Origin of the sequence: Amycolatopsis orientalis DSM 43388 (assembly GCF_000411975.1) — a bacterium.
In the GTDB taxonomy this organism is placed as follows: Bacteria; Actinomycetota; Actinomycetes; order Mycobacteriales; family Pseudonocardiaceae; genus Amycolatopsis; species Amycolatopsis orientalis_D.
On record NZ_ASXG01000196.1, the window covers coordinates 226,288 to 283,177 of the forward strand.

The window sequence follows — 56,890 nt, forward strand, 5'->3', positions numbered from 1 at the left end:
GCCGGTGGCGCTACCCGGCGGCCGCGATCGTGGCGCTGTACGTGCTCGTCGCGATCGTCGTCCCGATCCTGACTCTCGTGTGGACCAGCCTGACGCCGTTCCTGCAACCGATCAGCCTCCACAGTCTCGGCAGCCTCGGCCTCGCCAACTACGGCACGATCTTCACCGATCCGAACCTGACCCACGCGGTGGTCAACACCCTGGTCATCAGCCTCGTCACGGCGACGCTCACCGCCGGGTTCGGACTGTGGCTGGCACTGGCCTCCGAGCGAGGCGGGCGGGCCGGGCGCGCGTTGTTCGACCTGTCGTTCCTCGTGTTCGCCGTGCCGAGCGTCGTGCTCGGCGTCGCGGTGCTGTTCCTCTACCTGTTCCTGCCGATCCCGGTCTACGGCACGATCTGGATCATCGTCATCGCGCTCACCACGCGTTACATCCCCCGCGCGTCGCGGATGCTGCAGACCTCCCTGCTGCAGCTCGACGGCGGGCTCGAAGAGGTCGGCCGGGTGTCCGGCGCCCGGCACGGCACCGTGCTGCGCCGGGTGGTGCTGCCGCTCGTCGCGCCGTCGGTGACGCGCACCTGGCTCTGGGTCTTCGCGAACGCGCTGGGCGAGCTCCCGATCGCGCTGCTGCTGTCCAATTCGGACAACCGCACCGTCGTAGTGCTGCTGTGGGACATGATCGGCGAGAGCGCGAACTATCCCGAGGCCAGCGCGCTGGCCGTGCTCCTGCTCGCCGTCTCCGCCGGTTCCGTGTGGTGGGTCAACCGCCGCGGCTTCCAACAACACATCTGAGGTGTCGTGACCATGCAGAACACCGAGCACGCCGTGGCGATCTCCGGTCTCGAGAAGCGGTTCGCCCGGAAGCAGAGCGCCGAGGCGAGCCTCGCCGTGGACAACGTCGGCTTCACCGTGCCCCGCGGCGGCTTCTTCACCCTGCTGGGTCCGAGCGGCTGCGGCAAAACCACGACCCTGCGCTGCCTGGCCGGGCTCGAAAGCGCCGACCGCGGCGAAATCTCCATGAACGGCAAGGCTGTCTTCTCCTCGGCGGCCCGCCGGGACGTGGCGCCCGAGGACCGTCCGATCGCGATGGTGCCGCAGTCCTACGGGATCTGGCCGCACATGAAAGTCTTCGACAACGCGGCCTTCCCGCTCCGCTACGGCCGCAAGACCTGCTCCCGAGGCGAGGCCCGGACGCGGGTGCTCGCGATGCTGGAACAGGTCGGCCTGTCCGAGTACGCGGACCGGTGGTCGACCCAGCTGAGCGGCGGGCAGCAACAGCGCTTGGCGCTCGCCCGCGCCCTGCTGTGCGAACCGGAAGTCCTGCTGCTGGACGAACCACTGTCCAACCTGGACGCCAAGCTGCGGTCGCAGCTGCGTTCCGAACTGCGGTCCTTCCAGCAGAAGTTCGGCGTCACCACGATTTACGTGACGCACGACCAGGGCGAGGCGCTGGCGATGTCGGACACCATCGTCGTGATGAACCGCGGCCGGGTCGAGCAAATCGGTTCCCCGGCGGAGATCTACGACTCGCCCGCGTCCCGGTTCGTCGCCGATTTCGTGGGCAGCGCCAACCTGATCCCCGGAGTCGTCGACGGCCCGCCACGCCGCGTGGCGGAAGTGAAAACCGCCATCGGCGTCATCCGCTGCGAGCGTTTCGCCGCCCCGCCCGCCCAGGCCCGGGACGTGCACGTGTGCATCCGCCCCGAGCACGTCCGGATCGTGCCCGGAACACCGGACGCCGGTGAGCCCGACCGATTCCCCGCGCGCGTCGTCTCCACCGAATACCTCGGCGACCGGCTCGAAGTGGTCGCCACCGCGGACGAGGTCGAATTCCGCGCCCACGCCGACGCGCACCTGCGGATCCGCCCGGGCGACGACGTCGGAGTCATGCTGGATCCCGAGTGGACGGTGGCGCTCTGGTCCTGACCTACTCGCCGGCGAATTTCAACTGGAGAGCACGGCGGACCGCGGACAGGTGATGACGCATCGCCGCGGCCGCCGCCTCCGGGTTGTGCGTGACGATGCCGGCGAGGATCGCTTCGTGCTCGTGGACGACCGTCGCCCGCGGCCGCGAGCGGTCCATGTCGCGGTACTGTCGCAGCACCAGCGGATACAGCAGGCTGTCGACGAACCGGGTGAGCGTCGCCTGCCGCGCCGCTCGGCGCACCTGCTCGTGGAAGGAACGGTTGAGCGCGGAGTACTCGTCCCGCCCGTCGGATTCCCGGCCCGCCCACATCCGCTCGCAGGTCGCGGTCATCTCCGCGATGTCCTCGTCGGTAGCACGCTCGGCCGCCTTCGCGGCCAGCGCGGCCTCCAGGATCTCGCGGGTCTCGAGGATCTCGATCGCCTCGTCCTCGGAAAACGACCGCGTCCGCGCACTGCGGTTCGCCTCCGCGGTGACGTACCCCTCCTGCGCGAGGCGGGCGAGCACCGACCGGATCGTGCCGCGCGACACCTCAAGGCGGCTGGTGAGGTCGGCTTCGGTGAGCCGGGCGTCGGGAGCGTACTGCCCGGACAGGATCAGCTCGCGGAGATCGTGGTAGGCCCGCGCTGTCCGGGTGGCACCGGGATCCGCGCTGTCCGTGCGCGAGTCCTGCGCCTTGTCCACCGTCATCGCGGGCAAACCTCCCACACGTGTCGTCCGATCGCCCGATCTTAGCCCGCCGGTAAGGGCTGGCCCCGAAACCTGGTGCGGGGCAGGCAGTCGGGCTTCATTTCACCCGTCGCCTTGTGCCAGCATTCGCGAGACTCCGGTTCCAGCCGTGTGGGTCGCCGGTTACCTCGCGTGTCGCGCCGGATCCGTCGACCGCGCAATCGATGCGAGGTGGATTCCGTTGAGGGGTTCAGCGCTCGGGGGAAAGCAGGTCGGCGTACTCGCCGTCGACGCCGTCGGCGAGGATGGCGCGCAGGGCGAGTGCGAGCTGGTTTCGGATGTAGGACTCGAGGGTCTTCGTCTGCTCGAAGTACCAATGCTTCAGCGCCCAGGCGTGCGCGAGCAGCAACAGGTTGTAGGCGACCAGATCGGGGTCGTCGGCCACCAGTTTTCCGGCCTTGACGCCGTCGCGGACGGCGGCCCGCAGCGGCTCGCTCGTGTCGACCTCGAGCTGCTTGATTCGGTTCCGCCCGGCCTCGTCGAGCGACTTGGACTCGCGATAGGTCAGAACGGCGGCATGGCGGTGGGCGTCGATGACCCGGCAGTACGCGGTGAAGGCGGCCGCCAGCCGGCGGACCGGATCGGCGCCGGCTTCGTGCACCGCGGCCGGGACCTCGGTCGCGAACGCGTCGAGCACGTCGATGATGACGGCGAGGAGGATGTCGTCCTTGCTGCCGAAGTAGCGGTAGATGAGGCCGACGCTGACCCCGGCCTCCTTCGCCAGGGCCTGCATGGAGACGGCCTCGGAGCCCTCCCGTTCCATGAGCCGGGCGGCGGCCTTCAAGAGCTGACGCGAGCGGTGCTCGGCCAGTGTGCGCCGGGCCGCGTCCTGCGGGTCCGCGGACGGTGCGGCGTTCGCCATGGGAGCTCCTTCGACGTGAATGCGGATTCATTCTAGAGAACGGATGCGGTCCGGGGCCGTTGACACGCCCCGAGGAGTGAACCTATATTCATCTCGAGTGAACATATATTCAGTCTCCCAGGGATGCGAGGCCCCGTGCACTTCGACGACTACGAGCAGCTGACCTTCGAGCGCCGCGACAACGGCGTCCTGCTCATCACGATGAACCGGCCCGAGAAGTACAACGCCACCGACGAGCGGATGCACGGCGAGCTCGCCCGGGTTTTCCGCGACGTCTCGGACGACGCGGAGACCCGGGTCGCCGTGATCACCGGCGCGGGCAAGGCGTTCAGCGCGGGCGGCGACCTGTCGATGGTCGAGCGGCTCGCGGGCGACCACGAGCGGGTCGACCGCATGCTCCGCGAGATGAGCGACCTCGTCTACCGCATCGTCAACTGCGAGAAGCCGATCGTCTCCGCGATCAACGGCGTCTCGGTCGGCGCGGGCACGGTCGTCGGCATCCTTTCCGACATCTCGATCATGGCCGAGGACGCCAAACTCGGCGACGGCCACGTCAAGCTCGGTGTCGCGGCCGGCGACCACGCCGCGATCATCTGGCCGCTGCTCTGCGGGATGGCCAAGTCGCGCTACTACCTGATGACCGGCGAGATGCTGACCGGAGCGGAGGCCGAGCGCATCGGGCTGGTCAGCAAGGCGCTGCCCCGGGACGAGGTGCTCGACGAGGCGCTGCGGGTCGCGCAGGTCATGGCGACTGGTGCCCAGCAGGCGATCCGGTACACGAAACGCACGCTCAACAGCTGGCTGCGCCAGGCCGCGCCGATCTTCGACCAGTCGGCGGCCTACGAGATGCTCTGCTTCATGAGCCCCGACGTCGTCGAGGGCTACACCGCGCTCCGCGAGAAGCGGGAGCCGGTCTTCCCTTCGGCCCGCGCCGCCGCGTCCGCCGCCGGGCGTTGAGGAGCCCGGCATGCACTACGGATTCGACGAGGACCAGGAGGTCTTCCGCGCGGAGTTGCGCCGGTGGGCCGGGAAGGTCCTCGCGCCGCACTACCAGTCCGACGACAAGGCCGCGGAGTTCCGCCGCCAGTGCGCGCTGGCCATGGCGCAGATGGGCCTGACCGGCCTTCGCATTCCCGAGCAGTACGGCGGCCAGGAGGCGACCGCCGTCATCGCCGGCATCGCCGCGGAGGAGGTGGGGAGGGCCGACTTCAACGCGGGCTACCTCCTCATCAACACGGCGCTGATCAGTGACATCCTGGTGCGCAACTGCACCGAGGAGCAGAAACGCGCGTGGCTGCCGGGCATCGCGTGCGGCGAGACGGTGCCGTGCATCATGATCACCGAGCCGGGCGCTGGCACGGATGCGGCCAGCCTCTCCCTGCAGGCGGCGCCCGACGGCTCGGACGCCTGGACGCTGCACGGCGAGAAGACCTCGATCACCCTGGGCATGGCGGCCGACCGCGCCGTCGTCCTCGCGCGCACCGGCGGTCCCGGAGCCCGCGGGGTCAGCGCCTTCTGGGTGGACCTGGCCGACCCCGGCATCAGCCGCAGTCCCTTCGACGACCTCGGCGGCAGGGCCATCGGCCGCGCGTCGATCCACTTCGACGGCGTCCGGGTGACCCGAGCCGATCTGGTCGGCAAGGAGGGCGGCGGCTTCGTCTCGGTCATGCAGGGGTTCGACTACTCGCGTGCGATCATCGGCCTGCTCTGCCTCGGGGCCGCGCAGCAGAGCCTCGACGAGGCGGTGCAGTGGTCTCGCGATCGGGAGGCGTTCGGCCGGCCGATCGGCACGTTCCAGGGCGTGTCGTTCCCCTTGGCCGAGTGCGCGACGTACGTCTCCGGCGCGCGCCACGTTTGCTACGAAGCGTTGTGGCGCAAGGACACCGGTCTCGAGCACAGCGCCGAGGCGGCGATGGCGAAATTCTGGGCGCCCAAGCTCGCCGCCGAGGTCATCCACCAGTGCCTGTTGACGCTCGGCCATGTCGGCTACTCGACCGAGCACAAGGTCGGGCAACGACTTCGCGACGTCATCGGGCTCGAGATCGGCGACGGCACCGCGCAGGTCTCCAAGCTCGTCATCTCCCGCAGCCTGCTCGGCCGCACCTACGCACCCTGATTCGCAAGGAGATCCTCATGGGAAAGCTCGACGACAAGATCGCGCTCGTCACCGGCGCGGGCCAGGGCATCGGCGCGGCGATCGCCGCCAAGCTCGCCGCCGAGGGGGCGACCGTGGTCGTCACCGACATCAACGAGGAGACCGCCAAGGCGACCGCCGGCCGGATCGGCAACCGCTCGCTCGGCCTGCGCACCGACGTCGCCGACCGCGACTCGGTCGCGGCGACGGTGGACCGGGTGGTCGACGAGCTCGGCCGGGTCGACGTGCTGGTCAACAACGCCGGCTGGGACAAGGCCGAGCCGTTCGTCGACTCCGAGCCGGCGACGTGGGACCGGATCATCCGGATCAACCTCTACGGCCAGCTCCACACCTGCCGCCAGGTGTTGCCGATCATGGCCGCGCAGGGCTACGGCCGGGTCGTGAACATCGGCTCGGACTCCGGGCGCGTCGGGTCCAGCGGCGAGGCCGTGTACTCCGCGGCGAAGGGCGGCGTCATCGCGTTCACCAAGACGATCGCGCGCGAGATGGCGCGAGCGGGCGTCACCGCCAACTGCGTCTCGCCCGGTCCGACCGACACCGCCCTTTTCGCCTCGATCGGCGGCGAGAAGCTGCGCGAGGCGTTGAAGAAGGCGATCCCGCTCAAGCGGCTCGGCCAGCCCGAGGACCTCGCGAACGCCGTCGCCTTCCTCGCCTCCGACGAGGCGGCCTTCATCACCGGCCAGACCGTCAGCGTCAGCGGCGGCCTCACGATGAGCTGAGGACTGAGCAGCCATGTCCTTCGACACCCTTCTCACCCCCGAGCGGATCGCGCGCGAGACCGCCGCCGGTTACTGGCGCGACCTGGTCATCACGGACTTCCTGGACGAGCACGCTGCCGCGACACCGGACAAGATCGCGTTCGTCGACAGTCGGCGGCAGGTCACCTTCGCCGAGCTGAAGGCGGAGGCCGACGCCTTCGCGCTCGGGCTGCGGGAGAGCGGAGTCGGCACCGGCGACGTCGTCTCGTTCCAGCTCCCGAACTGGATCGAATGGATCGTCGTCCACTACGCCGCCACCCGGATCGGCGCGATCAGCAACCCGCTGATTCCCATCTACCGCGAGCGCGAGGTCGGCTTCATGGTCGGCCTCGCGAAGCCGAAGGCCGTCGTGGTGCCACGCGAGTTCCGCGGCTTCGACTATCCCGCGATGATCCGGCGGCTCGCGAAGGACTGGGACTTCGACCCCGAGCTGGTCGTGCTCGGCGAGGAGTCCTGGGACCGGGTCGTCGCCGCGGGCGAGGGCGCGGACCCGGGAGTGCTGCCGGACCTGCGACCGGACCCCAACGACGTCACCCTCCTGATCTTCACCTCCGGCACGACCGGCGAGCCGAAGGGCGTGATGCACACCCACAACACGATGGTGGCGGCCAACGACCCGCTGCCCGCGCGGCTCGGCGTCGGGCCCGGCTCGGTGCTGCACATGGCCTCGACGCTCGCCCACCTCACCGGGTTCCTCTACGGCGCCCGGCTGAACGTCCAGTCCGGCGCGACCTGCGTGCTGCAGGACGTCTGGGACGCCGCCGCGTTCGTCGACCTCGTCGAACGGCACGGCATCACCTACACCTCGGCCGCGACCCCGTACCTGCACGACCTCGTGTCCGCGCCGAACCTCGCCGAGCGCGACACCTCCTCCCTGGTGCGTTTTTGCTGCATGGGCGCACCGATCCCGCGTGCCATGGTTCGCGAGGCGAAGCAGAAGCTGCCCGGGCTGGTGGTCGTCGGCGGCTGGGGCCAGACCGAGGAAGGCCTGGTCACGATCGGCATCCCGGGCGATCCCGCGGACAAGATCATCGAGACCGACGGCTACCCGTGGCCCGGCATGGAGATCCGCGTCGTCGACGCCGCGGGCGTCGAGCGGCCCGCCGGCGAGGAGGGCGCGCTGCAGGTGCGCGGGCCCTTCGTGTTCGTCGGGTACGCCGAGCGCCTCGACCTCGCCCGCCAGCAGATGGTTCCCGCCGCCGACGACCGGGGCGACTGGTTCGACACCGGCGACCTGGCGTACCTCGACGCCGACGGCTACCTGCGCATCTCCGGACGCACCAAGGACGTGATCATCCGCGGCGGCGAGAACATCCCGGTGGCCTACGTCGAGAACGTGCTCTACGAGCATCCGTCCGTCGACGCGGTCGCCGTCGTCGCCGTGCCGGATCCGCGGTTGCAGGAGCGGGCCTGCGCTTGCGTCGTGCTCAAGACCGGCGCCGAGCTGACCTTCGCGCAGCTGCAGACTTTCCTCGCGGAGAAGGGCGTCGCCAAGCAGTACTGGCCGGAGAAGCTGGTCGTGCTCGACGCGCTCCCCACGACCGCGAGCGGCAAGGTCCAGAAGTTCCAGCTTCGCGAGCAGGTGGCCGGGTGACCGCTTGCCTCGTCGCGGTGCGTGGGTTCGTCCAGGAGGGGGGAGTGCCGGGCTCGGCAGACGGCACTGGTTAAGTCAGTTGATTGACTTAACCTCCGTGGTCGGCGATGATCGTGGCGGTTGCCGGTTGCGTGCAGGAGGTTGCGATGTCCGAGAGCGGCGTCGAGGAGTTGCCGCGGTTTCCCTTCGAGCAAGCGGGCGCGTTGGAGCCTCCGGCGGAGTGGGCCGAGTTCCGTGCGGCGTGTCCGGTCGCGAAGGTCCAGCTGGCCAGCGGGGACGAGGCAGCGCTGATCACCGGTTACGCGGACGTCAAAGCGGTGTTGTCGGATCGGCGGTTCACGCGGCCGACTCCGGCGGACAACGCCGCCCGGGTCGCCGACACCGAGAGCGGCGGGGTGTTCAACAGCGAGATGGCGACGGTGATGCCGCAGCACGGGGCGGCGCATCTGAACTGGCGGCGGACGGTCGGGAAGTGGTTCACGGCCAAGCGGATGAACGCGTTGCGGCCGGGGATCGCGGCGATGGCGGAGCAGCTGATCGGGGAGATGGTCGCGAAGGGCGCTCCGGCGGATCTGAAGGCGGGGCTGGCGTTTCCGCTGCCGGTGTGGGTCATCTGCGACATGCTCGGCGTCCCGGACGCTGATCGGGACCGGTTCGCGCACTGGTCCGACGTGATGCTGAGCATGACCCGGTACACGCAGGAGGAATTCGATGCGGCGCAACGGGAATTCGGCGAGTACATGGGTGCCCATATCGCGGCGAAGCGCGCGGAGCCGGGCGAGGATCTGCTCAGCGCGCTGATCACGGACACCGACGCGGACGGCGAGCGCTGGCCGGACGCGCTGCTGACCGCGACCGGGATCGGGTTGCTGATCGCCGGCCACGAGACGACGGCGAACATGATCGCGAAGATGGTCGCGATGCTGCTGGCCGACCGGACGCGCTGGGAGCAGCTGCTCGCGGACCGGTCGCTGGTGCGGACCGCGGTGGAAGAAGCGCTGCGGTGGGACGCCAACGCGGGCGTGGGCATGCTGCGGTATCTCACCGAGGACGTGGAGGTCGCCGGGACGGTGCTGCCCGGCGGCACCACGGCGATGTGCAGCATGGCGGCGGCCAACCGGGACGAGACCGCGTTCGAGGCCGCTGCGGAGATGGACCTGCGGCGCAGTCCGAATCCGCATCTGGCGTTCGGGGCGGGCGCGCACGCGTGTCTGGGCCAGCCGTTGGCGCGCACGGAATTGCAGGTGGCGCTGGAGGTGCTGCTGCGGATGCTGCCGTCGCTGGAGCTCGCGGTCCCGGCGGCCGAGCTGCGCCGGATCGAGGGGCTGGCGGTGGGCGGGCTGCGGGAACTGCCTGTGCGATGGTGAGTTCCGTGAACGACGCCGTCGACAAGCCGGTGCGGGCGGAGCGGGCGCACGCGACCCGGGAGCTGATCCTGGCCGCCGCGGAGCGCCTTTTCGCCGAGCACGGCATTCTGGCCGTGTCCAACCGGCAGGTCAGCGAAGCCGCGGGGCAGGGCAACAACACCGCGGTCGGCTACCACTTCGGCACGAAGGCCGATCTGGTCCGCGCGATCGCGCGCAAGCACTCCGCGGCGGTCGAGGAGTTGCGGCAGCGCAGGCTGGCCGAGATCGGAGAGAGCGCGGAGTTGCGCGACTGGCTCGACTGCCTCGTCCGCCCGCTCGCCGAGCACCTGGCCGCGCTCGGCAGCCCGACCTGGTATGCCCGGTTCGCCGAGCAGGCGATGGCCGATCCGACGTTGCGGCCGATCGTCGTCGAGGAGTCGCTGTCGTCGCCGTCGCTGGCGCGGATCGTCGACGGCCTGCGGCAGCGCCTGCCCGATCTGCCGCCGGAAGCGGTCGCCGAGCGCAGCGACATGACCCGGACCCTGCTGGTCCACCTCACCGCTGAACGCGAGCGCGCACTCGCCGAGAACACGCCCACCCCGCGGGCTGGCTGGTCCGAGGCCGCCACCGGTTTGATCGACGCCCTGATCGGGTTGTGGCAGGCACCGGTCACCGCGTCGCCGAACGAAAGGAAACACCGCCGATGAAGGTCACCGTGGACGAGGAGCGGTGCTGTGGTGCGGGCACTTGCGTGCTGCTCGCACCGGAGGTGTTCGACCAGCGCGAGGACGACGGCATCGTGCTCCTGCTCGACGAACACCCCGCCGAGGAACTCCACGCGACTGTTCGCGAAGCTGCCAGCGTCTGCCCCGGGGCGGCGATCTCGGTCAACGAGAACGCGTGACCTCAGGCTGTTGCCTCCTCCGTCCGGCACGACGGCGGTGATGAGCGCGGCGGTCCTCGGGCGCCGGTTCACCCGTTGGCGCAGCAGCCGGGGAATTCGCGGCTACGTCGAATGACTGAATCGGCGCCCGGCGTGCGGCGGTTACGGTCGCCGGACCAGCGGGCGGGGGATACTGGCGGGCGGCAGCCGGGGGCTCCGGGAAGGGCAGGCGCGATGACCGAACCGGCCGGCGGGCTTCCCGGTCGTTCGGGCGAGCTCGCGCTCGTGCGCGGCGTGGCCGAGGCCGCGCGGACGAGGACGGCGGCACTCGGGCTGGCGGGGGAGGCTGGGGTCGGCAAGACGGCGTTGCTGGAGGCCGCCGGGACGTATGCCCGCGCGTGCGGGATGCGGGTGCTGTCGGCCGCGGGGACGGAGTTCGAGGCCGAGCTGGCTTTCGCGGGTCTGCACCAGCTGCTCGGTCCGGTGTTGCCGGAGAGGTCCGTGCCGCCCGCGTTGGGCGCGGCGCTGGGCATGTCCCCGGGACCGGAACCGCGGCGGGCGGAGCTGGCGGGGGCGGTGGCGGAAGTGCTGTCGGCGGCGGGGCCGGTGCTGGTGCTCTCACTGTGACCGCTGGGACAGGACCGGCTCGCCCCGCCCGGCGCACGCAACGACCTCGCGTTCGCCACCAACAGCCGAGCCGCCATTGCGCGGCTCGCCTACAGTTCGGCGGGACGACGCCGTTTCGCGAGTGCGGTGAGCAGCTTCTGCACGCTCCACATGCTCCGTTCGACGTGCACTTTCATGGCTCGCTCGGCGGCCTCGGAGTCGCCGGCTTCCACGGCGACCAGGATCTCGTGGTGCTCCGCGACGGTGGCTTCGTGGAAGGTGCCGCCCTCGGGCAGCAGCGCCAGCGCGGGATGGCAGCACTGCCGGGAATCCTCGATGCCCCGGATCAGGAACGGGTTGGCGGTCATCGCGGCCAGGGTGAGGTGAAAGACCGCGTCGTCCCGCATGAACGACGGGTCGTCTTCGGCCTGCTGCAGGGATTCGTGCGCGGCCCGCAGGGTTTCCAGCTCCGCGGCCGTGCGGCGTTCGCTCGCGAGTTTCGCCGCGGCCGGCTCGACCAGGCACCGGTATTCCATCGCCAGCCGGATCTCGTCGCGGTTCTGCACTGCCTCGGCGATCACGTCGTGGAAGCGCGGCTCGTCTTCGCCGGCGCCGCGCACGAACGCGCCCCCGTTGCGTCCTCGCCGTTGCTCGATCAGGCCTTCGGACCTCAGCTGCCGGAACGCCAGCTGGACCGGCGTGCGTCCGACCCCGAGGGCTTCCGCGAGTTCGCGTTCCGGCGGCAGCGCCGAGCCCGCCGGGAGCAGTCCGAGGCGGATCTCCCGGCGGACGAGGTCGGCGACGTAGCGATTGGCGTCGACCCCCGGGGGCGGCAGCGCCGCCGCACGTGCTGCCGGCCCCACGACGCTCAACTGGCTCACCGGACGTTCGGGCACCGGGCGATGCTACCAACCGGCACGGCCCGCCGGTCAGGCATAACGTTCCCGTTCCCAGCCGGTGACGGTGTTCTGCCAGGCGCGCAGTTCCCATTCGCGGGTGCGCAGGTAGTGCTCGCAGAACGCGCCGCCGAGCACCTTGTCCAGTTCCGGGTCGCGGGAACCGAACGCGGTGACGGCACCCTCCAAACTGGACGGCAGCGGCGCGTCGTGCCGGTCCAGCTGTCCGCGGCTGGGGACGTGCTCGCAGGTCAGTCCGGAACACACGGACGCGGCGATCGCCGCGAGCGTCAGGTAGGGATTGCAGTCCGCGCCCGGGCGGCGGAGTTCGAACCGGCTGCCCGACGGGCCGCGGAGCAGCGCACGCAACGCGAAGGAACGGTCGTCGGTCCCGCAGGAGGCGGTGACCGGGGCGAAATAGCCGGGCACGAGCCGTTTGTAGGAGTTGATGTTCGGGTTGTAGACGAGGCTCGCCGCGGGCAGGTTCGTGAGCACGCCCCAGGCGGCGCGGCGGTAGAACTCGTCCTCCGGGTCCGCGGCGGCTCCGGCGAGGGTGTTGCCGCCGGACTCGTCCCACATCGAGAAATGCACGTGTGCGCTCGATCCTTCTTCTCCCGCAACGGGTTTTGCCAGGAAGCTCGCGCGCAGGCCGTTGCGCCGCGCCGCCTCGGCGGCGGCCAGCCGCAAGAGTGCGGCGGTGTCGGCGGCGGCAAGGCCGTCCTGCGGGTCGACGTTGACCTCGACGAGGCCGGGAGCGCCTTCGGTGTGCACGACGCACAGGCCGAGCCGGAGGTCTTCGGCATACCGCTGCAGCGTGCCGATGAACTCCGCGACCTCCGCCAGGCCCGAAGGGCTGTAGCTGAGCCCGGTGCGCGCCGGTTCCCAGCTGTCCTGGCGGAACAGGCGGAACTCGAACTCGAACGCCGCTTTCATGCTCAAGCCCTGATCCGACAGCGCGCTCAAGGCGCGTCGCAGCACCTGGCGGGGACTGATGTCGCACGGCGGGCCGCCGGGCTCGTGCAGATCGCCCAGCAGAAGCTGGCACCCGGGGAACCACGGCACCGGCCGAAGCGTGGCGAAATCGGGCTTGAGCAGCAGGTCTTTCGCGCCGCCCTGGATGCCTGCGGTCGGCAAGGAGGTGATCGGCTCGTCACGGGGGTCGACGGCGAGCAGGAGGTCGGTCGTCGGCAGGCCCTCGGTGCGCGCCGCCGGGGTGTCGACGAGGGCGGGGTCGAGCATTTTGCCGCGGAGGACGCCCTGGAGGTCGGGGAACAACAGCAGGACCGACCTGGTGCCGGCAGGCAATTCGGCCGCCGGTCCGGCAGTCGTCGTGGACGCAGCCATCCCTTGGGTTCCCTTCGCCGCGGGACCGGTCGATCGCCGATCCAAAAGGATTATCGGACGGTCCTTTTGTAACAGAGGCCCTCTAGTTCAACAAGGGTCAGCTGTTGACTTCGCCATGCCGGCGGCTTACAAAAGGAGTGTTAGCCGCTCCAATTAGGGAGTGGACTTCCGATCCGAAGGAGCCGGCCGATGACCGCGACGTATGACCGGGAACCACTGGAATCCGCTGCGCTGGAGCACCTGTGGCCGCACAGCAACGACCTCGAGTGGGACGAGCTGACCCACGGCGGCCTGCGGGTGTTCGTCGAGGGCAACGGCTCCACGCTGATCGACGTCCGCGGCAATTCCTACCTCGACGGCCTCGCCGGACTGTTCGTGGTCGCCGCGGGCCACGGACGCACGGAGATCGCCGACGCGATGGCCGCCCAGGCCAAGAAGATCGCGTACACGGCCGCGTCCAACGCCGCCAACCCCGCGGCGATCGCGCTCGCCGAGAAGATCAGCTCGGTGACGCCGGGGGACCTGGATCGCGTGTTCCTCTGCTCCGGCGGTTCCGAAGCGGTCGAGAGCGCGCTGAAGATCGCGAAACAGGTGCAGGTGCTGCGCGGGTTCGGCAAGCGGTACAAGGTGATCGCGCGGCGCGGTTCCTACCACGGCACCACTTTCGGCGCGGCCAGCCTGACCGGCAGTGCCAGCGAGGGCTATTTCGGGCCGTTCATGGCCGGGGTCAGCAAGGTGCCCTCGCCGAATCACTACCGCAACGACTTCGGCCTCGAAGGCGAAGCGGGCGACATCATGTGCGCGCGCTACGTCGAACAGGAAATCCTCGCTCAGGGGCCCGAGCACGTCGCGGCGGTGATCGGCGAGCCGATCTCGGTGGCCAACGGGACCCATCTGCCCGGACCCGTCTACTGGCGGATGCTGCGCGAAATCTGCGACCGCTACGGCGTGCTGCTCATCATGGACGAGGTCATCACCGGCTGGGGCCGGACCGGCAAGCTGTTCGCCGCCGAGCACTACGGGGTCGTCCCGGACATCATGACCATGGCCAAGGGGCTTTCCAGCGGCTATGCCCCGATCGCGGCGGTCGCGGTGCGCTCGTCGGTTTTCGACGACTTCCGTCCGTCCGGCCGCGCGCTGAACCACCTGATCACCTTCGGCGGCCACGCCGTCGCGGCCGCGGCCGCGCTGAAAAACATCGAAATCCTGGAACGGGAGCACCTGGTCGAGCGGTCGGCCGAGACGGGCGCCTACCTGTTCGAGCTGGCGCAGCGGCTGCGCAGCCACCCGACCGTCGGCGACGTGCGCGGCGGCCAAGGTCTGCTGTGCGCCATCGATTTCGTGCGCGACAAGGAAACCCGGCAGGCGTGGGGCACCTCCCATCCCTTCATCAAGTTCCTCGGCCTGCGCACCCAGGAGGAAGGCCTGGTGACCAGGGTGTGGGACGTGCTGCACCTCGCGCCGCCGTTCGTCCTGACCCGCGAAGAAGCCGAACGCGCGATCGAGATCGTCGACCGGTGCCTCACCGAGGCGGAGCACAAGTTCGCCGACGAGATCGCCTGAGCGGCCATGACGACGCCTGTCATCGGCCTGTGCGCGGCCTTCGAATCCGCGCGGTGGGGGTTCTGGGAGCAGCCCGCCGCGCTCGTCCCCGGCACGTACGTCGCCAAGGTCCAGGCCGCCGGAGGCGTGCCGATCGGCCTGATTCCCGGCACCGGCCTCGAACCCTTGCTCGACCGGATCGACGGCCTGCTGCTCCTGGGAGGCGTCGACGTCGAACCGGAAACGTACGGCGCCGCCAAGTCCGGCCGGACCGAAGCGACCGTCCCGGAGCGCGACGCCTTCGAACTCGCCCTGGCGCGCGCCGCGCTGGCCCGCGACCTCCCCGTGCTCGGGATCTGCCGCGGCATGCAGGTCTTGAACGTCGCCGCGGGCGGCACGCTGCACCAGCACCTGCCCGATGCCGGGTTCGCCGAGCACCGGCGCAGCCCCGGCCGGCTGGACGAGGCGACCTTCCACGAGGTCGACGTCGTTCCGCATTCGCACGCCGCCGCCCTCGCGGGAAGCGGCCTGCAGGTCGTGAACTCCCATCACCACCAAGGGGTCGAGGTCGTCGCGGCCGGCGCGGTCGTGACCGCGCGGTCCGTCCCCGACCGGCTCCCGGAAGCCATCGAATTCCCCGGACGGCACTACGCCCTCGGCGTCCAATGGCATCCCGAGGTCGAGCACCTGCCCCACGCACTGACCGGTTTCGTCGCCGCCGCGGCGGACCGGGCCAAGGAGGACCAGCCCGCATGACCACTCTCGACGTACTCGAGCCCGCCACGGAACGGCTGCTCGACACTCTCGAAACCACCGAAGCCGCCGAGCTGGACTCCATTGTGGAGCGTGCCGCGACAGCCCAGAAACGGTGGGCCGCCGCGGCACCCCAGCATCGCGCGCAAGTCCTTCTCGCTATCGCGGCGAAGATCGAAGAGCACGCGGAACGCTTGGCGCGGCTGGAATCCCGCAACGTCGGCATGCCGATCACCGACGCGCGCGGCGCGGTCGCCGGGGCGGCGGCCACGTTCCGCTACTACGCCGCGGCGCCGGAGCGCCTGCTGGGCCAGACCATCCCCGTCTCCGGCGGGGTCGACATGACCTTCCGCGAACCCATCGGCGTGGTCGGGCTGATCACGCCGTGGAACTTCCCGCTCACCATCGCGTCGTGGAAAGTGGCGCCGGCGTTGGCCGCGGGCAACGCCGTCGTGCTCAAACCGGCCGAGCTGACGCCGCTGACCGCCCGCGAACTCGCCGCGATCGCCGCCGAGGCCGGCTTGCCCGACGGGCTGCTCACCGTGGTCGTCGGCCCGGGGCGGACGCTCGGCCGCGCGATGGTCGAGCACCCGGGCATCGGCAAGATCGCGTTCACCGGTTCCACCGCGGTCGGCAAGGACATCGCCCGGCGCGCGGCGGAGAACATCAAGCGCGTCACGCTGGAACTGGGCGGGAAGTCCGCGTCCCTGGTCTTCGCCGACGCCGACCTGGACGCCGCCGCGGCCGGACTGACCGGAGCGGTCTTCGGCAACTCCGGGCAGGACTGCTGCGCCCGGTCCCGGGTGTTCGTCCAGCGGCCGGCGCTGCAGTCCTTTCTGGACAAGCTGGAGAAGGCGGTCGGGAACATCGTCGTCGGCGATCCGCTGGACGAGAAGACGGACATGGGCCCGCTCGTGTCGGCTCAGCAGGCCGGCCGGGTCCGCGACTACGTGGACGGGGCGCCCGTGCTGTTCCGGGGCTCCGCGCCGGACGGTCCCGGCTTTTGGTTCCCGCCCACGGTCCTGCACCCGATCGAGGACGACCACCCGGCCGCACGGGAGGAAATCTTCGGCCCGGTCGTGTCCGTGCTGGCGTTCGACACCGAGGAGGAGGCGGTGGCCCGCGCCAACGACACGGTGTACGGCCTGGCCGGCTCGATCTGGACCGCCGACGCGGCCCGCTCGCTGCGGGTCGCGCGCGCGATCGACGCCGGCGCGCTCGCGGTCAACTCCTACACGTCGGTGCGGATCGGCACGCCCTTCGGCGGGTTCAAGCAGTCGGGTCTGGGCCGGGAGCTGGGGCCGGATGCGGTGGACGCCTACACGGAGGTGAAGAACGTCTTTTTCAGCACCGGCGGTTAACCCGGTTTCGCGAGGTCCGCGTCTCCTCCGCGAAGGTCCGTGCGGGAAACTTTGCGGGACGTCGACGCCCGCCAGTTCCCCTCGCGGACCTCGCAGCCGCCGGTCACCGCAATCTGCGAGCGGCGCAGCGGCTCACCACAGCGTCGAGATCTTGCCGGCCAGGGCCTCTCCCTGGGTCCGGCCGGCCCGGGCGGCGGCCTCGCGGCGCTGGGGATCGTACGGGTTGGGGCCGATCGCCTCGACGCTCGCTTCGTCCGGTGCGACGAGACACACCTCGGCCCGCTCTGCCAAGAATTCCGCATCCTCGGCGGCACCGGGAATGCGCCCGTAGCCGGCGGGCATCGGCGCCAGGACGACAATCCGGTCGTGGCCGGCGGCCTGGCGCGCGTTGGCGGTGGAGACCATGCCTCCGTCGACCCACGACCGGCCCTGGAAGCGTTCCAGGGGCCAGACGCCGGGGACCGCGCCGCTGGCGGAGACAGCGTCGATCAGCGGCACGCCGGAGTGCTGGTCGAAGACCCGCAGTTCGCCGGTGTCGGCGTCGATGGCGGTGACCTTCAAACTGGCGGGCCAGTCGGTGGCGACCAGGCGCGACTCGACGACCCGGCGGCGAGTGGCCCTCGGCACGGGCTCGGGGTCCGCTTTGGAGATCCGCCCCATGGCCGCGCCGACCTTGCGGGGATCGTCGCCTCCTTGCGCGAGGGCGTCCCACCAAGCGGCCATCGTGGATTCGGACGCCTTGACGTCCACCTCGTTGTCGTCCGGCACGAGCTGAGCGGCGAACAGCCGCTCCAGGTCGTAGCCGCTGGCGACCGCGGTCCCGACAAACGATCCCGCCGAGGTCCCGATCACCGAAGCGGCCTTGCTCCAGTCGATTCCCCGGGAGCTGAGCCCGGCCAGGACACCGACCTCCCAGGCAATGCCGGTCACCCCGCCACCGCCGAGCACGAGAGCTCGCGAGACGGACTGGGCTGGGTTGGTCATCGGACGACTCCTCACTTCGCGAAACTGGTGGCAATCTGCACTAGATCATCCTGGACGGGACGCCTCGCACGACGGATCGCCGGCGGCGAGGCGTTCGCGTGCGCGGCGAAGAACTGCGTGAGCATGAACGCGGCCTGGCCGATGACGTCCGGGTCGCCGTCCTCGTGGTCGGTGAACGCGAACTGGAAGAGCCGTTCGATCGCGTGGAGCGCCACGCTGACGTGCAGCCGGTCCAATTCCGCGAACAGGGGAGCGTGCCGGCGGAACTCCCGCAGCAGGTGCCCGGCCCACTCGTCGAGGTAGATCTCGTCGAGTTCGCGCATGCGCACGGTCAGGTTCTGCCGCACCCACAGCTCCCGGATCAGCGGGTTGCGGTGTTCGTCGGTGTAGTAGCCGATCAGGATGTCGACGATCTCGGTCCAGTGCGCGCCGGGCCGATCGCGCAGGACGCGTTCGAGGCCTTCGGTCGAGGTCCGCATCTGCCGATGGCACAGTTCTTCGAGGACGCGCTCAGGCGACTCGAAGAACGCGTAGAAGGAGCCCCGGCTCACGCCCGATTTCTCCAGCAGCAGCGTCGGGGACCCGACCACCGCCTCGTAGCCGAGGTTCTCGACCAGCTCGGCCGCCGTCTCCAGCACCTGCGCGACCATCGCGCGCGAACGTTCCTGCACCGGCAGCTTCCGCAGGCCCCCCGCGAGCGGGTCCCGCCAGGCCGCCTGGCGCGCTGTCCGCCCCATCTCGCCCCCCGTTCCCGACCAGCGCTGCTTCCGGCAAACACGTGGTCCCAGCGCGATTACCCTCACTATACCGGACGAGAGTCGCGTTTACAGATCGAACCACAGTCGTGTTGCTTGCTGCGGCGGTTTCCTTCTCGTTCGCCCGCGGAGAGGAAGCCGCCTCTGCCGAGTGACGGGTCCCTTGCCGATGGCAGGGGACCCGTAGTCGCTCATCGCCCGTGCGCAGGACGGCGCGGCGGCGCCGAACAACCCAGTTCGCGGACCAGCTGCGTGCTCAGAACGCGGTGTAGAACTTGAACACGGTCTCGTGGAGCTCCCAGGTTCCCGACCAGCCGCGGGGGAACACCGCGCTGTCGCCCGCCTTGACCTCGCGCGGCTCGCCGCCGTCTTCGGTGACGGTCATCCGCCCCGACAGCATGGTGATGGACTCGTGGGTCTCGAAGAGCCACCGGGACGGCCCCGGTTCGCACTCCCAGAGCCCGGCCTCCAGCACTCCTTCGCCGGTCCAGAGCTTCTTGCCCCGCTGGCGCATCGGTTCGCCGGTCGCTTCGGCGAGCGGACCCCAGTCCTCGAGTTCGATGGCGCGTGCGTCGGAGACGATCACGGCCGGCACAGATTCGGTCGATGTCATTTTCGCGTCCTTTCTTCGGGTCAGCGGTGCAGCCGCAGCGGCAGGGTGCAGTAGTGGCGGGAGGCGTCGGTGTTCTGCAGGACGGGCTCGGCGGCCAGTTCGACGCGCGAGTAGCGGGCGGCGATCCGCTCCCACACGACGCGGATCTCGGCCTCCGCGAGCAGCCGGCCCTGGCAGCCGTGGCTGCCGAAGCTGAAGGTCAGGTTCCGGCTCTGTTCCGGCGGCCGGGTGAAATCGAATTCGTCCGGGTCGCGGAACACGTCGGGGTCGTGGTTGGCGGCCCCGGTCATCAGGCGCAACGAGCGGCCGGCGGGCACGCGGACGCCGCGGATGACGAGGTCTTCGGTGGTGGTGCGGGTGATCACCGGTTCGGGGGCGTCGTAGCGGGCGAGCTCGACGACCATGGCCTCCCGCGCCGAGGGGTCGGCGCGGAACCGTTCGAACAGCTCGGGCTTCCGGGTGAACAGGTGCAGGCCCGAAGACATCAGGTAGCTGGCGTCCATGTGCCCGACGACGTAGAAGAACAGCGTGGTTGCCAGCACTTCCGGTGCGGTCATTTCGCCCCGGGTTTCCGCGGCCAGCAGGGAATCGAGCAAGCCGTCGCCCGGATTCGCCCGTTTGAAGTCGAGCAGCCCGGCGGCGTCGGCACGCATCTTCCGCATCGCCGCCTCGGCGCCGGCGTGGTCGTCCTGGCTGGGCCGGGCGCTGAGGATGAGCATCGCCCGGCGCATGACCGCGCGGACGTCCTGGAACCCGTCGGACGGGACCTGCATGACCCGGCAGACCACGCGGTGCGCCACCTCCGCGGCAAGGTCGGACCCGTCGACGGCGCCGTCCGGACCGATCCGGTCGAGCACCTCGTCGGCGATTTCCGCGGTCACGACGGCCCACTCGCGGACCCGCTTCGGAGTGAACCACTTGTTCGTCTGGCGCCGCAGCCGGGTGTGCGCGGGCTCGTCGTTGCCCAGCGCCATGTCCAGCAGCACTCGCCAGGCGCCCGCCTTCTCCCATTCGGGGGCGATCCGCACCGAGGGCAGCCGGCCGTAGTGCATCAGGTCCTCGTACTTGGTCAGCACGTAGCTGCCGTCGTAGTCGTCCCGCAAGACCGGCGCTTCGGCGAGCGCCTTGGCGTAGAAGGGGTAAGGGTCGGCGCGGAATCGCGGATCGGTCCACGGCAGGAACCGGGTGACCTCCGGGCAGTCTTGCTGTGCGGTGAGCGCTTCCATGGCGGATTTCCTTTCCAGTGGCGCGAAAATCAGCGTCAGTCGGACGAGCGGCCGAGGCCCGCGTACACGCGCGGCCGGGCCGAGCGCAGGTAGAGCGCGAATCCCGCGCCCACGATCGCGGAGACGGCGAGGACGGTCAGCAGCACGAGGTTCTGCCCGGGCGCGCCGCCGACCACCAGGTCGAAATGCCAGACGGCGAGGGCGACGGTGGCGCCGAGGGCCACGGTGGAGACGGCCGGTGCGACGAAGCACTTGAACTTGTTGTCCTCCGGCCCGACGCCCTTGCGCGCGAACCAGACGATCACCGAGGCGCTGACCGAAGCCATCAGGGTCAGGATGCCCACGGTCGCGAGGCCGAACAGCTGGGCGTCCAGCCCCTCGCCTTTCGGGTTGCTCAGCCCGAGCGGCAGCAGGATCAGCGCGATGACGACGGCGGCGACCGTGGAGGCGCGGGCCGGCGAACCGTGCCGCGGGTGCACCTGTGCCACGAACGCGGGCAGCGCACGGTCGCAACCGAGGTTGTAGACGTAGCGGGCGACCACGTTGTGCACCGAGATCGCCGCGGCGAACTCCGAGGTGATGATCATCATGAACGTCAGCTGGGTGAAGAACGGGGCCACGAAATGCCCGATGGCCGCGGGGAACATCGATTTGGGGTCGTTCGTCGCCGCGTCGACCGCGCCCGAGCCGTAGGCGGTGGTGAGCAGGTAACACGAAACCGTGTAAAGGGTTCCGACGAACAGCACCGCGCCGTAGGTGGCCCTCGGCACTGTCCGGTCCGGACTGCGCACCTCGTCGCGGAACACCGCGGTGGCTTCGAAACCGAGGAACACCATGATCGCGAACAGCATGGTCACCCCGACGTCCCCGCGGCCCAGCGCGGCCGGGTTCAGCGGGGTGGCCGAGAAACCCTCGGGTCCGCCGCCGTGCAGCACGACGGCGATGTTGAAGATCATCGCGATGGTCACCTCCAGCACCATGGCGACGCTGAGGATCTTCGCGGACAACTCGATGTGGAAGTAGCACAGGACGCTCACGAGCAGCCACGAGACGACGCCCCAGAGCCACCACGGGGTGTGCGGTCCGTGCATGCTCGCGACGAGCTCCGAGGCGGTGAGCCCGATGAACACGAAACAGCCGCCGAGCATCAGCAGGTAGGACACGACGGCGAGAAGGGCGGAGCCCAGTCCGGCGACCTTTCCCAGGCCCGCGCTGATGAAGGCGTAGAACGAGCCCGGTTTCGGGATCCGTTTCGCCATCGTCACGTACCCCGCGGCGAACAGCAGCAGAAGCACGGTCGTGAGGATGAAGGCGAACGTGGCTCCTTCCCCGCCGTAGGTGATGGTGAAGGGGATGAATCCGGCGACGACGGCGATCGGCGCGGAGAAGGCCAGCACGGTCAGCATCAGCGAACTGACGCCCATGCGGCCGGACAGCCGGTGCCGGGGTTCGCCGTCGCCGGCGGCGAGGTCGGGCGGGGTGGCGTAGGGGGTGGCGTCACTCATGGCGGGTGCCTCCGGAACGAGGTGAGTGCTCGGGTATCCAGCGTTCTGCGTGCCCGCCCCCCGCGGTGCACGGCGTCTTCTCCGCGGCCGGTCAGGCCTGCGCGACGGGCGCGAACACCGTGCCCGCCCAGTCGATCGCGACGTCGGACGGGTTCAGTCCGCTGTCCGCGTCGTGGTAGCCGGTGGCGCCGATCTGGGTGGCGCCGAGTGCGGTGAACTTCGCGACGAGCGTGGCGATTCCGTTGTTGTACGTGTCGTAGGTGCTGTCTCCCAGTCCGAACGCCGCGAACCGCACCGAGGACAGGTCCGGCTCGCGGTGCTCGAGTGCCTCGAAGAACGGCGCTGCGGATTCGGGGAGTTCGCCCTCTCCGTACGTGGAGACGATCAGGAGCACGTCCTGGCCGGCGAGGTCCTCCGCCGCGCAGTCCTCCATGCCGGAGACCTCCGTGTCGATTCCGTTTCCCGCCAGCGCGGCGGCGAGGTCTTCGGCCACCATTTCGGCGTTCCCTGTTTCGGTGCCGAAGAGGATGCTGAGCTTGCTCACGCGGATTCCTTCCTTTCGCGGTCGTCCAGTCCCGTGGCGACGGCCAGCATGCGCCCCAGGTCGGTGATCTTCCGGCGGCACCGCCCGGGCGCCGCCGAGCGGTGTTCCGCGGCCTCGATCCGTTGCCAGGCGCGGAAATCCACCATCCGGTGGTCGATCAGTTCCGTCAATGCCCGGAAACCGTCCTTCTCCGGCCGGAGCCGCCCGGCCGCGCAGTCCTCGGCGATGCGCCGGGCGACCTGCTGCGCGTCCTTGCGGTTGCGGGCGATCGTGCCCTGCGCGCCCCGGCTGAGCCAGCCCACGCGGTAGACGTGGCTGCCGGCCCAGTCGTCCTGGGGGACGGTTTCGTCCTCGGCGTCGCCGCGGGTGAACCCGATCGCGGTGACGACGGTGTCCGCCTCGAACTCTTCCCGCGCCGAGTCCCGCCTTCGCGCGGCGAGCACGGCGCGGCCCTCCCGGCTGGCGATCCGCTCGGGTTCGAGTCCGAAGTGGAACGTGATCCGCGTGCGGCCGCGCCCGCTTGGCGGTGCGGTGGCGAACGGGCGCAGCACGTCCGCCACCGGACCCTCGTCTCGTTCGTCCATTCCGGACACTGCGAGGTCGATGCCGGGCAAGCTCACCAGTTCGCGGAGCATCGCGGGGTCGCATTTCGCCTGCGACACCCCGGATCTCGCGAGCACGACGATGGTTTTCGGCGGTGCGGGGCGAACCTGCCTGAGTGCTTCGTCGTCGATGTCCGATCCGGTGAGCGCCGTGTCGTCTTTGGCGAGCAACCGGAGCACGTCGACGGCTACGTTGCCCATGCCCACCACCGCGACCTCCGAACCCAGCGGCGCGCAAGGCGGAGCCAGGTCCCGAGGGAAGCCGTTCAGCGCGCGCAGCAGTGCGCCCGCCCCGACCACGCGGGCGCGCGGGTCCCTGGGCACCTCGAGCTGGCGGTCGCCGGGAAGGCCGGTCGCCAGCACCACCACGTCGAAATTCGCCGCGATACGGGCGAATTCGACATCCCGGCCCACTGCCACATTGCCCGCGAACCGGACGCCGTCGCCGGTGAACAGCCGGTCGAACTGCCGGGCCACCCCCTTGGCGCCCTGGTGGTCGGCGGCCACGCCGTAGCGGACCAGCCCGTAGGGCGCGGGCAGTGCCTCGAAGACGGTGATTTCCGCGCCCGGCAGGCTCTTCGCCAGGAACTGGGCGGTGTAGCACCCGGCGGGGCCGCTGCCGACGATGGCGACCGCCAGCGCTCTCGGGCCGCCGGGGTCGTAGGGGAAGTCGTGCGGGGATTGTGTTCCGATCATGCCGCCACCCTTGCCGCGCGTGGAAACTGACTTGAATCGGGATTGAAGACGCGACCACAGTCGCGTTTGAGGCAGGTTAATACATGGCTCGCCTCGTGTCCACCGGCGAGCGGCGCAGCCGAGCGCTCCTTCGTGCCACGCGCAGGTAAACTCCGGCAAATCGGGAGGCATTCGGCCGGACGACGGCCGGGAGGAGAAGGAGCGCCGGTGCCACGGTCCAGGTCTCGGACAGCGGATCTCGTCTGGTACGAACGAGCGGACGGCGGCCTGCGCAAGCAGCCCGTGCAGGAGCGTTCGCGGGCCGTGGTGGAACAGATTCTCGAAGCCGCGGCCGAGCTGGTGCAGGACAGCGGGTTCGAGGCGGTGATCGGCTCGCCGACCCTCCTGCTGGACCGGACGGGCGTCAGCCGGGGCTCCTTCTACGCCTTCTTCGAATCGCCGGAGCACGTGCTCGACGAGCTTTGCTACCGGCAGATGAAGGATTCCACGGCGACCTTCCAGCAGGCGCTGGACGCCCGGCGGGGACGCCGGTGGAACGAGATCGTCGACATCCTCGTGGACTACTACGCCGAGGAGCACCGCACGCCCTTGGTGCGCGAGCTGTGGGTCCGGCAGAACCTCACCCAGCGCGTCCGCGCCCTCGACGAACTCTGCATCGACGACTGGGCCGGCCGCGTCCTGGACCAGTTCCGCCGGCACGCCCCCAAGTTCGACGGACTGACCCGCCTGCACTGCAGCGTCGCCCTGCACGCTCTCGAACGGCTCGCCCAGTTCGCCTTCACCGACGACGAGGACGGCGACCCCGCCGTCATCGACCAGGCGCGGTTGATGCTGACCCAGTTCTTTGCCGCGCACGCGGGGAAGTAGCCCGCCGACCGGCTGAGGGCGACGGCGGTGTCCGGCCGCGAGCGCGTCGGCAACCCGCCGGTCGTCCGCCGCCGGTTCGTGGCAAGTGCTGCATGGTCAGGGCATATGCCAGTCACGGCTGTGCCACGTGCTGACAGCTCAGACCTCATGGGATCGAAACTCGCCTAAGCGTTGACATCGCAGGCGTCGGTCGCCTTAACTAATACGACCCGAGTCGCGTCACGCGTTCAAAAGACGGCTGAGTTGGCTCGATGAAGCGATGCTTGCCGGAGACAAAGCGCGAAGCGCTGGAGCGCCAAGAAGCCAACAGGCAGGGGGTGGGTTTCGCCGCGCGACCTGTCCCACCGTTGCAGTCTCCCTGAACGCGAAGGAACCGTCATGGACGGCACGATTGATTCAACCGGTTACGCAGAAACGAGCGAGACCACGCCGGTCGTCACCAGCAAGCTGAAAGGGAACCTGGGGGTTCCGCACCTGGTGTTCACGGTCATGGCCTTTCAGGCCCCGATCGTCGCGTTCCTCGCATACACGCCGGTCGCGATCCTGCTCGGAAACGGTCTGGGCACCCCGGTGGCCTACTTGGCGGCCGGGGTCGTCCTGGCGCTGTTCGCCGTCGGTCTGCTCGCGATGGCGAAGCACGTGCCGAATCCCGGCGGCTTCTACTCCTTCATCACCCGCGGGCTCGGACGTCGCGTCGGCTTGGGGTCGTCGTTCGTCGCGCTGATCTGTTACTACTTCACGCTGGTCGGCATCTACGTGCTGATCGGCATCTCGCTCAAGTCGTTGTGCACAGACCTGTTCCATGGTCCTTCGATCGCGTGGTGGCTGTGGACGCTGGGAGCGTTCGTCGCGGTGACGGTTCTCGGGCACTTCCGGATGGACGTGTCCGCGAAGGTGCTGACGGTCTTCCTGGTCGCTGAGCTGGTCCTGGTCGCCGCATACGACATCGCGGTCGTCGGCCGGTTGGGGATCCACGCCCTGTCGCTCCAGCCGCTTTCGGCCCACCATGTGTTCTCCGGGTCGCTCGGTCTGGCGCTCATGCTCGGGGTCGGCCTCTTCGGCGGATTCGAGGCGACGCTCGTCTTCCGCGAGGAGGTCCGCGACCCGGACCGCACCATCCCGATGGCGACCTACATCGTGATCGGCGTGGTCGCGGTGTTCTTCGGCATCTCGACCTTGATCTTCATCAACGCCTACGGAGGAGAAGCGGTCCTGTCGGCCGTCGGAGGCAGCAACGCCGCGTTGGCCAGCATTCAGGGCTACGTCGGCACCTGGGCGATGCACATCGCCGAAGTCCTGTTGGTAACCAGCAGCTTCGCCGTCAGCTTGGCGGCCCACAACATCACCGGGCGCTACTTGTACAGCCTGGGCGCCGATGGCATCATCCACCGCTCCGTCGGTCGCGCTCACCGCAAGCACGGGTCCCCCCACGTCGCGTCTGCGTTGGTAGGCCTGGCTGTCCTTGCTGTGCTCGTCCCATTCACGATCTCTGGCTCTGATCCCCATTTGTTCTATGCCCACTTCGTCGGCGTCTACAGCTACGCGCTGCTGCTTCTGCTCCTTCTGACCGCGATCGCCGTGCCGGTGTTCCTCCGGCGGAACACCGGTGTCGGAGCGACTTTCTTCAACTCGATCGTTTGCCCGATTCTGTCGATCGTCGCCCTAGGTCTTTCCGTCGTGATGGCGACCAAAAACTTCGATCTGATGATCGGAGGATCGAAGACGCTCGCGATGGTGATGCTCGGGGGCCTTTACGGCGCGCTCGTGCTCGGCGTCATCCTCGCCACCATCTACAAGCGGTGGCGGCCAGATGTCTTCGCGCGCATCGGTCGCCAAGAGTGAATTCATCCACGACCGGCCAGGTGACGACCCGACCGATTGAGCAGTGGAGAACCAATGACCAACCTAGCTGCGAACCTCGTCAGGACAGCCCGGCTGTCGCCCGACCGGCCAGCGGTGAAACTGGACGAGTTTGTGCTCACGTACGCCGACCTGTACACGGCCGCCTCCGCGATCGCGTGCGACCTGGCCCGGCGCGGAGTCGAAGCGGGCGATCGCGTCGCGGTTTCCCTGCCCAACGTCCCCGCATTTCCGGTTGTCTTCTACGGCGCCCTGTTGGCAGGAGCGGTGGTAGTCCCGATGAACCCGCTGTTAAAGCGTCGCGAGGTCGACTACTACCTGAGAGACTCCGCAGCCATGGTGGTCTACCACTCGACCGAAGGAACCGAGGCGGTGGCGGTCGCTTCCGATGAACTCGGCATCGACGCGATTGCGGTCCCGGTCACTGGTCCGGACTCTCCGGGAAGCGGAACTGCGGAACCTGTTCCTCGCCTTGAGGACGACACGGCGGTGATCCTCTATACGTCGGGGACGACGGGCAGGCCCAAAGGTGCTGAACTCACCCATCGGAACCTGTCCTCGAACGCGGCCACGACGGTCGAGACGTTGCTTCAGACCAGCGCCCAAGACACCGTCATGGGTTGCTTGCCGCTGTTCCACGTGTTCGGCTTGACGTGCGGCCTCAACGCCTCGGTTCTCGCCGGCTCCTGCCTCACCCTCATGTCTCGCTTCGATGCGGCCAAGGCGCTTCAGGTGATCAAACGAGACCGGGTGACCGTTTTCGAGGGCGTTCCGACAATGTATGCCGCCATGCTGAACTGCGCCGAGGGCGCTGAGGCCGACCTGAGTTCGCTCCGCACCTGCATCAGCGGGGGAGCGCCCATGCCAGTCGAGGTCTTGGCTGAATTCGAGAAGCGCTTCGGCTGCGAGATCCTCGAGGGCTATGGCCTGTCCGAGACATCTCCCGTTGCGTGTTTCAACCATCCCGGACAGGAGCGGCGCGCCGGCACGATCGGCGTCGCCATACGGGGATGCGAGGTGCGGGTCGTCGACGAGCACGGCGAGGACGTTGCTGAAGGTGTTCCCGGCGAGATCGCGATCCGAGGCGAGAACGTGATGGCGGGCTATTGGGGGCGACCTGGTGACACGGCCGCCGCGATACCCGACGGCTGGTTCCGTTCGGGGGACATTGCGACCAAAGATGCCGACGGCTATCTCACGATTGTCGACCGGAAGAAGGACATCATCATCCGCGGTGGCTACAACGTCTACCCGCGCGAGGTGGAAGAAGTGCTCTACGAGCACCCTGCCGTGGCCGAGGCAGCTGTCGTCGGGGTGCCGCATCCCGAACTCGGCGAAGACGTCGCAGCTGCGGTGGCACTCAAGCAGGACTGCGTGGTTTCCCCGGAAGAGCTTAGGTCTTTCGTCAAAGCAAGACTTGCTGCCTACAAGTATCCGAGGACGGTGTGGCTGCTCGACTCGCTTCCCAAAGGACCGACCGGGAAGATTCTGCGCCGCGAGGTCCAAAGCATGGCAGGCGCCGATAGGCCTGATTGAGCGTTGAGCGTGGTCAAACGCCTCTGATCCCTCGTGGAGTTGGACAAACAAGGAGGATCCCATTGTCCGAGAAATTGCGCACAGTTCTTGGTGACATCGAGCCGACGGCCATGGGCGGCACGCTGCCGCACGAGCACTTGCAGGGCATCTGCGACATGTACTGGTACCCGAACGACGACCCGCTCGCCGATCCGGAGCCGACCGCCTCGCCGCGCCTCGACAACCTGTGGCATTGGCTCGAGAACCCCGTCGCCAATCGGGGAAACATGTACATGACCGATGAGCACGACTCGATCGAGGAACTCAAGGGCCTTCCGGAGCTCGGCATCAACACCGTCGTCAACCTGACTCCGATCGGAATGCATCGCAATGCCGCGGGGCTGCGCAGCATCTCGCAGGAGTCCGGGGTTAATATCGTGGCGGGCTCGACGTACTACGTCGCCGACGCACTCCCCGACGAGGTGAAGGCGATGTCTGAGGACGAGATCACCGAACAGATCGTCAACGACATCACCGTTGGCATGGAAGGCACCGACATCCGTGCCGGAATCGTCGGAGAGGTCGGCTTGTCGTGGCCGATCGATCCCGTTGAAGACCGGGTCCTGGCCGGAAGCGTTCAGGCGCACCTCGCAACCGGTGCGGCGTTGTCGATCCACAACCCGTACTACGTCCCGGGCGCCGAGGCCATGGCGAAGGTCGCCCAGCGGGTCGCCGAGCTCGGCGCCGACATGAGCCGCGTGATCATGGGGCACTGCGACGGCTTCACTCGCGATCCGCAGTTCTACGACATCGCCCGGGAGTACGGGTGCTACGTCGAGCTCGACATGTTCGGTTACCAGTCCGGCTACGAGGCGGAAGTCGACTTCACCTACCCCTCCGACACCGACCGGGTCGACGCGATCCTGCGAATGATCGAACTGGGCATGGCGGACCGCGTGCTGCTCTCCCACGACATGGTGTTCAAGACGACCCTCAAGAAGTACGGCGGGTTCGGGCTGGGCCGCATCCACCGCGTCATCAAGCCCTGGCTGGAGCGGCGCGGAGTCGACGCCGACACCATCGACCAGATCTTCGTTCGCAACGCCCAAACCGTTCTTCCGATGAAGACCGACAGCTGACTCAGTTCATTAACCTCCCGATTTCACGCGAAGGGGTGCGTTGGGTGAAATCGGGAGGCTAATGCTGTGGCGCGTTCTCATAGCTGGCAGTATCCATGCCAGACGTGAGCCAGTGCTGCGGACCGGGCGCGAATCTCGAGAGCCAGACGTGCGCGGGTACGTGAACGCCGCACGTGAACTGGTATCCAGTGACGTCCAGCTAGCGCAGCAGCGATGGCTTCGGCAGCACCCAGGACGGGGGTAACGCAGCGACGCGGCCACGGGTCGCGCTGCTACCGGGTTTCGTTGTCATCACAAGGTCAAACATGCTCAAGCGCTAGATAGTCGCCCACACCAGGCCTGACCCGCGCCGCAAATGCATCTACGATGCCGAATGGACAAGGTTCGGTTGAATCGAGGCAAGCGTGCCAGAATCAATGGTGGTTCGGTAACAGGATCCTTGACGGTCGCGATGCGGCTCGCGGGGGAACGGCCCGCCGACAGGCGTGCCTCAGCCCGGCACGGCAGCACGCTGAGGAAACGCGCTCCGGCGTCTGGGGACCGGGCACGGCGGCCACACCGGGAGCAACGCGTTCTCGCACGAGTCCGAACGATTGAGTGTGCGGGGGGAGATTCTCGCCACGGTGGCCGTTGCCGTTGATCAGCCCGCGGGGAGGTCCGCGTCCTTGAGGGGCTTGTGCCCGCGGCCGACACAGTCTCCTTGCAGCCTTCCGCCGGTTGCATCAGAAGCGAATCACCGGCGCTCGTTTGCCGGACTCTCCCAGACTTCGTACGCGAAGGTCGGCAACGCTGGTAGACGGTCGCCGACCTGCTTTCGCTTGTTCTGTCGAACAACAGCACCGCTCTCTTGACGCCGGCCGACGCGAAGCAAATCAGCGCGCTGCGGACCGGGTATCCGCGATTCCGGTGCGTCGATGCGCTGGATGGACCGCAATGACCTCGATGAAGCCGGTGGGCTGCCCCCCCGCCGTCTTCGAGTTCGAGGATCCGGCTCAGCAGCACCCCGGCGGGCTCGTTGTCCCGAAGCGCGAGGAGTCGCGGGCCGGCCCCGAGATCGGTCTCGAGGCGTCCTTGCCACCGGTGCGGCGTCCACGGTATGTAGCCGCCCCAGTGTTCGGCGAACGCTTCATTGATGATCGTTATCCACGCCGTGTCGTTCGCGGCCGCTGTCGGGTACGCGTGGATAACGATCATCACGGTGCGGTGCCGGCTGATCGAGCGCGGTGCAGTCCAGCCGCCAGAATTCCCGAACCTTGGCGTAGCCGGGCGGTCTCGCGCTCCCGCTGCCGCGAAGGTGCGAAGAACAGCAGCGGCTGGGGTCGCGGTGTTCGTGCCCACCCGAAGAGCGCGTCTTCGGTCTTGCGATCGTCCGCTACCACCTCGACGAATCTGGTTTGCGCGAGCGGCGTTCCCCCGCCCACGCCAGGGCGAGGTCGGTGTCTTGGTCCGGTTTCACAGGGGCCCAGCGTAGGTTCGCGCAAAAGCTGGCACCGGTGGGGTGCGCTCGGCGCTGTGCTGCGCCGGATCAACCGCTTCCTCCCTTAGGCCTGGCAGCTCGAACCCCCGCTAAGCATGCTGGTAAGCCGGTCAGGGGGCGGTGACGGGAGTCCTTCGCGGAGCTCCGCTAGACGGACAACGAAGGCATTCGGGTCTCTGCTCACCGAAGGGTGGGCCGGCTCGCCGATACGCCGGAGAATTATCGTCTCTGTTCGGCAGAAGCTTTCTGGCGCTGCGAATAGCGGGCCCGGCGATGTTGCGATCGACCGCTCCCGCGCGGCCACCCGGCAGCGCGCATGCGCGGACCAGGTCCAGACTGGCCGGGCCCGACCGGGGCAGTCAGTGGATGTCCGGGTTGTGGCCCAGCCGGCGGGAGATCGCTTCCGCCGTGCTGGCGACCACGGGTCCGATCCGGTCCAGCGAGCGTGCCATGCGGTCGCTCAGGCCGGCCACCGAGATCGCCCCGACCGGTGTTCCGGTGTGGTCCAGCACCGGTGCTCCGCAGCAGGTGCTGTTCTCGTCGAATTCGCCACGTTCGATCGTCCAGCCGCGGGCGGCGGCCTCGTCCAGGTCGCGCTCGAGGTCGGTCCGCCTGGTGATCGTCCGCTTCGTGTGCGGGGTGAGCCTGATCGAGTGCAGCAAAGTCCGTCGTTCGGGCAGGGGCAACGCCGAAAGGTAGGCCTTGCCCACCGCGGTGCAGTGCAGGGGGCGGCGGGCGCCGAGTTCGGCGTTGACCGTCACCGCTTGCGGACCGCGTTCCCGGTAGACGAACACCATCTCGTCGCCGGACAGGACGCCGAGACTGACCGTCTCCCGGGTCTGCTGGGTGAGCAGCCGCAGCAGCTCGGGAGCTACGTGCACGACGTCGGTCGCCTGCACGGCCGCCATCGCGAGCCGGGCCGCGGCGGGGCCGAGCTTGAGGCGGCCGTTCGAACCTGTGACGACGTAGTCGGTTTCCCGCAGTCGGTCGACGATCCGGTAGGCCGAGCTGCGGCTCATGCCGGCGACCGCGGCCAGCTCGGCGATGGGGGCCTCGCCCGCGGTGGAAAGGTGGCTCAGGATCGCCAGTCCCCGGTCCAGCGATCCCTTCGGCCCCTCGGCGTCCTCGGCCATCACGGTTCTCCCGAAATCCTGCTCACCGGGACAGTGTGCCATTGCGTGGAGACGATGGTCAGGCGGAGGTGATCGTCGCCGTGTCGCTGGTCCACGCGCGGGCCTGCTCGGTGAGCGAGAACCCGAGCCCGGGCCGGTTCGGCACGATCATCCGGCCGTCCCGCAGTTCCAGGCGCTCGTGGAACAGCGGCTCGAGCCACTCGAAGTGCTCCACCCAGGTGGTGCCCGGGTAGGCCGCGGCGAGATGCAGGTGGATCTCCATCGCGAAGTGCGGGGCCAGTGACAGTTTCCGGTGGTCGGCCAGTGCCATGATCCGCAGGAACGGGGTGATGCCGCCGACCCGCGGGGCGTCGGGTTGCACGAAGTCGGAGGCGTCCTGGCGGATCAGGTTCCAGTGCTCGTCGACGCTGGTCAGCATCTCGCCGGTGGCGATCGGCGTGTCCAGGGTCGCGGCCAGTCGTGCGTGGCCCTCGGCGTCGTAGCAGTCCAGCGGTTCCTCGATCCAGGTCAGGTCGAAACGCTCCAGCGTCCGGCCGATCCGCTGTGCGGTGGCCCGGTCCCACTGCTGGTTCGCGTCGACCATCATCGGGAAGGCGTCCCCGAGGCGTCCCCGCACCGCCTCCACCCGCCGCAGGTCCTCGCGTGTGTCCGGCTGCCCGACTTTGATCTTGATGCCGCCGATGCCGCGCGACAGCGAGAGCGACACGTTGTCCAGCACCTGCTCGATCGGCATGGACAGGTAGCCGCCGGAGGTGTTGTAGCAGGACACCGAGTCGCGGTGCGCGCCGAGCAGCTTGGCCAGCGGCAGGTTCGCCCGCTTGGCCTTGAGGTCCCACAGGGCGATGTCGAACGCGGCCATGGCCTGGGTGGTCAGTCCCGTGCGGCCCATGGACGCGCCGGCCCACACCAGCTTGTTCCACAGCCGGCCGATGTCGCTGGGGTCCTCGCCGATCAGCTCGCTCGCGATCTCCTGTGCGTGGGCGTACATGCCGGGTCCGCCGGCGCGCTTGGAGTAGCCGAACCCGATGCCCTCGGCACCGCTTTCGGTGCCGATCTCGGCGAAGAGGAACGCGATCTCGGTGAGCGGCTTCTGCCGTCCGGTGAGGACTTTCGCGTCGCTGATCGGGGCGGTCTTCTCCTCGTCGCTGAGCCATTTCGCGTCGGAAACCTTGCTGTCCAGCCAGAAGAACGCGAACACCCCGACCGCGACCGAGGTGAGGCCCTCGACGAGGAACATCCACTGCCAGCCGTGCAACCCGAGAGTGCCCTCCAGTCCGAGCAGCGGGCCGGACAGCGGACCGGACAGGGAGAAGGCCAGCAGCGCTCCTACGGCGTAGCGGGCGTTGGCCCGGCCGCGGTGCGAGTTGGGCAGCCACTTGGTGAGGTAATAGAGCACGGCGGGCACGAAACCGGCTTCGGCGACGCCGAGGAGGAATCGCAGGACGTAGAAACTGGCCGGGCCTTGCACGAGCATCGTCGCTGCGGAGATCAGCCCCCAGCTGACGCAGATGCGCGACAGCCAGATCCTCGGGCCGAACCGTTCCATCAAAGCGTTGCTGGGCACCTCGAAGATCGTGTAGGCGACGAAGAACAGGCCTGCGCCGAACCCGTAGGCGGCGGCGCCGATCCCGAGGTCGGCTTGGAGGTGGGTCTGGGCGTCTTCGACTCGCTCCACAGCCGCCGGATCACCCTGACCGCACCCGGTGCCCCGGCGATCACCATGACCCTCGGCGGCGGCTTCGACCACCTGGCGATCTGGTCGCCGGGAGACGCCGGCCTGCTCTGCGTCGAACCTTGGGCAGGACTGCCCAGCCCCCTGGACTACGACGGCGAGTTCACTGCCCAGCCGGGTCTGGAGGCTGCGCCGCCGCGGGGCTCACGCACGTTCTTCTGCGTGCTCGCCGTGCGATGAGCCCGAGTGCGTTTCTCTGCTTTAGGCCGGGGCGTCTCCTGGCCCCATCCGCTGCGGGAGCCCTTTGCATGGTTCGAGCTGGTGGCGCGGTTGAGTCCAGTCCTGCTCTGGCGACGACCGGTCGGACTCAGCGGGTTCGGGTGGTGGTCGGGAGGGTGCGGCGGCGGGTGGTTTCGTAGTGCTGGATGGCGGTTTCGTGCTGGAGGGTGAGTGCGATCTCGTCGTAGCCGTGCAGGAGACGGGTCCGGATGTCGGCGGGGACGGTGAACGGGGCTTCGATGCCGCTGGCGCGGACGAGGCAGTTCTGGAGGTCCACGGTGACGGGGCTGGTGGGTGTTCGTTCGAGGAGGTTCCACAGTTCGGTGACCGTGGCCTGGGGGAGGACGACGGGCAGCAGTCCGTTCTGGGAGGCGTTTCCGGCGAAGATGTCGCCGAAGCGGGGTGCGATGACGGCGCGGATGCCGTAGTCGGCGAGGGCGTAGACGGCGGCTTCGCGGGAGGATCCGGTGCCGAAGTTGTTGCCTGCCACCAGGATGGTGGCTTGGTGGTAGGGCGGGCGGTTGAGGACGAACTGGGGGTCGTCGCGCCAGTCGGCGAACAGGTCCTGGCCGTAGCCGGCTTTGGCGAGGCGGGTGAGGAAGCGGACGGGGATGATCTGGTCGGTGTCGACGTCGCTGGCGCGCAGGGGTGCGGCTTGTCCGGTGTGGACGGTGAATTGCTGCATCAGGCTTCCAGGTCTTTCGGGGCGGCGAGGTGTCCGGCGACGGCGCTTGCGGCGGCGACGGCGGGGGAGACGACGTGGGTGCGGGCGCCTTTTCCTTGCCGTCCTTCGAAGTTGCGGTTGTTGGTGGAGGCGGCGCGTTGTCCGGGGAGGAGGCGGTCTTCGTTGACCGCGGCGCAGAGGGAGCAGCCGGAGGTGCGGAGCTGGATGCCGGCGGCGGCGAAGATGTGGTGGAGTCCTTCGTCGACGGCTTGCTGGCGGACGGTGTCGGAGCCGGGCACGAGGTAGACCTCGACGCCGGGGGCGACGGTGCGGCCGCGCAGGACGTCGGCGGCGGCGCGGAGGTCTTCGATGCGGCCGTTGGTGCAGGAGCCGATGAAGACGGCGTCGATCGGGATGTCGCGCATGAACGTGCCCGGTTTCAGGTCCATGTAGGACAGTGCGCGTTCGGCGGCGGCGCGTTGTGCGGGGTCGGCGAAGGACGAGGGGGCGGGCACGGTGGCGTCGATCGGGACGCCTTGTGCGGGGTTGGTTCCCCAGGTGACGAAAGGGCTGATCTTGTCGCCGTCGAGGACGATGTCCTTGTCGAACACGGCGTCGTCGTCCGAGCGGAGGGTGCGCCAGCGGGCGGTTTCGGCGTCCCAGGCGGGGCCGGAGGGAGCGTGCCGGCGTCCGCGCAGGTAGTCCAGCGTCGTCTGGTCGGGGGCGATGAGGCCGGCGCGGGAGCCGGCTTCGACGGTCATGTTGCACACGGTCATCCGGGCTTCCATGGACAGCGCGTCGATGGCCGGTCCCTGGTATTCGATGACGTGTCCCTGCCCGCCGGCGGTGCCGATTTCCGCGATGAGGGCGAGGATGAGGTCTTTTCCGGTGACGCCGGGCGCGAGTGCGCCGGTGACGGTGACGCGCATCGTCTTCGGGCGGGCGAAGTGCAGGGTCTGCGTGGCGAGCACGTGTTCGACCTGGGAGGTGCCGATGCCGAAGGCGAGTGCTCCGAACGCGCCCATGGTCGTGGTGTGGGAATCGCAGCACACGACGGTCATCCCGGGGTGCACGAGGCCGAGTTCGGGGGCGATGACGTGCGCGATTCCGCGTTCGGGGTCGCCGCGGCGGTAGATCTCGATGCCGAATTCGGCGCAGTTCTCGGCCAGCAGCGCGGCTTGGCGGCGCATCGCCGGTTCCTCGATGGCCTTGAACAGGTCTCGGGTGGGGACGAGGTGGTCTTCGGTGGCGAGGGTGAGGTCCGGGCGGCGGACGCGGCGGCCGGCGGTGCGCAGCGCGTCGAACGCGATCGGGGTGTTGACCTCGTGCAGCAGGTGGAGGTCGACGTAGAGCAGGTCGTCGCGGACGATGTGGTCGCGCCAGATTTTCTCGGCGAGCGTCAGGCCCATGGCGGTGCTCCTTCGGTGTGGTGGCGCAGCGTCGCGAGCAGCGCGGGGAGATCGGCGGATTCCGCGAGCACCTGGCGGAGGCGGGCTTCGGCGGCCTCGGCGGTTTCGCAGCGGGCGAGGACGTCCTCGACGGCACTGGCGGGGACGACGACGGTCCCGTTGTCGTCGGCGACGGCCAGGTCTCCGGGGAGCACCAGCACGTCGGCGATCCGCACGGGACCGTTGAGTTCCGCGGCGTCGAGCCGGCGGCGTGCGTTGGCGGGTGCCGCGCCGAGACTCCACACCGGCAGAACGTCCTTGCCGGACAAGGCATCGAGGTCCCGGACCGCGCCGTCGACGACGATCCCGGCGACGCCGGCGAGTGCGGCCCACGCCGCCGAGATCTGCCCGACGACGGCGTGTCCGGTGTGTCCGCCGGTGCCGATGACAGCGACCGCGCCGATGGGCGCCAGCCCGTACAAGTCACGGTCGCCCAGTACGGCAGCCGCCGGATCTCCGGCGGGTTCGTAGCGCAGCGTCACCGCCGGCCCGCAGACCCGGCTTCCCGGCCGGACCGCGCGGAGCCCGGGACGGCATGCGGCGTCGAGGCCGAGCGAATCGAGGGCGTCGGCGACCGCGCACGTCATGTCGGGCAGGGCGAGGTAGCGCTCGATGACCTCGGTCGCGGTTGCGGGCACTGCGACAGCGCGGACACGGTCGGCCGGGACGGTGCCGACGCCGGATGGTTCCATGAGGCACTCCTGATGATGGATGGCAACGAGGAGAGTGCCTGGCTGCTGCCGATGTGGCAAGCAATCGGAAAATATCTAGGCCACTGGTACATTCGATGCGCGTCGACCGGGACGGGAACGGCACACGTGGCCCACCGGCGGCGCCGATGCGCGGAGGAGGCCCCGGTGTCCGAGGAATTGGAGCGGCTGGATCTGGCCGTGCTGCGGCTGATCGCGGAGGAACCGCGGGCCGGCGTGCGGGAGTACGCCCGCCGTCTCGGGGTCGCGCGGGCGACGGTGCAGTCGCGAGTGGACAAACTGACCCGGCTGGGCGTGCTGGTCAGCTGGCGGCCGCAGTTCGACCCGGCCGCGATGGGCTACTCGGGGCTGGCCTACGTCCGATTGCAGGTGGCGCAAGGGAAACTCGACGCCACCATCGACGGGCTGGCCAAGATCCCGGAAGTGATCGAGGCGAACGCGGTGGCCGGCGACGCGGACCTTCTCTGCCGGGTGGTCGCGCGGGACAACGCCGGCCTCGAGGAAGTCCTGCACGAGATCATCGCCGTGGAAGGGGTCGAACGGACCTCGACCGAGGTCGTCCTCAGCAGGCGGCTGATGCCGCGGATCTCGCCGCTCATCCGCAAGCGGCACGGCCAGCTCTGACCCGGCCCGGGCATCGCCAACCGGACAGCGAACGCCAGGCAAACGGCGTTTGATTGAGCCAGTTGTACAATTTCTGCGTGATTCGTTGACCGGGTGCTGACCACGACGTAGTTTCCCTGCCCGACCGGCAGTTCGGCTGCCGCGCCTCAAGGAGGAGGACGCCGTGGAAGCATCAGCTCCGACACCGGCCGGGATCGGTCAGATCGCCGCCCGCCTCGACAGACTCCCGGTGTCGCGATGGCACTGGAAGCTCACGTTTCTCGTCGGCGCCGCGGCGTTCTTCGACATCTACGAGATCTTCCTGGGCGGGGTCCTCGGCGGCGTGCTCGGCCAGGAGTGGCATCTGGCCCGGGCGGGGAAAGCCGGGCTGATCGCCGCGCCGTTCGTCGGCATGATCGTCGGCGCGATCTTCCTCAGCGCCGCGTCGGACCGGCTGGGCAGGCGCCGGATGTTCATGGTCAACCTCGGCGTCTACTCGGTGCTGTCCCTGGCGACCGCGTTTTCGCCGAACGTCACGGTGCTGATCGCGTTGCGGCTGCTGTCCGGCGTGTTCATGGGCGCCGAACTGATTCTCATCGACACTTACCTCAGCGAGTTCATGCCGCGTCTCGCGCGCGGCCGGATGATCGCGGTGGCCTACGTCATCGGGTTCGTCGGCACGCCGGTCGTGGCGCTGCTCGGCGGGTTTTTCGTGGCGCGGTCCCATTTTCTGTGGGAGGGCTGGCGGTGGCTGCTGGTCGTCGGCGGCCTCGGCGCGCTGGTGGTCTTCGTGCTGCGCCGCCGGGTGCCGGAGTCGGCGCGGTGGCTGGCCGAACACGGCCGGGCCGAGGAAGCGGACCGCGTGGTCGCCGAGGTGGAAGAAGCCGTTCGCGCGCAACGCGGATCGCTGCCGCCGGTGCACGTCGACAAGCCGCGGCCGGTGCGTCGCGTCGCGCTCGCCGACATGTTCCGCCCGCCCTACCGCAACCGCACGATCATGCTCTGGCTGTTCCAGCTCCTGCAGACCGTCGGCCAGTACGGGTTTGCCTCGCTGGTGCCCGTGGTCCTGCTCGCCAAGGGCTACGACATCGTCGATTCGCTGGGCTACACCGCGCTGACGTTCATCGGAGCCCCGGTCGGCGCCGCGATCGCGGTCCCGCTGGTCGAACGGTTCGAGCGGAAATACCTGATCATCGGCTCCGGACTGGCGACCGCCGCGGCCGGTCTGCTGTTCGGCACCGCGACCGCGCCGGCGCTGATCGTGGCGATGGGACTGATCATCACCATGTCCAACAACGTCCTCAGCGGCGCCTACCACATCTACCAGGCCGAGCTGTACCCCACACAGGTCCGCAGCACCGCCATCGGAATCGCCTATTCCCTGTCCCGGTTGTCCGCCGCGATCCTGCCGTTCGGCGGACTGGCACTGCTCGCCAGCTTCGGCCCCATCGGAGTCTTCGTCGGCTCGGCCGCACTGCTGGTGCTCATGTGTGTCATCGTCGGAGCACTCGGCCCGCGCAGCAACGGCCAAAGCCTCGAAGCGGTCGCCCACGACGACCCAGGCGCTCCCCAGGCCGCTTCCCACACGGCGGAGCGCAGCCCCGCACGAGGACGTTCGTGACCAGCCTGCCCTGATCGGCGAATCTTTGCTTCGATAACGAACATGCCGCCGACGTACAGGAGTGCTTGGGAGCCGCGAACGGGTCCGGCGTAGGCGACTCAGGCCATTCCGGGTGGATGAGCGGCCGTCAATCCTGCGGACATCGAGCCGGACGATTCCTGCCCGGGACTGCGCTGCCGGACTGCTGAGGACAGCGGAACTGACGGACCGGCACGGCATCCGAAACCCGGTGATTGCGGAGCGCCCGCCTCCTGACCGACCCGTCGTGCTCAGCGTTCGGCTGCCGGTCCCGCCTCGCCGAGGTCGATTCGCGGGCGGGTGCGCACCGTGCCGAACAGCAGGGCTTGCGCCGTGGCGACCATGTGTTCGGAGATCACCTGCTGGGTCTTGACCGGGTCTCCGGACGCAATGGCGGTGACGATCTCCAGGTGCCGTCCGGCGCTCATGTTCGACAGTGCTCGTTCGAGGCCGCGGTACATGATGCACATCCGGATCGCGCCTTCGAGCAGCTTCCAGGACCGCACCAGTGCGTCGTTGTCGGTGAGCTGGACCAGCAGTTCGTGGAACGCGAGGTCGGCTTCGACCTGCGCTTCCAGCGAGATGCGTTCGGCGCGGGCCATGGCGTCGACGGCTTTGCGCAGCTTGTCGCAGTGTTGCTCGCGGTAGTAGCTCGAGGCCAGCGTCTCGCCCGCGAGTGCCTCCAGAGCGGCGCGGACGGTGAAGGTGTTGATGATGTCCTTCTCGTTGATCGAGCGGACGGTGACCCGGCCTCGTTCGCCGTAGGAGACCAAGCCCTCCTGCTGCAGTTCGCGCAGTGCTTCGCGCAGGGTGCCGCGGCTGATGCCGAGCTGTTCGGACACCTGGACCTCGCCCAGGTGGCTGCCGGGCGGGAACTGGCCGGTGGTGATCGCCTTGCGCAGCGTGTCCACCGCCATCTGGCGCAGGTTGCGGCCGGGCTGGCTGGCCGAAGCCGGACGGCTCACCGCGAGTCTCCTCCCTGACTGGAACGTCAGCACCGTTCGTACTGGTTCAGCAACTCTACCTTTGCCGCGCTCGGCGACCGGTCGTCGAAGGTGTAGCCGAGCCATTCGCGCATCAGCCTGCGGGCCAGCTCGAGGCCGACGACGCGCTGGCCCAGGGTGAGGACCTGGCAATTGTTCGACAGCACCGAGCGTTCCACCGAGAACGAATCGTGCGCGGTGGTCGCGCGGACGCCGGGCACCTTGTTCGCCGAAAGCGCCATGCCGATCCCGGTGCCGCACACCAGAACGGCGCGGTCGGCCTCGCCCGCCCGGATCGACTCCCCGGCGGCGAGGCCGATTTCCGGGTAGGGACGGTGCACGTCGGCCGTGCCGCGGTGCACGCCGAGGTCGATCACCTCGGCCACCCGCGGATCCTCGCTCAGGTCGCGCGCGAGTTGCTCTTTGTAGTCCAGGCCGGCGTCGTCGCAGCCGATCGCGATCCGGTAGTTCATCGGGTCCTTTCTCCACTGTTTTCGGCGAGGATGCGCACGATCAGCGCCAGGGACACCGCGCCGGCGTCCGGGGTGCCTACGCTGCGTTCGGCCAACGGGCGGGCGCGGCCCTTCTTCGGGACCAGGGTGGCGGTCTCCTGCGCGGCGGTCTCCGCGACGGCAGCGGCTTCCGCCCACGCGCTCCAGCTGGGGCTGGGCGCGCGGTGCAGGCTTGCGCGGAACGGTTCGAGCGCGTCGACCATGGTTTTGTCGCCCGGGTCGGCGCCGCCGAGCCGCACGATTCGGTCCGCGAACGCGTCGACCGCCGCCAGGACGTCGACAACGCCGGATTCGGTACCGATGGCTTCTCCGGCCGCCCGCAAGCCGGCGCCCCAGAGAACGCCGGAGGTGCCACCGGCGCGGGCCGCCCACTTGTCGCCCGCCGCGGCAAGGCAATCGCCCGCGCCCGCGCCGTCCTGCCACGCGGACTCGGCACCGGCGACCGCGGCGTCGATGCCGCGGACCATGCCGCGGCCGTGGTCGCCGTCGCCCGCGACCGCGTCGATGGCTCCTAGCTCAGTTTCGGCTTCGTGCAAGGCTTTCTGGACCGCACGCAGGCCGTCCAGCACTGCTTCGGCCAACGCCCGGGACTCCGCTGTCGCGGTCGTGTAACGCGGTCCGGCGAGCTCGGACGCTAGGTTCGGCACCAGTGCGACGGTCTCCTCGCGGCGCGCTTCCCCGCGGCGGAACGCCGGCGTGTCGGCGGGCGCGGACCACCAGCGCTCGAGTTCCTCGTCCAGCCAGGTCACGGTCAGCGAAACCCCGGCCATGTCGAGGCTGGTGACCAGTTCGCCGACTTCCGGCAGCACCGGGACGTGCCCGGATTCCCGCAGCCGTGCGGCGACGTGGCGCCAGAGGACGAACAGCTCCTCGTGCTTGACCGAGCCGAGCCCGTTGAGCACCACCGCGATCCGGTCGCGCGCGCCGTCCGGTTTCTCGGCGAGGATCCGGCCGACGAAATCCGCGGCCAGGTCGGCGGCCGACGGGAGCGGGACGTCGCGCAGCCCGGGCTCGCCGTGGATGCCGAGGCCGAGACCCATCCCTCCGTCCGGGACGGTGAACAGGGGAGTGCCGGCGCCGGGGAAGGTGCAACCGGCGAACGCGGTTCCGATCGTGCGGGTCGCCGCGTTCGCTTTGCGCCCGGCCCGGACGACGCCGTCGAGATCCAGCCCCTCCTCGGCGGCCGCGCCGAGGATCTTGAAGACGACGAAGTCTCCGGCGATCCCGCGGCGCTGCTCGGACCGTCCCGGCGGAGCGCTGGCGATGTCGTCGGTGACCACCACGTGCTCCGCGCGGATCCCGCGCGCCCGCAGCAATTCCGCGGCGAGACCGAAATTCAGCACGTCCCCGGCGTAGTTGCCGTAGCTGAACACCACTCCGGCGCCGGAATCCGCGGCCGCCGCCACTGAGCAGGCGTCTTGCGCGGACGGCGAGGTGAACAGATTGCCGCTCACCGCGCCGTCGGCGATGCCCGGCCCGATCACGCCGTAGAACGCCGGGTAGTGCCCGGAGCCGCCGCCTGGCAGCACCGCGACCTTCTGACGGGCCGGCCTCGCCGCGCGCACGGCGCCGCCGGGCACCCGGCGCACGGTGTCCGCGTGCAGCTCGCAGAACCCGGCGAGCGCGTCCTCGGCGAATGCCGCCGGATCGTCGTACAAGTAGGTCATCGCGTGTGCTCCGTCCTCTGTGGACTTCAGTGGAGGAACGAGCCGCCGTTGACGTCGATCGTGGCGCCCTGCAGGTAACCGGCGTCGTCGGTGGCGAGCCAGGCGATCACGCCGGCGACGTCGTCCGCGGTGGCCTGCCGGCCGAGCGGGACGCCGCGGGTGATCGACGCTTCGAGTTCGTCGGTGGTCGACGCGGCCCGGATGTCGGTCTCCACCGCGCCGGGCGCCACCGCGTTCACCGTCACCCCGGCGTCGCCCAGTTCCCGCGCCAGCGCCTTGGTGAAGCCGAGGATCGCGGCCTTCGCCGAGCTGTACGGGGTGCGGCCGAACACGCCGCCGCCCTGCTGCGCCGACACCGAGGACATGTTCACGATCCGGCCCCAGCCCGCCTCGATCAGGTCCGGCAGGAACGCCTTGGTGACCAGGTAGGTGCCGGTCGCGTTGACGGCGAACACCTTGTTCCACAGCTCCAGCGTGGTCTCCAGGAACGGCACCGGCGAGGTGATGCCGGCGATGTTGACCACCGCGCCCACGCCGGGCAGGCGGCCCGCGTCGATTTCGGCCCGCACTGCCGCATACGCGGAGAGCACGGACGCTTCGTCCGCGACGTCGACACCGTGTGCGAAAGCGGTCGCTCCGGTCGCGGCGATCGCGTCGGCGCCTTCCTTGGCCGCGGGCTCGTCCAGGTCGAGCACGACGACTGCCCAGCCGTCCCGGGCGAAGCGGGCGGCGGTGGCCCGGCCGATTCCGCGCGGCGCGCCCGCACCGGTGATGACGGCGGTGCGAGAGGTTCCGGTCATGTCGTTGTCTCCTTCGGGAATCAGAGGGCGGCGAGGTAAGCGGCGGCCTTGGCCGCGGCGGTCGGACGTTCTTCGTCGGCGACGTCGCGGGTTTCGAGTTCGAGCGAGCTGTGTCCGCGGTAGCCGACGGCCCGGAGTGCGGCGAACGCGGCGGCGAAGTCCACGTCGCCGTTGCCGATGCTGAGGTTGATGTTGCCGGGCGTGGCGTCGCGCAGGTGGACGTGCGCGATCCGGCCCGCGAACCGGTGCGCGAACGCGGCCGGATCCCCTCCGGACGCGCAGACGTGGCTGGTGTCGAGGACCAGCCCAACGGCTGGGTCGAGGCGTGCCACGAGCTGCTCGGCGAGTTCGACGGTGTGGCACAGCCGGTACAGGTGCGGCGCTTCGCACCACAGCTGCAGCCCGTGGTCCGCGGCCCGTGCCGCCGCCTTGCCCAGCTGGTCGGCCACCAGGTCGAGATCCGCGTGCAGGCTGGTCACCGGTTCGTGCGACAGCGCTCCGCACGGCAGCACCAGCGCCCGCGCGCCGCACTCGGCGGTCAGGTCGAGCAGCCGTCGCAGGTGGGTCGAGCGGGCCTCGGCCTCCGCCGCGCCGAGCGGCCGGTTGAGGTCTCCGACGTCGCCGTTGACCGATCGCACCGCCAGCCCGGACGCGCGCACCTGCGCGGCTACCTCGCGCACCGCGGCGTCGGTCAACTCGTAAGGCACGTGGCCGCACACCCCAGGCAGCGCGCCGAGGTCGATCTCGGCGAACCCGCAGTCTGCGATCGCCGCCAGCGCGGCGGGCAGGGGGAGGTGCCGGAAGCTGATCGTGGAGCAGCCCGGCGGTCGGAGGCGTTCCATGGTTGGCAATGTTAACAGAGAAGTGTCAACAAGCAAGAGTTGCGACGGTACTCGGCGTATACAGGCAAATCGGTCTGATTCATGCTGTTGACAGAGGGGCATTTTCGGCGCACGATACGCTCCATTGTTGACAGCGTGGCCGCTGGATTACCGTCGAGGTGGCCACGGGAAGAAGAGAGGCGATCGCCACATGCGCAACGAGGCGCTCACCATGCGGGGTCCGGTGCACGGCACCGCCGATGCCCGTCGGGTGGCCTGGGGCTCCACCGCCGGGGCCGTGATCGAGAGCTACGACTTCATCGGGTTCGGCACCGCGGCGGCGCTGTACCTGGGCCACGCGTTCTTTCCCGGCGCGTCGCCGGTCGCGGGCACGCTGTCGGCGTTCGCGACCCTCGGGGTCGGGTTCATCGCACGGCCGCTCGGCGGGGTCGTCGGCGGGCACCTCGGCGACCGGATCGGCCGCAAGCCGGTGCTGGTGGCGTCGCTGATCGTGATGGGGTTGGCGACCTTCGCCATCGGCCTGCTGCCGACCTACGCGACCGCGGGCGTGCTCGCGCCGGTCCTGCTGGTCGCCGTGCGGATTGTGCAGGGCCTGGCCTACGGCGCCGAATGGGGCGGCGCGATCCTGATGACCTACGAGCACGCGCCGTGGCTGCGCAAGGGCCGGTTCACCGGGATCGTGCAGTCCGGGTTCCCGATCGGGCTGCTGCTGGCGAACCTGGTGTTCCTCGTGTCGGTGAACCTGCCCGGCGACTGGGCGTGGCGGGTGCCGTTCCTGGCCAGCCTGGTGCTGGTGATCGTCGGGCTGGTCATGCGGGCGAAGGTGCCGGAATCGCCGGTGTTCGAGGACGTGCGCGACAGCGGGGACCTGGTGAAGGCGCCGATCACGGCAGTGCTGCGCGACGACTGGCGCAACGTGCTGCGCGGCATCGGGCTGCGGATCGCCGAGACCGCGGGCTACGCGGTGTCGATCACCTACCTGATCTCGTACCTGAAGTCCGAGAAGCTGGCCAGCAGCGGCGAAACCATCCTGGCGCTGTGCATCGCCTCCGCGGTCGGGATCGCCGCGACCGTCGGCTGGGGCGCTCTCACCGACCGGGTCGGCCGCCGCACGCTGTACGTCGGGGTGACGCTGTTCGCCGCGCTCTGGGCGATCCCGATGTTCCTGCTCGTCAACACCGGCACACTGATCGCGATCGTGTGCACCGTAGTCGTCTCCTACGGGGTCTGCCAGAACGCTCTCGCCGGTTCGCAGGGCGCGTGGTTCCCCGAGCTGTTCCGGGCAGGCACCCGTTCTTCCGGCGCGTCGCTCGCCTACCAGATCTCGGCGATGATCTCCGGCCTCACCCCGTTCGTCACGACGCTGCTGTTCCTCGGCATGGGCTGGCTCGGCCCGGCGCTGCTGTTCCTCGCGTTCTCGCTGCTCGGTTTCGTCTCGGCGCTGCTGACCCGGGAAACCTGGGGGCCGGCCGAACGCGAGACCGCACGCGCGGCGGCTGCTGAAACCGCGCCCGCGCCCCAGCACGTCGCCTGAAACCGCTGTCCTGAAAGGAAACCAGGTGACTCTCGACCTCATGACACCGTCAGCGTTCCGGCAACGGCTGGACGCCTGCGCCGAATCCGCCTACCGCATCCGGATGGGTGTTCTCGACGAAGGCGAGGCACAGGGCGAAGGCTACGTCGGGCAGGCGCTCGGCGCGGCCGACCTCCTCGCCGTGCTCTACCGGGACGTCCTGCGCTTCGACCCGGCGGATCCGGAGTGGCCGGACCGCGACCGGTTCCTCTTGTCCGTCGGCCACTACGCCCTGCTGCTTTACTCCGCGCTCGCCGAAGCCGGAGTGATTCCCCGCGACGAACTGGCGACCTACGCCGCCGACGGCTCCCGCCTGCCCATGTCGGCGATGTCCACCTACACCCCCGGTGCCGAGATCTCCGGCGGCTCGCTCGGCCACGGCCTCGGGCTCGCCGTCGGGATGTGCCTCGGCCTGCGCGCGCAAGGCCGGACCTCGCAACGGGTCTTCACGCTCTTCAGCGACGGCGAGCTCAACGAAGGATCCACCTGGGAGGCCGCGATGAGCGCGGCGAGCTGGCGGCTCGGCAACCTCATCGGCTTCGTCGACATGAACGGCCTGCAAGCCGACGGACCGACCCGCGACGTGCTCGCCCTCGACCGGCAGGAAGACCGCTGGCGCGCCTTCGGCTGGCACGTGCAGCGCGTCGACGGCAACGACCTCGAAGCACTCCTCCGCGCGGTCGACGAGGCGACCGGCCGTGCGTCGGCTGCCGGGCAGCCGCACCTCGTCATCTGCGACACCGTGGTCGGCAAAGGCGTTCCACTGCTCGAAGGACGGGAAAAACTCCATTTCATGAAGATCGCCGCCGACGAATGGCCCGTGTGCAAACAGCAGCTGACCGCCGGACACGAAAAGAGGACCCGCCGATGACCGCCGTCCAGCCGCAGCGTTCGGCCGCGATGATCGCGTCGATCGCCGATCCCGGCGTACGCACTACGCGGGCGCCGTTCGGCGACGCGCTCGTCAAGGCGGCCGAAACGGACCAGCGGATCGTCGGGCTCGCCGCGGATCTGGCGAAGTACACCGACATGCACGTGTTCGCCCGCGCCTTCCCGGACCGGTTCTTCCAGATGGGCATGGCCGAGCAGGTGATGATGGCCGCCGCCGCGGGGATGGCGGAAGTCGGCCAGATCCCGTTCGCCGCCACGTATTCAGTGTTCGCGACGCGGCGCGCGTACGACTTCTTGTGCCTCGACATGGCCGAACCGGGCCTCAACGTCAACATCGTCGCCGCGCTGCCCGGCCTCACCACCGGCTACGGCCCGAGCCACCAGGCGACCGAGGACATCGCGATCCTGCGCGGCATGCCCGGACTGGCCATTGTGGACCCATGCGACGCGGTGGACCTCGAACAAGCCGTACCCCAGCTCGCCGCGGCCCCCGGCCCGAGCTATACCCGGCTGCTGCGCGGCGCGGTGCCGCGGATCCTCGACGACTACGACTACTCCTTCGAACTCGGCAAGGCGAAACTCGTCCGCTCCGGCGACGACGCCGTGTTCGTCACTTCCGGCCTGATGACCATGCGCGGTCTTCTCGCGGCGGAACAGCTGGCCAAACGGGGGATCGACGTGGCAGTGGTGCATTGCGCGACCATCAAGCCCTTTGACGAGGACACCGTGATCGAGCAGGTCACCACCTCCCGGCCGGTCTTCACCCTCGAGAACCACAGCGTGATCGGCGGCCTGTTCGAGACCGTCGCCGCCGCACTCGCCCGGCGCGGTGTCGGCAAGAAAATCGTGCCGATCGCGCTTCCCGACGAATTCCTCGCGGCCGGCGCACTCCCCACCTTGCACGACCGCTACGGCCTTTCGACCGAGGCGGTCGTGGACCGGGTTCGTCGGGAGCTGTCCGCGGTGATGTCCAGCTGACCCGAAAGCCGGCGAGATTCCTGGCCGCCACCGGCGTGGCCGCGATCTTCGGAGTGGCAGGATTCTTGATTCTCGTCTATGCAGTGTTCGCCCTTGGGCGTGGCGTGGGCAGTGGATGGAGAAGCGTCGTCGCGCGGCCGGTGCACCAATGGCACCGCGGCCACCCTTTCCAGGCTCTCTGCCGAGTACTGAGACTCGGACGCCCCCGGTACTGAAGAGCGTGGCGCGACAGGGTTCCCAGAGCGAAACGGTCCATGAATACGCACGTATCTAGCGCGCATGCGATGTGGGGACGAGAATTTCGTGCATCGTTCGCTCGCCTGCGAAAGTGGGCTCGCTGGGGGTGCCCCGTCTGATGGCTGTTGCGGGGTCCTGTTTCTTCGGCGCTCCTGGTCGAGCAGCACCGGCTTGGGACCTCTTCGGCGCATCGGACGATCATCCTGGGTGCTCACGGCGATCCGGCCCGTACTGCGTTGGCGCGTCATGCCTTCGGGCGGGGCGGCACTTCGATGCGGTGGCGGGGACGCGGCTCCGTCCACCAGCGTGCCAAACGGACGTAACACCGCACCGAGGAATCGCGACGAATCTGTCGCAGGAACTCCTGCTCGGCTGAGGAGGCGCGATGCTCGCAACGAGAGACCGCGACTTGTAAGCCGACGCGGTTCGGCGCAGCCCCGGGACGAGGTGCTCGGGACCTCATCTCCGGACCGGCTGACGCAACCAGGCTCGCCGCAGCAAAAGAGCAAGGTCGATCGCTTCCTCAGGATCTTCCCGCCCGGAGAACGGCGAGGCCGGCTGGTCCGCCTTGCTGCAGGCTGTGCGAGGCCGCGGCGGAGACCTCAGTGGCCCGGTATAACGCCGAGCGACTGCACCCTGGCTTGGACAGACGGTGCCGTGGTGCTGGCCACCTGCTCGCACCCACCGTGGCGGAAACCGGGTTGGAGTTGCGCTTCGCCCGCGCCCACCCTCGGTTTGCGCCTGCACCCGTCGTGAAGACCCTGTCTTCACTTCGGCCAGAACATGCTGTGGCAGATCTCCGAGCAGTCCAAGCTCGCGAACGCGCTGCGTTTCTGGGCCGTCGCGTTCACCGAGCATCACTCCACATCGAGGGCTTCGAGGGGCGCAACAAATCCGATCCTGCTCGATCTCTATATCGGGATGCAGACGAAGCGGCTTCGGGTTGGGCAGCTGGCCGACGTCTGCGGGTGACCGGTCGCGCCAGCCATGCCGACCAGAAGGGGACGTCTGGACCTGTCCAGCGCGACATCTGTCGCGCTCGGCCTCGGCGGCCGTTGGCGTCCGTCCAATGCGCCCCGTCGTCGCCGGTGTCCAGGATGAACGCACGCCGGGTGCCGAAGGTTCGGCTGGAGGAGAAAGGGCGGTACAACGTGGAAGACCTGGAGGGCACTGCGGCCCAGCGGAAGGTCACGGAGTTCTTGCGGGCGCTGCATGAGCCCGCGTTCGGCCGCCCGCACTCGCTCCGCGAGCCGCACGTCACGCGCGGCGGGGAGCGCGTCGCCGTCACCTGCGCTGTGTTCGACGAGCTGCGAGGCGTGCCGCGTACGGCGGTTTACACGGTGGAAGACGGTGAACTCCGGCCGGTGACCACTGGGACAGGATCCTCGCGGTGGGGACGGTTCTCGCCGGACGGCGAGACGCTCGCCTTCCTGTCCGACCGGCGCACGGCGGGGGAGTTCCAGCTGTATCTGCTCGACACCGGCCGCCTCGGGGAGGCGCGGCCGGCTCCCGAGGTGCCGGGGACGGTCGAGTACGCCCACTGGTCGCCGGACGGGCGCAAGGTGCTGCTCGGCGTGGCCGGGCTCGGCGCGGACCTCTCCGGCGGCCAGGGCTCCGGCACGAATGTGAAGCAGAAGCGGGAGCGGCCGTCGTGGTACCCGCAACTGGACGACGGGTCGAAGAACACCGGGTGGCGGACGCTGTGGGTCTGCGCCGTCGCGACCGGTGAGCTGGTGCGCGTGTCTCCGGCCGGGATGAACTGCTGGGAAGCCGGGTGGTGCGGGCCGGACCAGGTCGTGGCCATCGCCTCGGACGCGCCCGGCGAGGACGCGTGGTACACCGCCCACCTGAGCCTGATCGATCTCAACGGCGACGCGCGCAAGCTGCTCGGCAGCGGCGTGCAGCTCGGGCTGCCGGTCGGCGCCCCGGACGGCAGCCAGGTCGCAGTAGTCGAAGCGGTGTGCAGCGACCGCGGGCTCGTCGCCGGAGATCTGCTCCTCGTCGAGCCGGCGACTGGTGCCGTGCGGCGGGTCGACACACGCGGCACCGACGTCACGCATCTGGAGTGGATCGACGCCGACCGCCTCGGCTACGTCGGGCTGCGCCGCCTCGACTCGGTGGCCGGGGTCGTGGGAGCGGCCGACGGTGTGCTCGAGGAGGTGCTGTCGACCGACCGGTCCTGCACCGGTGGCGGTTTCCTGCCGGTGGGCGCGTTCACCGGGGACGGGCGGGTCCTGACCGTGCAGGACTCCTACGAGGTGCCGCCGGAACTGGTGGTGGGCGATTCCCGGCTGGCCTCGACGGCGCATCCGGGAACAGACTTCCTCCGGTCGGTGGCCGGTTCGGCGGAGGTGGTGACCTGGGCGGCGCCTGACGGGCTCGAGATCGACGGAATTCTCTGCCGCCCGGCGGGGGAAGGACCGTTCCCGATGGTGGTGAGCATCCATGGCGGTCCGATCTGGGCGTATCAGAACTCGTGGTCGATGCGGTACGCGTGGGTTCCGCTGCTGGTCCAGCAGGGCTACGCCGTGCTGAGCCCGAATCCCCGGGGCAGCTCCGGCCGCGGGCAGGAGTTCGCCGCGCGCGTCGTTCGGGATATGGGCGGCGCTGACACCCAGGACTACTTGTCGGGCATCGACGCGCTGGTCGAACGCGGGCTGGTCGACAGCAGCCGGGTCGGCCTGATCGGCGGCAGCTACGGTGGCTTCATGTCGTCCTGGCTGGTCACCCAGGACACCCGGTTCGCCGCCGCGGTCCCGGTTTCGCCGGTCACGAACTGGTACAGCCAAAGCTTCACCAGCAACATCGCCGCGTGGGGCAATCGCTTCCTCGGTGCCGACCCCGAGCAGCCCGGCACGCTCGCGCACACCCGCAGCCCGGTGCTGCACGCGAGCAAGGCGAGGACTCCATGTCTGAACGTCGCGGGTGCTCGGGACAACTGCACGCCGCCCGGCCAAGCTCGCGAGTTCCATCAAGCGTTGCTGGCGCACGGCGTGCCGTCGGAGCTGGCGATCTACCCGGAGGAGGGCCACGGCGTGCGTGCCTTCCCGGCACAGCTGGACTTTCTCACGCGCGTGGTGCACTGGTTCGAACGGCACATGCCCGCCTCCTGAAGCAGTGTCTGCGCTGGCTGCCGCGGGCGTTCAAGAGTGGTGTGGTGGTTTCCGCCCGATAAAAGGGATAGGCGCGGTGGATCTGGTGATGGTGCCGGTGTGATCACACCGGCCCGGTCGGGGCGGGAGGCGGTCGCACTCGAGCGTGGACCCGGTGCCAGGCAAGCGCCGACATCGGTGCCGAGTGCGATCGCGCGCAACTGCTGCCGACGGCGGCAGGCGTTGAGATGGTGTCGCGAGGAGAGGACAAACCGCCGGCATGCGACTGCGTTTTGGCCGCTGCGTGGAATCGTGGCCACGTCGCCTTCGATCTCGTCGCCACCGCGTCGCCGTTCGGGACAGCGGCCGACGGGTTCGACATCATGCGCTGGCCGCGATCGGCGCGATCAGGTCCCTGAAGTGCCACAACATGTCAGTCGACGGCGGACGAGCCCGTTGACCTTGTCGAGAAGAACAGGCGTCGAGAAGGCGAGCCAGGACACCCGCGCACTTGGATGTTCCGCGGTGTGTCGTCAGGTCTCGATGATGGCCATGATTGCCGCGGCAAAAGGGGCTGGGTCGAGGTCGCCGCGCACGGCGAGCTGCTGGCGGTAGCCGTCGCAGAGCGCAACGAACGCTTCGGCGGTCCGGGCGGCTTCCGCCTGCTCGCGGTCGGGCAGGAGCGCCGCGACCGCAGCACGCAGTTCGTCGAGCTGCTGCCGGACGAGGGCGGCCAGCGGTTCGGAAACCGCGGCCTCGGCGTAGATCTGGGTCACCAGACGGGCGTGGTCCTCTTCCCGGGCAAGCGTGCGGATGTGCTCAAGGAAGTCCCGCACGGACCGGGCGGTCAGCTCGGTGGGCAGCGCTTGGCCCGCCTGCTCGCAGATGGCGGCGACGATCTGGTCTTTGCCTTTGAAGTACCGGTAGATCGCCCCGGTGGACAAGCCCGACGCTTCGACGAGATCGGCCATGGACGTGCGGGCGAAACCATGCGTGGCGAAGCGGGCGCGGGCGGCGTCGATGATCTGCTGACGTCGCGCGTCGAGGTGTGCTTGAGTGACTCTCGGCATAAAGAACGACCATTCGTTTTATCTGGTATAGTCCGAACCATACCCCAGCTCGCGTCTTCGGGAGGCATTCGTGCGGTACCGGGTTTCCGGAAGACGGAGCGGCTCGCGAAGTGCGCCGCGCGAATACGCGGAGGCTCCGCTGGCTCGCGGTTCGACGGCGACCAGAGCCTTCTCGACGGCCGGTTCTGTTCCGTGGCCTGATTCCCGATCCGCCGACACCTGGAGTGTGCATGTCCGCAGCCCGCATCGCCGCGATCAACTTCGAATGCGCCGACCCCGCCGCCCTGGCCCGGTTCTGGGCTGACTTGGTCGACGGCGAGACGGTGGTCGAGACGCCGGGATTCTGTGCGGTCAAGGCCGGTCCGCTTCACCTCGGTGCGGTCAAGGTCGCTGACTACCGGCCGCCCACCTGGCCCTCCGCTCAGCGTTCGCAGCAGATCCACCTCGACGTCGCCGTAGACGACCTCGACACCGCCGAACGCAAGGCGATCGGGCTCGGAGCCACCAAAGAAGCAGTGCAACCTGGTCCGGAGCGCTTCCGGGTGCTCCGTGATCCAGCCGGTCATCCGTTCTGCCTGCGGGCTTGATCTCGCCGTTGTGCGATCCAGTCGTGCAATCCGTGGGCACTCGTGCCGGCGCGCCGGGCACAGGTCCAGGCCGCGGGACGGTCCACGCCCCACCGCTTCGGCTGTTCGCCATGACGACGCCGGCAGCGCAGGAGCGCATGCGAGACCCGACAGCTCTCAGCCTGTGCTCTCCAAGGAGAAGGGGGTCCTGGCCGAGCGCCCGCCCCGGGCAGTTGCACAGTGGCGATGGCCTCGGCTTCCGCTTTCACCCTGCGCGCATGGCTTCCGCCGACGCAGCGGACACCCACGTGGTGACTCGGCTGTGCTTGCCGAGGTGCGTGTGCAGCCAACACCGTCACGCGGGTTCAGCCTCGGCGCTGCCTTCCTTTACGGGTCCCGGTGGACCGCGATCTCGTTCTCCTCGTGCTGGATTCCAGCAACGGCGTGTACTGCGAAGCGCCGCTGGTGGCATCGCTCGCCGAGGCGAGGGAGATCGCCTCCACCGTGCGGACCTAGCTCGCGTGGTATCCCGATTGCTGGGCCTTGGTCTCAGCACCCGGTCGAACTATCGGTACTTCGAGGAAACGGCCGTCTGTGCCAACCTGGCTGCGACGCCTTTATGACTGCCGCTGCGGAGCATCGACGAGGTTGGCGTAGCCGCCATGATGCTTGCTACTGTTCGGGCCCGGCTTCCTGCGTCGAGTCAGACTTCAGGAAAGACGGTCGGTATGGTCGCGGCCTTCTGCGCGGCCGAGTATGCCTTGGCGACGCGCTGGGTCACCGACGGGTCGCCGCGCGTCTCGATCACCGGTTCGGTCGCCTGGCCGCCATCGCGGGATGCGCGACTGTACAGAATCGTTTCGGCCCAATCGGTCACGTAGGTAAGATCGGCGTGTACTGGCGGCTCCAGGGAGAATGACGCGCCCGCCTTCGGGTCGAGGCGCAGGGTCCAGTACACGGCGCCGCCCGGGCCATCGCTCAGCTCGTAGGTGATCGTGTAGTCGCGGTCCAGCTGTGCACAGGCGGAAGCGACTTCGGCAGACCCGCCGAGCAACTCGTTCATTCGGTCGACGTGTTCTCGGGACATGAAGATCAGCTCGGCCAACGTTCCTCCCCATCACGGGCGATGAGAGCTCTAGCGTATGGCTGCGAGTCACTGGGGTCTTTATCCAGAAGTTGCGACAAGACGGCGGTACACATCGACAAATGTCGCTCCCGTGGGTCGCGCGCACCGCACGGTCGCTTGCCTTCGTTTTTTGACGTTGTGGCGGCAGCCGTCGAGGGTCCGGTGTCGAGCCCTGGTGGAAGAACTCCTCGCCGTCGCCGACTTCGTGAATGATCCACCGGCGAGTGGAACGAACAACTGGAGAATCAGAGCGGAGGCAAAGTAGACGGGTGTGCCAGCTATGCCGCCGATGACAGCAAAAGCAGGCTGGCGGCACCGCGCAACGACAGCGTTGCCGACGACAGGCTCGGTCACCGTTCAGCGTCGCTGAGGGTGAGGACGTCGCATGCGACATTTGTCGTGCGAGATGCGCCGGTTCCCCGATGATGTGTCGCTCGCGTTCCGGTCGTTCAAGTTGGAGGATGAGCCGATGGCAGACGGCCTGCAGGGCATGGGAAACGTCGCGGCGGGAAGGTGGTGCCGACCAGCGGCCGCCGCCTCCCTATCGGTTCAGCTGCCATCCGCGAGCTGTCACTTTGGTGACGACGACAACGTCCGGGGCCGTCGGTTGGCAGCAGCTCGTCAGGGAAACCGCTCGTGAATGGTCCGAGGCAGGGACCGGGCAACCGATCATCTTATCACCGTCCACAAAGGAACAGCTTGAACGGAGGCACGCGATGCTCGGTCAGCAGCTGGCATATCCGGTGGCGAGAACCGTTGACGCCCAGGACACCGTCGCGGGGATGACGTTCCCCGATCCGTACCGATGGCTCGAGGACGAGTCCGATGAATCGATGGCCTGGCAGCGGGAGCAGAACGCTCTCACCGACGCGTTCGTCGAGGGATGGCCGCATCTGGCCAGGCTCCGTGCCGTGATCGAACACTACGTCGCGGACGGCACCGGTTCGCCGAACTGGATGGTTGAACCGGTGCCGCGGTTCGCCGGCGGCCGATGGTTCCGGCTCGACCGGACTCCGGCACCGGAATACCCGGACCGTGCCGTCCTCATCGTCTCCGACGAGCCGGAAGGCTCCGGGCGGGTGCTCTACGACCCCAACGCCGCCGGGGACCAGCAGATCTCGTGGCTCGCTCCGTCCCCGGACGGCCGAAAGGTCGCCTTCGCGGTGTGTGCGAACGGCTCGGATCTGGGCGAGATCTACTTGCTGGACGTGGAAACCGGTCGTCGCCTGGCGGACCGCATTCCACATCGGACGCTGGGTCCGCTGGTCATCCCGCAGTGGCTGCCGGACGGTTCGGGGTTCTTCTACACAGCCGGCATCACGTCCGAGGGCGGCTTCGCCCTGCGATTGTACCTGCATCTGGTCGGGAGTCCGGTCACCGCCGATCCCGAACCGGTCGACGCCGCCGACGGGCCGACTGTCCAAGTTGCCGCGGACGGCCGCCACGCCGTCGTGACCAGCGTTTGGCCCTTGCCGCAGTACGTTTGCGAGCTGCCGGAGCGGCAGTGGCGTCCGTTCGTGCAGGGCATCGACTCATCCGTCGCGGGCGTCATCGACGGGGATTTCTACGTCGCAGTCACCAACCACGACGCGCCGCGAGGCCGCGTCGTCGAGATCCCTTTCGACGGACCGAATCCGTCGGACCCGGCCACCTGGCGCGAACTGGTCCCGGAATCCGAGCGCGTGCTCGGCAACCTCCGGCTAATCGGCGGGCGGCTGGTGGTGACCGGGTCGGTCGACACCGAGGGCAGGGCGTGGGTCTTCGACCGCGACGGAACGGAACTGGAGGAGGTGCCGCTGCCCGGTCGGGGCGCGCTGCCTCTCGACGTGCTTCCCAACGCCACCCTGGCTCCCGACGGGCATCCGGACGAGTTCGTGTTCTTGTTCTCGACTCCGGTGTCGTCGCCGGGACTGTACCGCTACCGGCTCGGCTCCGGATGCGTCGACACCCTGCGCGCACCACGAGCTCGGCTCCGCGGCGTGGCCTCCTCGCTCCGCTGGGCGCGGTCCGCGGACGGCACCCGGGTGCCGTACCACCTGGTCCGGCCGGACGGTGCCGGAACAGGCCCGGTGCCCACCCTCGTCAGCGGATACGGCGGCGGCCGGGTCTCGTGGCCCGCGCAGTTTTCCGGCCCGGTCGCGGCGTTCGTCGCGGCCGGCGGCGCGCTCGCCATCTCACACCAGCGCGGCGGCAGCGACCTCGGATCGGACTGGGCCGACGCCGGGCGCGTCGAGCACAAGCAGAACAGCTTCGACGACCTTTACGCGATCGCCGAAGACCTCGTCGCCACCGGGGTGACGACCACCGAAAAGCTAGCGCTGACCGGCTGGAGCAACGGCGGCATCATGGCCGGGGTCGCGTACGCGCAGCGCCCGGATCTGTGGGCAGCCGTGGTGGCGCAGTGCCCAGTGCTCGACATCGTCGGAACCCACCGCCACCCGTACGGCCGGTTCGCCGTCACCGCCGAATACGGCGACCTCGACGACCCGGACGACGTCGCCCGTCTCGCCACGATGTCGCCGTACCAGAACCTGAAGGACGGCGTGGCCTACCCGGCGCTGTATGTGCACACCGGGGGAGCGGACGTAGCGTGCCCGCCCGGCCCGACACGCAAGTTCATCGCCCGGGCGCAGGCTGCGACCAGCGTCGTCGGTCCGGCATTGGTGCGGGTGTGGGACGAGGTGGGGCACGGCATGGCCACGAGCCGATCGGAGAGCATCACCCACGCGACCCACTGGCTCGCCTTCCTGATGCGACAACTCGGCATGGTGCCGCCCGAGGCTGGGCGACACACCCGATAGGCGCCCGCCGTCAGCGTCCCCCGGGCCGGATCCCGCACGCGTGTCGTGCTCGTCCACCTCGGCAAGTGCGCCGTCGCAAGCGGGATCGGATGCCTCCTCTCCAAGAGGCTTTCCCGGACGTTCGCCGGCTCGAGTTGCGCAGATTCGTCTGCCTGCACGGGTGCGCCGGAGAACCTCCCCGCGTCGCGTGTCAGCTCACCTCTCGCGGTCCGACGATGACCGATCCCGGTCGACACTGGCCAAGTGGGCGCGAACGCGAACGGCGGTGCCCCTACGCCGATCTTGAGCCGGGCCATGGGGCAGGCGGAGTAAGCACCGCCGCGCCCTGGACGGCTGGGCGGTCATCCGGCACCCGTCATTTTCACCGTCTTCATCGGGAACTGGGAGTTGGTGCGTGCGACCCCGGGCAAGCGCGTAAGGGTGCTCATGTACACCTGCTCGTAGGCGGCGAGGTCGGCGACGGCCACCCAAAGGACATAGTCGGGTTGACTGAACAGGCGGAAGCACTCCTCGACCGCGTCGATCTCCGCGATCCTGGCTTCGAATGCCTCGATGGTGTCAATGTCCTGCGTGGCCATGTCAATGTGCACGAGCACGCGGAAACCCCGGCCGAGTGCGGTGGCGTCGACGGCGGCGTGATAGCCCGTGATGACACCGGATTCCTCCAGCGCGCGCACCCGCCGCAGACACGGCGACGGCGTCAGACCCACTTTGTCGGCGAGCTCGGTGTTGGCGAGGCGTCCGTCAGCTTGCAGATGGCGGATGATTGCGCGGTCTATCCTGTCCATGAGCAAAAGATGCCACATGTCCGCGCCAGCGAAGTCATGTTTAGGCTTCGGGTGCGCTGACTCGTTGACAATGTGCTGTGCATGGGCGAGGCCCAGCCCGCTCACGGGGCGTGGTCCTCGCGGGCCTAGTCCGTCAGATTCACGGTGACCGCGAAGGGAATTTGGCCGGGCGCTGGCCACTCCACGGGATTGCGGACCAGCCGGGCGATCGCGGGCTGGATTCCGCACGCCGGGACCGCATGTTGATCTCCGCGACCCGATCGGCTGCCTGACGGTGCCTG

At 69.1% G+C, this 56,890-nt stretch carries 51 protein-coding genes (1 of these 51 cut by a window edge); 27 read left to right on the plus strand and 24 right to left on the minus strand.

Annotated elements, in window-relative coordinates:
* Together L942_RS41055 and L942_RS41060 are read left to right on the plus strand one after the other, a co-directional pair.
* Positions 1–791, plus strand: the final stretch of a protein-coding gene (locus L942_RS41055) for an ABC transporter permease (RefSeq protein ID WP_063695858.1). Its footprint begins 964 nt before the window's first position; only the last 791 of its 1,755 coding nucleotides appear in the window; its start codon lies off the left edge, out of view; it ends in the stop codon at positions 789–791.
* 12 nt (positions 792–803) lie between these two features.
* A complete protein-coding gene (locus tag L942_RS41060) occupies positions 804–1,925 on the plus strand; it encodes an ABC transporter ATP-binding protein (protein WP_037370767.1) in 1,122 nt (373 codons plus the stop codon).
* A gap of 1 nt (position 1,926) precedes the next feature.
* On the opposite strand, the gene L942_RS41065 is transcribed toward L942_RS41060, so the two are convergent.
* Complete coding sequence (locus tag L942_RS41065; protein WP_037370768.1) at positions 1,927–2,613, minus strand: GntR family transcriptional regulator; 687 nt, start codon at positions 2,611–2,613, stop codon at positions 1,927–1,929.
* Positions 2,614–2,842: 229 nt separating this feature from the next.
* On the minus strand, positions 2,843–3,514 hold the full coding sequence (locus L942_RS41070) for a TetR/AcrR family transcriptional regulator (RefSeq protein ID WP_037370769.1): 672 nt from the start codon (positions 3,512–3,514) through the stop codon (positions 2,843–2,845).
* Positions 3,515–3,637: 123 nt separating this feature from the next.
* Between L942_RS41070 and L942_RS41075 the strand changes: the two genes are divergently transcribed.
* The 8 genes from L942_RS41075 (at position 3,638) to L942_RS41110 (ending at position 10,877) form a co-directional block, all read left to right on the plus strand.
* On the plus strand, positions 3,638–4,471 hold the full coding sequence (locus L942_RS41075; RefSeq protein ID WP_200863083.1) for an enoyl-CoA hydratase/isomerase family protein: 834 nt from the start codon (positions 3,638–3,640) through the stop codon (positions 4,469–4,471).
* Between the two features lie 10 nt (positions 4,472–4,481).
* Positions 4,482–5,630 carry an acyl-CoA dehydrogenase family protein gene (locus L942_RS41080; RefSeq protein ID WP_037370771.1) on the plus strand — a complete coding sequence of 383 codons (1,149 nt, stop codon included), beginning with the start codon at positions 4,482–4,484 and terminating at the stop codon, positions 5,628–5,630.
* Positions 5,631–5,647: 17 nt separating this feature from the next.
* The gene (locus L942_RS41085; RefSeq protein WP_037370772.1) at positions 5,648–6,388 is read left to right on the plus strand and encodes an SDR family NAD(P)-dependent oxidoreductase; all 741 of its coding nucleotides are present in this window, start codon (positions 5,648–5,650) and stop codon (positions 6,386–6,388) included.
* Between the two features lie 13 nt (positions 6,389–6,401).
* Complete coding sequence (locus L942_RS41090; RefSeq protein ID WP_037370773.1) at positions 6,402–8,021, plus strand: AMP-binding protein; 1,620 nt, start codon at positions 6,402–6,404, stop codon at positions 8,019–8,021.
* A 146-nt stretch (positions 8,022–8,167) separates the two neighbouring features.
* Positions 8,168–9,388, plus strand: a complete 1,221-nt coding sequence (locus L942_RS41095) for a cytochrome P450 (RefSeq protein ID WP_037370774.1) — start codon at positions 8,168–8,170, stop codon at positions 9,386–9,388.
* A 5-nt stretch (positions 9,389–9,393) separates the two neighbouring features.
* A complete protein-coding gene (locus L942_RS41100) occupies positions 9,394–10,074 on the plus strand; it encodes a TetR/AcrR family transcriptional regulator (protein WP_235079656.1) in 681 nt (226 codons plus the stop codon).
* Positions 10,071–10,271, plus strand: coding sequence for a ferredoxin (locus L942_RS41105; protein ID WP_037370776.1), 201 nt, complete (start codon positions 10,071–10,073; stop codon positions 10,269–10,271). The genes L942_RS41100 and L942_RS41105 overlap by 4 nt, the downstream gene beginning before the upstream one ends.
* A 213-nt stretch (positions 10,272–10,484) precedes the next feature.
* Positions 10,485–10,877: an AAA family ATPase gene (locus L942_RS41110; RefSeq protein ID WP_037370777.1), complete on the plus strand. Its 393-nt coding sequence runs from the start codon at positions 10,485–10,487 to the stop codon at positions 10,875–10,877.
* A gap of 89 nt (positions 10,878–10,966) precedes the next feature.
* Here L942_RS41110 and L942_RS41115 read toward each other — a convergent pair whose 3' ends face one another.
* Together L942_RS41115 and L942_RS41120 are read right to left on the minus strand one after the other, a co-directional pair.
* Positions 10,967–11,752: a FadR/GntR family transcriptional regulator gene (locus L942_RS41115; protein ID WP_081655433.1), complete on the minus strand. Its 786-nt coding sequence runs from the start codon at positions 11,750–11,752 to the stop codon at positions 10,967–10,969.
* A gap of 33 nt (positions 11,753–11,785) precedes the next feature.
* On the minus strand, positions 11,786–13,096 hold the full coding sequence (locus L942_RS41120) for a glutamine synthetase family protein (protein ID WP_037370779.1): 1,311 nt from the start codon (positions 13,094–13,096) through the stop codon (positions 11,786–11,788).
* A gap of 189 nt (positions 13,097–13,285) precedes the next feature.
* Here L942_RS41120 and L942_RS41125 point away from each other — a divergent pair, with 189 nt between their 5' ends.
* From L942_RS41125 to L942_RS41135, 3 genes are read left to right on the plus strand one after another with little or no spacing between them, the layout of a single operon-like run.
* Positions 13,286–14,659 (plus strand): aminotransferase family protein, encoded by a 1,374-nt coding sequence (locus L942_RS41125; RefSeq protein WP_037370780.1) that lies wholly within the window; start codon positions 13,286–13,288, stop codon positions 14,657–14,659.
* Between the two features lie 6 nt (positions 14,660–14,665).
* Positions 14,666–15,394: a gamma-glutamyl-gamma-aminobutyrate hydrolase family protein gene (locus L942_RS41130; protein WP_037370781.1), complete on the plus strand. Its 729-nt coding sequence runs from the start codon at positions 14,666–14,668 to the stop codon at positions 15,392–15,394.
* A complete protein-coding gene (locus L942_RS41135; protein WP_037370782.1) occupies positions 15,391–16,752 on the plus strand; it encodes an aldehyde dehydrogenase family protein in 1,362 nt (453 codons plus the stop codon). Before L942_RS41130 ends, L942_RS41135 begins: the two co-directional genes overlap by 4 nt.
* 132 nt (positions 16,753–16,884) lie before the next feature.
* On the opposite strand, the gene L942_RS41140 is transcribed toward L942_RS41135, so the two are convergent.
* The 7 genes from L942_RS41140 to L942_RS44065 all read right to left on the minus strand — a co-directional run bounded on the left by L942_RS41140 (position 16,885) and on the right by L942_RS44065 (position 23,677).
* On the minus strand, positions 16,885–17,736 hold the full coding sequence (locus tag L942_RS41140) for a patatin-like phospholipase family protein (protein ID WP_037370783.1): 852 nt from the start codon (positions 17,734–17,736) through the stop codon (positions 16,885–16,887).
* A gap of 11 nt (positions 17,737–17,747) precedes the next feature.
* Positions 17,748–18,473, minus strand: a complete 726-nt coding sequence (locus L942_RS41145) for a TetR/AcrR family transcriptional regulator (RefSeq protein ID WP_063695851.1) — start codon at positions 18,471–18,473, stop codon at positions 17,748–17,750.
* A gap of 274 nt (positions 18,474–18,747) precedes the next feature.
* Positions 18,748–19,104, minus strand: a complete 357-nt coding sequence (locus L942_RS41150; RefSeq protein WP_200863084.1) for a cupin domain-containing protein — start codon at positions 19,102–19,104, stop codon at positions 18,748–18,750.
* Between the two features lie 20 nt (positions 19,105–19,124).
* The gene (locus L942_RS41155) at positions 19,125–20,330 is read right to left on the minus strand and encodes a cytochrome P450 (RefSeq protein WP_037370784.1); all 1,206 of its coding nucleotides are present in this window, start codon (positions 20,328–20,330) and stop codon (positions 19,125–19,127) included.
* A 35-nt stretch (positions 20,331–20,365) separates the two neighbouring features.
* On the minus strand, positions 20,366–21,835 hold the full coding sequence (locus L942_RS41160) for an APC family permease (protein ID WP_037370785.1): 1,470 nt from the start codon (positions 21,833–21,835) through the stop codon (positions 20,366–20,368).
* Between the two features lie 91 nt (positions 21,836–21,926).
* The gene (locus tag L942_RS45155) at positions 21,927–22,379 is read right to left on the minus strand and encodes a flavodoxin domain-containing protein (protein WP_037370786.1); all 453 of its coding nucleotides are present in this window, start codon (positions 22,377–22,379) and stop codon (positions 21,927–21,929) included.
* On the minus strand, positions 22,376–23,677 hold the full coding sequence (locus L942_RS44065; RefSeq protein ID WP_051166589.1) for an FAD-dependent oxidoreductase: 1,302 nt from the start codon (positions 23,675–23,677) through the stop codon (positions 22,376–22,378). Before L942_RS44065 ends, L942_RS45155 begins: the two co-directional genes overlap by 4 nt.
* Positions 23,678–23,884: 207 nt before the next feature.
* Here L942_RS44065 and L942_RS41175 point away from each other — a divergent pair, with 207 nt between their 5' ends.
* From L942_RS41175 to L942_RS41190, 4 genes are all read left to right on the plus strand, one after another.
* Complete coding sequence (locus tag L942_RS41175; RefSeq protein ID WP_200863085.1) at positions 23,885–24,544, plus strand: TetR/AcrR family transcriptional regulator; 660 nt, start codon at positions 23,885–23,887, stop codon at positions 24,542–24,544.
* A gap of 378 nt (positions 24,545–24,922) precedes the next feature.
* Complete coding sequence (locus L942_RS41180) at positions 24,923–26,386, plus strand: APC family permease (RefSeq protein ID WP_051166590.1); 1,464 nt, start codon at positions 24,923–24,925, stop codon at positions 26,384–26,386.
* A 54-nt stretch (positions 26,387–26,440) separates the two neighbouring features.
* Positions 26,441–27,940 (plus strand): long-chain-fatty-acid--CoA ligase, encoded by a 1,500-nt coding sequence (locus L942_RS41185; protein ID WP_037370787.1) that lies wholly within the window; start codon positions 26,441–26,443, stop codon positions 27,938–27,940.
* Between the two features lie 74 nt (positions 27,941–28,014).
* The gene (locus L942_RS41190; RefSeq protein ID WP_268745770.1) at positions 28,015–29,058 is read left to right on the plus strand and encodes a phosphotriesterase family protein; all 1,044 of its coding nucleotides are present in this window, start codon (positions 28,015–28,017) and stop codon (positions 29,056–29,058) included.
* 1,836 nt (positions 29,059–30,894) lie between these two features.
* Here L942_RS41190 and L942_RS41195 read toward each other — a convergent pair.
* Together L942_RS41195 and L942_RS41200 are read right to left on the minus strand one after the other, a co-directional pair.
* A complete protein-coding gene (locus L942_RS41195; RefSeq protein ID WP_037370789.1) occupies positions 30,895–31,668 on the minus strand; it encodes an IclR family transcriptional regulator in 774 nt (257 codons plus the stop codon).
* Between the two features lie 58 nt (positions 31,669–31,726).
* Positions 31,727–33,343 carry an L-talarate/galactarate dehydratase gene (locus L942_RS41200; protein WP_158684616.1) on the minus strand — a complete coding sequence of 539 codons (1,617 nt, stop codon included), beginning with the start codon at positions 33,341–33,343 and terminating at the stop codon, positions 31,727–31,729.
* On the opposite strand from L942_RS41200, the gene L942_RS41205 reads away from it, so the two are divergent.
* Positions 33,314–33,580 carry a hypothetical protein gene (locus tag L942_RS41205; RefSeq protein ID WP_037370790.1) on the plus strand — a complete coding sequence of 89 codons (267 nt, stop codon included), beginning with the start codon at positions 33,314–33,316 and terminating at the stop codon, positions 33,578–33,580. The genes L942_RS41200 and L942_RS41205 overlap by 30 nt on opposite strands.
* A 127-nt stretch (positions 33,581–33,707) precedes the next feature.
* Here the strand turns inward: L942_RS41205 and leuD are convergent, their stop codons facing one another.
* From leuD to L942_RS41220, 3 genes are read right to left on the minus strand one after another with little or no spacing between them, the layout of a single operon-like run.
* Entirely contained in the window at positions 33,708–34,304 is a 597-nt protein-coding gene (gene leuD / locus L942_RS41210; protein ID WP_037370791.1) for a 3-isopropylmalate dehydratase small subunit, read from the minus strand.
* Positions 34,304–35,692, minus strand: a complete 1,389-nt coding sequence (gene leuC, locus L942_RS41215; protein WP_037370792.1) for a 3-isopropylmalate dehydratase large subunit — start codon at positions 35,690–35,692, stop codon at positions 34,304–34,306. Before leuC ends, leuD begins: the two co-directional genes overlap by 1 nt.
* Positions 35,683–36,423: an RraA family protein gene (locus L942_RS41220; protein WP_037370793.1), complete on the minus strand. Its 741-nt coding sequence runs from the start codon at positions 36,421–36,423 to the stop codon at positions 35,683–35,685. The genes leuC and L942_RS41220 overlap by 10 nt, the downstream gene beginning before the upstream one ends.
* Before the next feature lie 165 nt (positions 36,424–36,588).
* Between L942_RS41220 and L942_RS41225 the strand changes: the two genes are divergently transcribed.
* Complete coding sequence (locus tag L942_RS41225; protein WP_037370794.1) at positions 36,589–37,065, plus strand: Lrp/AsnC family transcriptional regulator; 477 nt, start codon at positions 36,589–36,591, stop codon at positions 37,063–37,065.
* 163 nt (positions 37,066–37,228) lie between these two features.
* Complete coding sequence (locus tag L942_RS41230) at positions 37,229–38,665, plus strand: MFS transporter (protein ID WP_063695852.1); 1,437 nt, start codon at positions 37,229–37,231, stop codon at positions 38,663–38,665.
* Between the two features lie 269 nt (positions 38,666–38,934).
* On the opposite strand, the gene L942_RS41235 is transcribed toward L942_RS41230, so the two are convergent.
* From L942_RS41235 to L942_RS41255, 5 genes are read right to left on the minus strand one after another with little or no spacing between them, the layout of a single operon-like run.
* Positions 38,935–39,648 carry a GntR family transcriptional regulator gene (locus L942_RS41235; RefSeq protein ID WP_235079658.1) on the minus strand — a complete coding sequence of 238 codons (714 nt, stop codon included), beginning with the start codon at positions 39,646–39,648 and terminating at the stop codon, positions 38,935–38,937.
* 26 nt (positions 39,649–39,674) lie between these two features.
* Positions 39,675–40,139: a ribose-5-phosphate isomerase gene (locus L942_RS41240; RefSeq protein WP_037370795.1), complete on the minus strand. Its 465-nt coding sequence runs from the start codon at positions 40,137–40,139 to the stop codon at positions 39,675–39,677.
* The gene (locus L942_RS41245) at positions 40,136–41,845 is read right to left on the minus strand and encodes a dihydroxyacetone kinase family protein (RefSeq protein ID WP_037370796.1); all 1,710 of its coding nucleotides are present in this window, start codon (positions 41,843–41,845) and stop codon (positions 40,136–40,138) included. Before L942_RS41245 ends, L942_RS41240 begins: the two co-directional genes overlap by 4 nt.
* A gap of 26 nt (positions 41,846–41,871) precedes the next feature.
* Positions 41,872–42,645 (minus strand): SDR family NAD(P)-dependent oxidoreductase, encoded by a 774-nt coding sequence (locus L942_RS41250; RefSeq protein ID WP_037370797.1) that lies wholly within the window; start codon positions 42,643–42,645, stop codon positions 41,872–41,874.
* Positions 42,646–42,665: 20 nt separating this feature from the next.
* Positions 42,666–43,487, minus strand: a complete 822-nt coding sequence (locus L942_RS41255) for a sugar phosphate isomerase/epimerase family protein (RefSeq protein WP_037370798.1) — start codon at positions 43,485–43,487, stop codon at positions 42,666–42,668.
* 190 nt (positions 43,488–43,677) lie between these two features.
* Between L942_RS41255 and L942_RS41260 the strand changes: the two genes are divergently transcribed.
* The 5 genes from L942_RS41260 (at position 43,678) to L942_RS41280 (ending at position 50,279) form a co-directional block, all read left to right on the plus strand.
* Positions 43,678–45,021 (plus strand): MFS transporter, encoded by a 1,344-nt coding sequence (locus L942_RS41260; RefSeq protein ID WP_037370799.1) that lies wholly within the window; start codon positions 43,678–43,680, stop codon positions 45,019–45,021.
* Between the two features lie 25 nt (positions 45,022–45,046).
* On the plus strand, positions 45,047–45,931 hold the full coding sequence (locus tag L942_RS41265) for a transketolase (protein ID WP_037370800.1): 885 nt from the start codon (positions 45,047–45,049) through the stop codon (positions 45,929–45,931).
* Positions 45,928–46,929 carry a transketolase family protein gene (locus L942_RS41270; protein WP_037370801.1) on the plus strand — a complete coding sequence of 334 codons (1,002 nt, stop codon included), beginning with the start codon at positions 45,928–45,930 and terminating at the stop codon, positions 46,927–46,929. Before L942_RS41265 ends, L942_RS41270 begins: the two co-directional genes overlap by 4 nt.
* Positions 46,930–47,949: 1,020 nt before the next feature.
* Positions 47,950–48,138, plus strand: coding sequence for a hypothetical protein (locus L942_RS41275; RefSeq protein ID WP_037370802.1), 189 nt, complete (start codon positions 47,950–47,952; stop codon positions 48,136–48,138).
* 125 nt (positions 48,139–48,263) lie between these two features.
* Positions 48,264–50,279 carry a S9 family peptidase gene (locus L942_RS41280; protein WP_081655435.1) on the plus strand — a complete coding sequence of 672 codons (2,016 nt, stop codon included), beginning with the start codon at positions 48,264–48,266 and terminating at the stop codon, positions 50,277–50,279.
* A gap of 512 nt (positions 50,280–50,791) precedes the next feature.
* Here the strand turns inward: L942_RS41280 and L942_RS41285 are convergent.
* A complete protein-coding gene (locus L942_RS41285; RefSeq protein WP_037370803.1) occupies positions 50,792–51,328 on the minus strand; it encodes a TetR/AcrR family transcriptional regulator in 537 nt (178 codons plus the stop codon).
* Positions 51,329–51,558: 230 nt separating this feature from the next.
* Between L942_RS41285 and L942_RS41290 the strand changes: the two genes are divergently transcribed.
* Entirely contained in the window at positions 51,559–51,915 is a 357-nt protein-coding gene (locus L942_RS41290; RefSeq protein ID WP_037370804.1) for a VOC family protein, read from the plus strand.
* Positions 51,916–52,597: 682 nt separating this feature from the next.
* Here L942_RS41290 and L942_RS41295 read toward each other — a convergent pair.
* Positions 52,598–52,999: a hypothetical protein gene (locus tag L942_RS41295; RefSeq protein WP_051166591.1), complete on the minus strand. Its 402-nt coding sequence runs from the start codon at positions 52,997–52,999 to the stop codon at positions 52,598–52,600.
* A 737-nt stretch (positions 53,000–53,736) separates the two neighbouring features.
* Here L942_RS41295 and L942_RS41300 point away from each other — a divergent pair.
* Entirely contained in the window at positions 53,737–55,821 is a 2,085-nt protein-coding gene (locus L942_RS41300; RefSeq protein WP_037370805.1) for a prolyl oligopeptidase family serine peptidase, read from the plus strand.
* A 341-nt stretch (positions 55,822–56,162) separates the two neighbouring features.
* Here the strand turns inward: L942_RS41300 and L942_RS41305 are convergent, their stop codons facing one another.
* The gene (locus L942_RS41305; protein WP_326929393.1) at positions 56,163–56,714 is read right to left on the minus strand and encodes an Lrp/AsnC family transcriptional regulator; all 552 of its coding nucleotides are present in this window, start codon (positions 56,712–56,714) and stop codon (positions 56,163–56,165) included.
* Positions 56,715–56,890 lie beyond the last annotated feature (176 nt).

Excerpts from the sequence above, each read along its gene's own strand:
- L942_RS41060 (WP_037370767.1), top strand. The coding sequence starts at position 804 with ATGCAGAACACCGAGCACGCCGTGGCGATCTCCGGTCTCGAGAAGCGG.
- L942_RS41065 (WP_037370768.1), bottom strand. The coding sequence starts at position 2,613 with ATGACGGTGGACAAGGCGCAGGACTCGCGCACGGACAGCGCGGATCCC.
- L942_RS41070 (WP_037370769.1), bottom strand. The coding sequence starts at position 3,514 with ATGGCGAACGCCGCACCGTCCGCGGACCCGCAGGACGCGGCCCGGCGC.
- L942_RS41075 (WP_200863083.1), top strand. The coding sequence starts at position 3,638 with ATGCGAGGCCCCGTGCACTTCGACGACTACGAGCAGCTGACCTTCGAG.
- L942_RS41080 (WP_037370771.1), top strand. The coding sequence starts at position 4,482 with ATGCACTACGGATTCGACGAGGACCAGGAGGTCTTCCGCGCGGAGTTG.
- L942_RS41085 (WP_037370772.1), top strand. The coding sequence starts at position 5,648 with ATGGGAAAGCTCGACGACAAGATCGCGCTCGTCACCGGCGCGGGCCAG.
- L942_RS41090 (WP_037370773.1), top strand. The coding sequence starts at position 6,402 with ATGTCCTTCGACACCCTTCTCACCCCCGAGCGGATCGCGCGCGAGACC.
- L942_RS41095 (WP_037370774.1), top strand. The coding sequence starts at position 8,168 with ATGTCCGAGAGCGGCGTCGAGGAGTTGCCGCGGTTTCCCTTCGAGCAA.
- L942_RS41105 (WP_037370776.1), top strand. The coding sequence starts at position 10,071 with ATGAAGGTCACCGTGGACGAGGAGCGGTGCTGTGGTGCGGGCACTTGC.
- L942_RS41110 (WP_037370777.1), top strand. The coding sequence starts at position 10,485 with ATGACCGAACCGGCCGGCGGGCTTCCCGGTCGTTCGGGCGAGCTCGCG.
- L942_RS41120 (WP_037370779.1), bottom strand. The coding sequence starts at position 13,096 with ATGGCTGCGTCCACGACGACTGCCGGACCGGCGGCCGAATTGCCTGCC.
- L942_RS41125 (WP_037370780.1), top strand. The coding sequence starts at position 13,286 with ATGACCGCGACGTATGACCGGGAACCACTGGAATCCGCTGCGCTGGAG.
- L942_RS41130 (WP_037370781.1), top strand. The coding sequence starts at position 14,666 with ATGACGACGCCTGTCATCGGCCTGTGCGCGGCCTTCGAATCCGCGCGG.
- L942_RS41135 (WP_037370782.1), top strand. The coding sequence starts at position 15,391 with ATGACCACTCTCGACGTACTCGAGCCCGCCACGGAACGGCTGCTCGAC.
- L942_RS41140 (WP_037370783.1), bottom strand. The coding sequence starts at position 17,736 with ATGACCAACCCAGCCCAGTCCGTCTCGCGAGCTCTCGTGCTCGGCGGT.
- L942_RS41145 (WP_063695851.1), bottom strand. The coding sequence starts at position 18,473 with ATGGGGCGGACAGCGCGCCAGGCGGCCTGGCGGGACCCGCTCGCGGGG.
- L942_RS41150 (WP_200863084.1), bottom strand. The coding sequence starts at position 19,104 with ATGACATCGACCGAATCTGTGCCGGCCGTGATCGTCTCCGACGCACGC.
- L942_RS41155 (WP_037370784.1), bottom strand. The coding sequence starts at position 20,330 with ATGGAAGCGCTCACCGCACAGCAAGACTGCCCGGAGGTCACCCGGTTC.
- L942_RS41160 (WP_037370785.1), bottom strand. The coding sequence starts at position 21,835 with ATGAGTGACGCCACCCCCTACGCCACCCCGCCCGACCTCGCCGCCGGC.
- L942_RS44065 (WP_051166589.1), bottom strand. The coding sequence starts at position 23,677 with ATGATCGGAACACAATCCCCGCACGACTTCCCCTACGACCCCGGCGGC.
- L942_RS41180 (WP_051166590.1), top strand. The coding sequence starts at position 24,923 with ATGGACGGCACGATTGATTCAACCGGTTACGCAGAAACGAGCGAGACC.
- L942_RS41185 (WP_037370787.1), top strand. The coding sequence starts at position 26,441 with ATGACCAACCTAGCTGCGAACCTCGTCAGGACAGCCCGGCTGTCGCCC.
- L942_RS41195 (WP_037370789.1), bottom strand. The coding sequence starts at position 31,668 with ATGGCCGAGGACGCCGAGGGGCCGAAGGGATCGCTGGACCGGGGACTG.
- leuD (WP_037370791.1), bottom strand. The coding sequence starts at position 34,304 with ATGCAGCAATTCACCGTCCACACCGGACAAGCCGCACCCCTGCGCGCC.
- leuC (WP_037370792.1), bottom strand. The coding sequence starts at position 35,692 with ATGGGCCTGACGCTCGCCGAGAAAATCTGGCGCGACCACATCGTCCGC.
- L942_RS41220 (WP_037370793.1), bottom strand. The coding sequence starts at position 36,423 with ATGGAACCATCCGGCGTCGGCACCGTCCCGGCCGACCGTGTCCGCGCT.
- L942_RS41240 (WP_037370795.1), bottom strand. The coding sequence starts at position 40,139 with ATGAACTACCGGATCGCGATCGGCTGCGACGACGCCGGCCTGGACTAC.
- L942_RS41245 (WP_037370796.1), bottom strand. The coding sequence starts at position 41,845 with ATGACCTACTTGTACGACGATCCGGCGGCATTCGCCGAGGACGCGCTC.
- L942_RS41250 (WP_037370797.1), bottom strand. The coding sequence starts at position 42,645 with ATGACCGGAACCTCTCGCACCGCCGTCATCACCGGTGCGGGCGCGCCG.
- L942_RS41255 (WP_037370798.1), bottom strand. The coding sequence starts at position 43,487 with ATGGAACGCCTCCGACCGCCGGGCTGCTCCACGATCAGCTTCCGGCAC.
- L942_RS41260 (WP_037370799.1), top strand. The coding sequence starts at position 43,678 with ATGCGCAACGAGGCGCTCACCATGCGGGGTCCGGTGCACGGCACCGCC.
- L942_RS41270 (WP_037370801.1), top strand. The coding sequence starts at position 45,928 with ATGACCGCCGTCCAGCCGCAGCGTTCGGCCGCGATGATCGCGTCGATC.
- L942_RS41275 (WP_037370802.1), top strand. The coding sequence starts at position 47,950 with ATGCTGTGGCAGATCTCCGAGCAGTCCAAGCTCGCGAACGCGCTGCGT.
- L942_RS41280 (WP_081655435.1), top strand. The coding sequence starts at position 48,264 with ATGAACGCACGCCGGGTGCCGAAGGTTCGGCTGGAGGAGAAAGGGCGG.
- L942_RS41285 (WP_037370803.1), bottom strand. The coding sequence starts at position 51,328 with ATGCCGAGAGTCACTCAAGCACACCTCGACGCGCGACGTCAGCAGATC.
- L942_RS41290 (WP_037370804.1), top strand. The coding sequence starts at position 51,559 with ATGTCCGCAGCCCGCATCGCCGCGATCAACTTCGAATGCGCCGACCCC.
- L942_RS41300 (WP_037370805.1), top strand. The coding sequence starts at position 53,737 with ATGCTCGGTCAGCAGCTGGCATATCCGGTGGCGAGAACCGTTGACGCC.